The following is a 57671-nucleotide window of genomic DNA, read 5'->3' as shown; positions in this document are numbered from 1 at the left end:
AATCGAATATTTCCCCCGGCTTTAACACCATGCCGTCGATAGCCTTAGCGGCGGAGCTGACGTTGTATACCCTGCCGGAGGCGCTGGAGCCGAGGCCGGTGCTGGACTCGACGATTTTTCGTTCGATGCCTTCTTCCTTCAGGCTGTTCACCGTTACCTTCGGTTTCAGGTTATATAAAGGAAGCTTTATCTTCAGCGGCACGTCCGCGTCTTCGGGCTCGGGGAAGCTTTTGGGAATGAGCGCGGTCATCGTTCGGGTGAAGTTGTCCCAATCGATCCGGGACACCGATACTTCCGGGGTATAGACCACCTTGTCGTTTTTGGCGATGCGGCGCGAGGCGTTGACGGGGCTGCCGAATTGTTTTTCCTCCCATGCGGGCCCGAACCGCTCCTTGATCAGCGCCCGATTCCATCTCGGGGACAGCGTCCATTCCCGTTTGAACCGTTGGCGAGCTTTGAGCCGGTCCAGCCAGCTGCCTTCGTCGAGGGCGGCAACCGCTTTTTTGAATTCGGCCGCGTCGAACGTGACGCCCGCCGTTTTTAGCGTCATGTTGACTTCCTGGCCGTTGCTCGCGGCAAGCGTCACCGTCAGAGGCTTTTCCTCCAGCTGTTTCAGCCTGGCGTCCAGCTCCCGGAGGACCTCGTCCTTTTTCTTTCCGCCGACGTCCCAGCCGCCGACGGTAATGTAATCCGGAAGCGTGTTTTGGCCGATATAAAGATGTATGCCCCCGGCAGCGACGGAACCGATCAGCACCATGGCGGCGACGATGATCAACGTCAAATGAACTTTTTTCATGGCTCCCACCTTTTTTCGCTTCATATTAAACGCGGTTGATGCAGTCTTTCATATATATGTAAATAAATTGGAAAAATTTCGGGTACTCAAAAGGTAACAAATTTGTTACAATAAAAAACATCATGGTGATTCCGAAAGATTTTTAAAGGAATTAGCTGGAACATGTCGAAATTATAATGGCTAATTATGTAATGTAGGAAGTGATAATGAAGTGATCGAAATGCAGGATGTGTGGAAGACGTACCCGAACGGAACCCATGCGCTTCAAGGGGTGTCCGTCAAGATTGACCGCAATGAATTCGTATATGTCGTCGGCCCGTCCGGCGCAGGAAAATCGACCTTTATGAAACTTATATACCGCGAAGAGGTGCCTACGAAAGGGCAAATCTCCGTAAACGGGTTTAATATAGGGAAGCTGAAGCAGCGGAAAATTCCTTACGTCAGACGCAACATCGGCGTTATTTTTCAGGATTTCCGCCTTTTGCCGAAGCTTACTGCGTATGAAAACGTTGCGTTTGCCATGGAAGTCATCGAAACCCCGAAACGCCAGATGAAAAAACGGGTCATGGAAGTGCTGGATCTGGTCGGTCTGAAGGCCAAAGCGAACCGCCAGCCCGCCCAGCTTTCCGGCGGAGAGCAGCAGCGCATCGCCATCGCCCGCGCGATCGTCAACAATCCCTCGGTAATCATTGCGGACGAGCCTACCGGTAACCTCGACCCCGAAACGTCCTGGGGCATCATGCAGCTTCTGGACGAAATCAACTTCCGCGGAACGACCATCGTCATGGCCACCCACAACAAGGATATCGTGAACACGATGCGCAAGCGCGTCATCGCGATCGAACACGGAAACATCGTGCGCGACCAGCTGAGAGGAGAGTACGGATATGACTTTTAACACCTTCTTGCGGCATTTGCGGGAAGGGGCGAAAAACATATTCCGCAACGGCTGGATGTCCGTCGCATCGATTGTATCCATTATCGTATCTCTATTCATTTTGGGCGTATTTATTCTGCTTGTACTCAATGTAAACGCCATCGCGGACAAAGCGGACAAGCAGGTGCAGATTCGGGCATACCTGAATTTGAACGTGGACCAGAAGCTGCGCGAAACCGTGCAGAAGGAAATTGCCGCCATGCCGGAAGTCAGCAAAATCGACTTCATCTCCAAGGAGCAAGGGCTCGAGGATTTCCGCAAGAGCATGGGCGATGAAGGCAAGGATCTGCTCGAAGGGTTCGACAAGGACAACAATCCGCTTCCGGACGCGTTCAAGATCGAAGTATACGAACCGACGACCGTTCCTTTTGTTTCCAAAAAAATCGAAGCGTTAAACACGAGCCATGCCGACCAGCAGCCGATCATGAAGGTGAAATACGGCAAAGGCACGATTGAAACGCTGTTCAAAGTCACGCGCATGGTGCGCAACATCGGATTCATTTTCGTGGCCGGGCTTGCGGTGATGTCGATGTTCCTCATTTCCAACACGATCCGGGTCACGATTCTTGCGCGGCGCCGGGAAATCGGGATCATGAAGCTGGTGGGCGCGACGAACACGTTTATCCGCTGGCCGTTTTTCGTGGAAGGAACGCTGATCGGCCTGATCGGTTCGATCATCACGGTCGCGATCCTGTTTACCGGGTACAGCCGTTTGGCGGCAACCGTGGGCTCCGATTTCACGCTGCAAATGTCGCTGCTGCCCGTGAGCGATTTGTGGCAGTGGGGCGGCCTCCTGATCGTGCTCGGCGTCCTGATCGGCATGTGGGGAACGACCCTCTCTATTCGCAAATTTTTGAAGGTATAGGTTAATCGCGCGAGGAACGCGCCCGCAGCTAGGGCGACTCCATACGGAAGATTATTTGAAAAGGATGGGGAGCGCAAGTTGAAAAAGATAGCCTCTGTACTTGCCGTTGTCTTGCTGGCGGCGGCCGTTGTCCAGCCCTCCGAGGGCTACGCCAAAAAGAGAACCGTCGATCAAATCGAACATGAGATGAGAGTGCTGCAGCAGCAGGCGCAGGCGGCCAAAAAGCAAAAGGAAAAGGCCGAATCGCAGAAGCAGGAAGCGCAGCATTATAAAAATAAAACGACGCAAAATTTGCAGTACGTGTTGAACCAAATCGAGCAGGTCAGCAATAAGATGACCCAGATTTCGGTCCAGATCGACGAAACCCAGGACAAGCTCCGCGAGACGGCCACCGCGCTCGACGCGGCGGAGGACCGGATCGCGTCCCGGGAGAAAATGCTGGAATCCCGCGTCAGGCTGATGTACACGGACGGCAGCGTGTCTTACCTGGAAGTGCTCCTGTCTTCGACGAGCTTTTCCGATTTCCTGGAACGGGCGGACACGCTCAAAAACTTCGTGGACCAGGACAAGGACCTGCTCGAGCAGCATAAGAAGGATAAAGCGCTCGTGCTCGAAAAGAAAAAAGAGCTTGAAGGGCAGTATGCCAAGGCGAAGGATCTGTACGCCGAGATGGAAAACCAAAAAGCCATCCTGGACGAAAACGAAAGACAAAAGCAAATCCTCATCGCCAAATACGATCAGCAGATCGAGGATTCGGACGATCTCAGCGAAGAGCAAAACGCATTGCTCGTAACCCTGGTCAGCAAACGATCGGCGCTGCAGCAGGAGAAAAACAAGCTGAAAGCCGAAGAGGCCGCCAGACGCGCGGCTGCAGCGAAGGCCGCGGCAGCGAAAAGAGCCGCCGCGGCGGCCAAGAAAAAGGCCAGCTCGTCGGTCGCAAGCTCCGGAGGATTCTCCGGCAACGGCGGACCGTTGTACATGCCGGTCAGCGGCGCGCGCGTGTCTTCCGGGTATGGACGAAGAGTCCATCCGGTGACGGGGGAAGTCGGCAAAATGCATACGGGCGTCGATTTGGCCGTTCCGGAAGGAACGCCGATCCACGCGGCGGATGAAGGAACCGTCACGCTTGCCGAATGGTGGAGCGGATACGGCTACTGTGTTATTATCGATCATGGAGGCGGGATGTGGACGTTGTACGGCCACATCCGCAGCGGCGGAATCAAGGTGAGGGTTGGCGAGCACGTCAGCCGCGGCCAGGTGATTGCCGAATCCGGATCGACGGGACGGGTAACGGGCCCGCATTTGCATTTCGAGGTCCGCGAGAACGGCAACCCTGTGAATCCGATGCCTTATTTGTAAGATCATAAATATTCCGTACAAGCCGGACATATACTACCATGGTTAGAACTGGTCCCTACAAGGCTTGGCCGGAAAATAAAAGGCGGTGATCACACATGAAAAAACGTACGGTCGTATTTCTGGTCCTTCTGGCGATGCTTTGCGGAAGCGCGCTGACGCTTGCATTGACAGGTTCCAGCATAGCCAATCAATCGGCTCTGGGGAAAAGCGTGTTCGCTAGCGCAGCCGGCGGCTTGAAGCCGGATGAAGCGAAAAAATTGGGCACGGCCCTGGACCTCATCCAGTCGAATTATTATCAGGACGTGGACCGCACCAAACTGCTCGACGGCGCCATTAACGGGATGACCCAATCCCTTGACGACCCGTATTCCTCTTACATGGGCAAAAAGACGGCCGAGGAGTTCGAGGAGTCGATCGAAGGATCGTTCAGCGGCATCGGTGCCGAGGTTTCGTCCGAGAACGGGAACGTCGTCGTGGTGTCGCCGATTAAAGGTTCGCCTGCCGAGAAGGCGGGCATCCGTGCGAAAGACATCATTTTAAGCGTCAACGGCGAATCGCTTCATGGCCTGGAACTGAACGATGCCGTCGCCAAAATCCGCGGCCCGAAAGGCAGCGAGGCGAAATTGACGATCAAACGCAGCGGCTCGGCCGCGCCGATCGAATATACCATCATCCGCGACGACGTTGACGTCGAGACGGTCAAAGCCCATATGGAGCCCGGCAAAATCGGGGTCATCGAGATCACCCAATTCTCGCTGAATACCGGCGAACGTTTCAAACAGGAGCTTTCCACGCTGGAGAAGGAAGGCATGAAGGGGCTGGTCATCGATGTCCGCAACAATCCGGGCGGCGTTCTCTCCGTCGTCATCGACATTGCCGAGCAGTTCGTGCCGAAAGGCAAAGTCATCGTTCAAGTCGAAGACAAAAACAAGAAACGGGAGCAGAACCTTTCCAAGGGAAGCGGCAAGCCTTATCCGGTCACGCTGCTGATGAACAAAGGAAGCGCCAGCGCATCCGAAATTTTGGCAGGGGCGCTGCAGCAGTCGGCCGGAGCGAAACTGATGGGCGAAAACTCCTTCGGCAAAGGCACCGTGCAAACCAGCTTCAGCAAACAATTTGACGACGGCAGCCTGCTGAAAATCACGATTGCCAAATGGCTGACGCCGAACGGAAGCTGGATTCACCAAAAAGGCCTCAAGACTGACATCGCGGTCGCGCAGCCGGATTATTTCTCGGTGGCGCCGATCAACAAAGAAACCGCGCTGAAATCCAACATGAACAATGCCGACGTCAAAAGCGCGCAGGTCATGCTGGACGGACTCGGCTACAAGCCGGGCCGCAAGGACGGATTTTTCGACGAAAAAACCGCCTCCGCGGTCAAATCGTTCCAGAAAGCGCAGAAGCTGGGCGTAACCGGCGTCATTGACGCCAAAACGGCCGAAGCTCTGGAAAACGAGCTGATCAAACGCATTCGCGATCCGAAATTCGATCATCAGCTCAAAGCGGCGATTGCCGAGGTCCAGAAGGAAATCACGGCAACCGCGTCGAAACATTAAAGAAGGCTCTTGAGCCTTCTTTTTTTCTTGCTTGTAGCGTCCGCTGAAAATAAAGCGGATTCGAAAAACATCCAGAAAGGGGAGTGGCGTCGTTTGGAAGTCGCCTTGGAATTGCTGTGGAACTTTACGGATGCGATCGTACAGCTGCTGATGCAGCCGTTTTATTATATTTCGATCCTGTTTATCATGCTGATGTACCGCAGGCAGGTCCTGCTGGAGCGCAAGCTTTTTCATGTGAGGCTGCATAGCTGGGGTCTTCAGACGTGGCGTACTTTTATCGGCGGATTGCTGGCAGGCCTTTCCGTGTCCGTCGTTATTCTTTTTCTCGGGATCTCGCTGACGGCCGGGGCCGTCGTTTGCATTTGGATCGTCGCGATCATCCTGCTGCTTTTCCGCGTCAGATTTTTATGTTTTGCCTATTCGATCGGCGTGCTCGGCGTCATTCAGTTCGTGCTTGGCTTTTTCCCCGGGTTTCATCCCGCGGGGATGGCGGGAACGGCCGTCGATACCGTAAGGGAGCTGGACATCCCGGCGCTGCTCGCGCTCGTCGCCGTTTTGCACCTGGCCGAGGCCTTGCTCGTCAAGCTGCAGGGAGCAGGCTTCGCAAACCCGGTATTTATGGAAAGCAAACGCGGCAAGCTGGTCGGAGCGTATCAAATCCAGGCGTTTTGGCCGATCCCGCTGTTCCTCCTGATCCCGGCGCAGACGGGAGGGGAGCTGCTGCCGTGGACGCCGCTGCTTGGGGGAGACGGCTGGAGCGCAGGGTTCAGCATGGCGGCGCTGCCGGTCATCATCGGTTTCAGCGAAATGACCCAAAGCATGCTGCCGCAGGCCAAAGCGGACAAAACCTTTAGACGGCTGCTGGTCTACGGCATCGTGCTGCTGGGACTCAGCTTGCTGGCGGCGTGGTGGAAGCCGCTGATGATCGCCGCCGCCCTCGTCAGCTTCCTCGTTCATGAAGGGCTGCTGTGGTACAGCCGATTGGAAGAGCAGCAGAACAGTCCGATGTTCGTACACCCGCAGGAGGGATTGAAGGTGCTTGCCGTCATTCCGGGCAGCCCGGCCCAGGAGATTGGGATCAAGGCGGGGGAATCCATCGTCAAAATCAACGGGATCAGCATCCGAACCAAGGAACAAATGCATGCCGCCTTGCGGAAAAATCCGGCCTTCTGCAAGCTTGAGGTCCGGAATTTGCAGGGGGAAAGCAAGTTTTTGCAGCGCGCCATCTATGCCGGCGAACACCATCAGCTCGGCGTCATTTTGGCGCCGGATCCGGATGCGGGCGTCGTCCTCGTGATGAAGCCGGTCAGCATCTTTCAGTTGGTCGCCATGAAGGTGCAGGCCAAAACCAAAACAAACGAACTGCAGCTCGGCAAGCCAAGCGAAGGCGAATCAGCCCGGATGCAGTGAGGCGCGAAACAACGCAAAAGGCGGGGAACGATCGGTTCCCCGCCTTTCATGTTTCGGCTACTCTTTTAACTGTCGCAGCACGATGATTTCCACGCGCCGGTTTTTCTGCCGCCCCGCCTCGGTTCGGTTGTCCGCCGCCGGCCGGGTATCGCCGTAGCCCGCATATTGGAACTCCCGGGCATCCAGATGCTTTTCGTCCAGGAAATAACGCAGGACGGAGAGCGCCCGGGCACCGGAAAGCTCCCAGTTGTCTTTATATCTCGAAGCGTACACGATCGGCAGGTTATCCGTATGGCCTTCGATGCTGATGACGGTGTTCAGCTCCTTAAACAAGCTGGCCAGCTTGTCCATGACGGGCATCGCCCCCGGTTTGAGGTCGGCCTTGCCGACGTCGAACAACAACTTGTCGCTCAGCGTGATGGAGATTCCCTGCGGCTGGTCGGCGACGAAAATTTGGTCTTCGAGCTTGTTGTCCTTCACGTATTTGGAGATGACCTTCATCAGGTTTTGCAGCTCCTGCTCCTGTTTGCGGAAGGCTAGCTCGCGGTCCGAGAGCTGGTCCGCTCCTTTTTTTTGCTGATCGGATTTCGACGTAACGTCCGGATTTCTGTGCGTATACTTATCCGCGGTGCCCGTGATGCCCGAGCCTTGGCTCAGAAGCGAATCGCCGCTGCGGAACGTGTTCTGGAGCGATTGCGTGATTTCTTTATACTTTTCGGTATCCAGCCGGCTCATGGCAAACATCAGAACGAAAAAGATGAGCAGCAGCGTGATCAGGTCCGCATAAGTGATCAGCCACCGGTCCTGGCCGCTTTCCCCGCCTTTGTCGCGTTTGCGCCGGTTACTCCGCTGTCTCATGGAATCCCTCCTTCATCGCGGGCGCGGACGCTAAATGGCGTTCCTCCGGCGTGAAGGATAAAAGTTTTTTGCGCACGAGGTTCGGGTGTTCGCCGTTCTGGACGGCCAGAATGCCTTCGACCAGCAGCTCCATCGTTTGAATTTCATCGGCGCTGCGCGACTTAATCTTCGATGCAATGGGTAAAAAGATAATATTGGCGACGGCAACGCCGTATAACGTGGCCGTAAAGGCGACCGCGATGGAAGGGCCGAGTTCGGTCGGCTCCGTCAGGCTGCCGAGCACGTGGATGAGTCCCATGACGGTGCCGATGATCCCCATCGTCGGGGCGTACCCGCCGGCGGATTCGAACATTTTGGCATATCCTTCATGTTTGTGTTCGGCCGCATCGATCTCAAATTCCATGATTTGCCTCAGCAGCGTTTCTTCCGTTCCGTCCACGACCATCTGAATGCCTTCGCGCAAAAACGAGTTGGGATGATCCTGCACGAGCTGCTCGAGGGACAATACGCCGTTGCGCCGGGCCGACGCGGCCATGTTGACCAAATCGTCGATGAGCTGTTCGGGATTGTCCGTCTGCCGGGTAAAGGCGAAACGGAGCGCTTGGGGGATCGTTTTAAGCCGTGCGAGCGGGAAGCTGATGACGACGGCGGCGATGGTGCCTCCGAACACGATGAGCGCCGCCGCTCCCTGCATAAGTCCGTTTATTTGGCCCCCTTCCCATAAAAAGCCTCCCACCAGCGCGGCAAGGCCGGCCAGAATGCCGATGATCGTCGTAATTTCCATGTTGTCGTTACCACTCCTATCCTTGAGTTAGGGTTTGCATAGAGCAGGTGATCAGAGTATAATAGACGGGAACAAGCATTCCTATTTCAACAAAGATTTTCCTATTCATATTATCGGGAAATCTCGACATATAGTTTAGAATATCTATTTTAGATGATAAGGGTGATGTTGGGCAATGAGTGATATTGTCGTCAGTACCAAACCGTTCGAGCTGATCTCGGACTACAAGCCGCAGGGCGACCAGCCCAAGGCGATCGGGGAACTGGTGGAAGGACTTAAGCAAGGGAAAAAACACCAGACTTTGCTTGGGGCAACGGGAACGGGAAAGACGTTTACCATCGCGCAGACGATCGCCAAGGTCAATCGCCCGACGCTGGTGATCGCCCACAACAAGACGCTGGCGGCCCAACTGGCGAGCGAATTCAAGGAATTTTTTCCGAACAATTCGGTGGACTATTTTGTCAGCTACTATGATTACTACCAACCGGAAGCTTATATCCCATCATCCGATACCTATATCGAAAAAGATTCGAGCATCAACGAGGAAATCGACAAGCTGCGGCACTCCGCGACGAGCTCGCTGTTCGAGCGCCGGGACGTGATCATCGTGGCCAGCGTGTCGTGCATATACGGCCTCGGTTCGCCTTCCGAATATTCCAGCCTCCTGCTGTCGCTGCGCGTCGGCATGGAAAAGCCGCGCAACCAGATCTTGTCCCGCCTTGTCGACATCCAGTACCAACGCAATGACATCAACTTCGTTCGCGGCACGTTCCGCGTCCGCGGCGACGTCCTCGAAATTTTCCCGGCTTCGAACGGCGAGAGGGCCATCCGGGTCGAGTTCTTCGGGGACGAGATCGAACGGATCACGGAGATCGACGTCCTGACCGGAGAACTGGTCGGCGAACGCGAGCATGTGGCCATCTTCCCGGCCTCCCACTTCGTTACGAAGGAAGAGACGATGCGGGTCGCCTTACAAAACATCGAACGCGAGCTGGAGGAGCGGCTGGAATATTTCCGTTCTGAAGGCAAACTGCTGGAGGCTCAGCGGCTCGAGCAGCGTACGCGTTACGACATCGAGATGATGAAGGAGATCGGCTTCTGTTCCGGGATCGAGAATTACTCCGGTCCTTTGACCTTCCGCGAGCGCGGCGCAACGCCGTATACGCTGCTCGATTATTTTCCGGACGACTTTTTGATCGTGGTCGACGAATCCCATGTCACGCTGCCGCAAATCCGGGCGATGTACAACGGGGACCGGGCCCGGAAGACGGTGCTGGTGGATCATGGATTCCGCCTTCCTTCGGCCCTCGATAACCGTCCGTTGCAATTCGAGGAATTCGAGGAAAAGGTGAACCAGATCATTTACGTGTCGGCGACGCCGGGACCGTACGAGATGGAGCATTGCGATACGATGGTCGAGCAGATCATCCGTCCGACGGGACTGCTGGATCCGATCATCGAGGTTCGCCCGACCGAAGGGCAGATCGACGACCTGATCGGGGAGATCCGGGAACGGATCGATCGCGACGAACGCGTGCTGGTGACGACGCTTACGAAGAAGATGGCGGAGGATTTGACGGATTATTTGAAGGAGATCGGCATCAAGGTCCGGTACCTGCATTCCGATATCAAGACGCTGGAGCGGATGGCGATATTGCGGGATCTCCGGCTGGGCGTGTTCCATGTATTGATCGGCATCAACCTGCTGCGTGAAGGCTTGGACCTGCCGGAGGTATCGCTTGTCGCGATATTGGATGCGGACAAGGAAGGTTTCCTGCGTTCCGAACGCTCGCTGATCCAGACGATCGGCCGCGCGGCGCGGAACTCGGAAGGGTTCGTCATCATGTACGGCGATCAGATGACCGAGTCGATGGATAAGGCGATCAAGGAAACGGCCCGCCGCCGCGCAATGCAGATCGAATACAACGAGAAACACGGCATTACGCCGCAGACGATCCGCAAAAAGGTCCGCGACGTCATCGAAGCGACGAAGGTCGCCGAATCGAAGGCGGAATACTTGTCGGACGCTGCAGGCAAAATGTCGAAGAAGGAACGCCAATCGGTTATTCAGCGCCTGGAGGCAGAGATGAAGGAAGCGGCCAAAAACCTCCAGTTCGAACGCGCCGCCGAACTTCGCGATGCTTTGCTGGAGCTGAAGGCGGAATAACTGCAAGTTGAAACAAGAGAAGAGAACGGCCACGAATCGCAGGTCGTTCTCTTTGTGAATATTAGAAACGTCATTATGGCGTTATCATAAACAAACTGATGCCATAAAGCTCGCAAAGAACGCCGGCTTTATGATCCAAAGGAGATGAACGAGCATTGGCAAGCGAAAATATCGTCATCAAAGGCGCACGGGCTCATAATCTGAAAAACATCGATATTACCATTCCGCGGGACAAGTTTGTCGTACTGACGGGATTAAGCGGATCGGGTAAATCCTCCCTGGCCTTTGATACGATTTATGCCGAAGGCCAGCGCCGTTACGTGGAGTCTTTGTCCGCGTACGCGCGCCAATTTTTGGGCCAAATGGAGAAACCGGACGTGGATTCGATCGACGGCCTTTCCCCGGCCATTTCCATCGACCAAAAAACGACCAGCCGCAACCCCCGCTCAACCGTAGGGACGGTAACGGAAATCTACGACTATCTCCGCCTGCTGTTCGCGAGAATCGGGCATCCCCATTGCCCGGAGCACGGCATCGAGATTACCTCCCAAACCGTGGAACAGATGGTCGACCGGATCATGTCCTACCCGGAAAAAACGAGACTCCAGCTGATGGCTCCGCTCGTGTCCGGACGCAAGGGCGAGCATAAAAGTCTGTTCGCCGACGTGGCGAAACAAGGCTTCGTGCGGGTTCGCGTCGACGGGGAACTGCGGGATCTTTCCGAAAATATCGAACTTGAGAAAAACAAGAAACATACGATCGAAGTGGTCGTGGACCGGATCGTCATTAAGGAAGGCGTCGAAGCCCGGCTTGCGGATTCGATCGAGACGGCGCTCAAGCTTTCCGGCGGTCAAATTCTCGTGGATATCATCGGCCAGGAGGAACTGCGTTTCAGCTCCAACTTTGCCTGCCCGATTTGCGGCTTCAGCATGGAAGAGCTGTCTCCGCGCATGTTTTCGTTCAACAGCCCGTTCGGGGCTTGTACGGCTTGCGACGGTCTCGGCGTCAAAATGATCGTGGATCCGGAACTGCTCATCCCGGACATGGAAAAATCCATCGAAGAAGGGGCGTTCCTGGCTTGGACCGGTAGCACCTCCAATTATTATCCGCAGTTCCTCAGCTCCGTATGTGAGCATTACGGCATTCCGCAGGACGTTCCGGTCAGCCAGCTGAAAAAAGAGGACATGGACAAGCTGCTGTATGGAACCGGCAACGAAAAGGTCCGATTCCGTTACGAAAATGACTTTGGGCAGCGGAAGGAAGCGAACGTCGTGTTCGAGGGCATCATTCCGAACCTCGAGCGCCGTTACCGCGAAACCGCTTCGGACGGCATCCGCGAGTTCATCGAAAACTTCATGAGCGCCAAACCATGCGAAGTCTGCAAAGGGCATCGTTTGAAAAAGGAAGTGCTCGCGGTAACGGTATGCGGACATAATATCGCCGACGTGACCAGCTTGTCGATCGGCGACGCGATGCAGCTGTTCGATTCGCTGGAGCTGAGCGAAAAGGAACGCTCCATCGCCCATTTGATTCTGAAGGAAATCAACAGCCGGCTGGGATTCCTTGTCAACGTCGGTTTGCAGTACCTCACGCTCAGCCGCGCGGCGGGAACCTTGTCCGGCGGAGAAGCCCAGCGGATCCGGCTCGCGACCCAAATCGGTTCCAGCTTGATGGGGGTTCTGTACATTTTGGACGAGCCGAGCATCGGCTTGCACCAGCGCGACAACGACCGGCTGATCGCGACGCTGGAGCATATGCGGGATCTTGGCAACACGCTGATCGTCGTCGAGCATGACGAGGATACGATGCTCGCCGCCGATTATATCATTGACATTGGTCCGGGGGCGGGCATTCATGGCGGACGCGTCATCGCAAAAGGGACGCCGAAGCAAATCATGGAAGATCCGAACTCCTTGACCGGACAATATTTAAGCGGCCGGAAGTTCATTCCCGTCAACCCGAACCGGAGAAAACCGGACGGCCGTTGGCTGGAAATCCGCGGCGCGCGCGAGAATAACCTGAAAAACCTGAACGTCAAAATACCGGTCGGCGTATTCACGGCCGTAACGGGCGTGTCCGGCTCCGGGAAATCGACGCTGGTCAACGAGATTTTGTATAAAACGCTTGCGAAAGAGCTGAACAAAGCCGTGAAAGTGCGTCCGGGGGCGCATAAGGAAATCCGGGGCCTCGAGCATTTGGAAAAGGTCATCGATATCGATCAGTCTCCGATCGGGCGTACGCCGCGTTCGAACCCTGCGACATATACCGGCGTGTTCGACGATATCCGCGACATTTACGCGCAAACGAACGAAGCGAAAATCCGCGGGTACAAAAAGGGACGCTTCAGCTTCAATGTCAAGGGCGGGCGCTGCGAAGCCTGCCGCGGGGACGGAATCATCAAAATCGAAATGCACTTCCTGCCGGACGTGTACGTGCCTTGCGAAGTGTGCAAAGGCAAACGCTACAATCGCGAAACGCTGGAGGTCAAATACAAAGGCAAAAGCATCGCCGATGTGTTGGAAATGACGGTGGAGGACGCAACGGAGTTTTTCAAAAACATCCCGAAAATCCACCGGAAGCTGCAAACGCTGCTTGACGTGGGCCTCGGTTACATTACGTTGGGGCAGCCGGCCACGACGTTGTCCGGGGGCGAAGCGCAGCGCGTGAAGCTGGCCTCCGAGCTGTACCGCCGCAGTACCGGCAAAACGATGTACATTCTTGACGAACCGACGACGGGGCTTCACGTGGACGATATCGACCGCTTGCTGACCGTGCTGCACCGTTTGGTCGATTCGGGCGAATCGGTGCTTGTCATCGAGCATAATCTGGACGTCATTAAAACGGCCGACTATTTGATCGATCTCGGGCCGGAAGGCGGCAGCGGCGGCGGAACGATCATCGCGACCGGCACGCCGGAGCAGATCGTCCAGGTTGAGGCTTCCTATACCGGGAAATATCTTAAGCCTATTTTGGAACGGGATACGGCGCGCACCGAAGCGATGAAGGTAAGCAGCTGATTCTCGTTTCCAGGCAGCGGAGACATGGCCGCCGGAGGGAAACTCCGGCGGTTTCTTTTTCTACAACATATGGATAAATTCCGGGGTCCCTGCAAAGTCCTTGATTCGGATTCGAAGCCATCAACCCCGTTTTGTGGGAGTGTTTTGGTTGTTCCGAACATATTTTGGGACGAATAAACCCATACTATGACAAAGCAGGTTCAGGTCTTTTTAAGTATCCTTCTCACGGCATCGTTATCCAAAAATAGGCAAATTCATGACAATTTCAACTTTTTGCAGGCTTTTTGAAGGGAAAGTCTTGCATCTGCCCCGGCAGAAGGATAACATGTAAGGAGATATGTAAAAACGAGCGAACGTTCATAGAGGAGGTCCAATCATGTTGCTTGCAGAAGCTGCTGCATCAGCCGCATCCAAATTCAACACCTTTGATATTTTTATGATACTGTTTACGCTGCTTATTTTGATCGGAACCATTCGTTTGATCAGACAGCCGGTCAAGAACAAGTTTGCAATCGGATTCAGCATCATTTGCTTGCTGGTTTTCCTTGCTTCCGATTATGCCATGGTTCAAAACTGGTTAAGCTAGGCCGATATTTACGCAAAGCATGACGAAGACACCTTGCGCCCTGGGGCGTAGAAGGGGTCTTTTTTTATACGCTGATACATAGGAAGGCCCGGCGCTTCGCCCGACCCGCAGAGCATTCGTCCGCGACGTTCAGGGGTCGGAATCACTGTCGGTATATGTTCCTTTTTCGCCTTTAAAAGATAGGGCTACGGATGAATTGTACACTTTTATATTCTGTGTTACATTTGGCATTAAGGTTCAGGGGAGAAGCACCAATAATGTGTAAAATTAGAAAAATGAGGCTAGGTGAGGACGATGAAGCCTATGGGGAAAAAGAGGGTCATGATACTGTTCTGCACCCTGCTGCTGCTTAGCGGTGCCGCTCAAGCCGGCGCGCAAACCGCAGCGAAGCAAGGGACTGCAAAAGCCAAAACGGCGACGGCGGCCGCGGCTGCCAAAAATCAAAAAACTGCGGTGCCGAATCCGCTGAAAGTTGCTGCCGATCCGGTTCCGCAAATCGTGAAAGACATTTCGCCGTCCGTCGTCGGCATTATCGGCCGGGCTCCGGCAGGACAAACCACGGCAGACCGCAACAACTTGATGCATGGCACGGGGGTTATCATTCGGCCGAACGGCTGGATCGTGACCAACGCCCATGTCGTGAACGGACTGCAAAGCACCGTCGTTGTCACTGCGGACGGCAAAACGTATAAAATTACGGATACATATGTCGATGAAATCAGCGATTTGGCCTTGATCAAAATCAATGCCTCCAATCTGAAACCGGCCGTGTTCGCCAAGTCGGCACAAAACGCCCAGGTCGGGGAAAAGGTCGTGGCGATTGGCACGCCGATTTCGTTCTCTTTTCGCAATTCTGCAACCGTGGGCGTGGTCAGCGGCCTGAACAGGGCCATTAACGCCTCGTACCGGTTGATTCAAAGCGATACGGCGATCAATCCAGGCAACAGCGGCGGACCGCTCGTCAACATGAAAGGCGAAGTGCTGGGCATCAACAGCATGAAGTTTTCGGCGGTCGGCGTGGAAAATATGGGATTTTCGATTCCGTCGGAAACGGTGCAGTACGTGATCAACCAGCTGTTTAAATACGGCGAGGTCAAGCGGCCAAGCCTTGGATTCAGTATGGAGGAGAGCTGGTCCGCGATCGTGGGGCTGCCGACGCAGGATCCTTTGACCATCACGAAGGTCGTCTCCGAGGAAGCGAAGAAGGCCGGCATCCGCGAAAATGACGTCCTGTACAGCATTGACGGCAAACGCGTCACATCGATCGTGGACATCAACGAATTGTTCAAAGCCTATATGCCTGGACAAACGGTCAAGTTGCTGATGCAGAGCGACGGCGATATCGTGGTCCGCAAGCTCGTGCTGACGGCGGAGCTCGGGGAGGACGCCATCGGGGAAGCGGCAGCGGGCGATGCCGGAGATGAATTTTAATGGGGAAGGGACATGCACGGATGAAGAGAAACGGGGTTTTGAAATGGGGTTCCGCGTTATTGGCGGGAAGCATCGTATTTTCGGCGGCGATGCCGGCGTGGGCCGACAATGCGGCGGAGAAACTATCGTTTAGAGTAAAGGCCGGAAGCACCTCGGCTTTGCTGAACGGAAAAGACGAAAAGATCGCAAAACCGTATTTGGACCACGGAACGCTGATGGTTCCGCTGGGGTTGTTCAAACGCGCATTTGGCAGCCAGATACGGCTTGAAGGCGAAAACGTCGTGAAAGTGATGTATGGGCCGCATACGGTCTCCATGACGATCGGGAGCCATACCGCTTGGGTCGACGGGCGTAAAATAAAGCTGGATGCCGCGCCGGCGATGGTATCGGGAACGTTGATGGCCCCGCTCAGATTGGTTGCCGAAGGCATCGGGGCGGAATTGGCGCCGGGAAGCACGGGAACGCTTGTCGTCAGCCTCGCGCCGTCGGATACCGGTGATCCGGAAGATCCGGGCATTGACACCGATCAGGGCAAGACGAAAATCGGCAACAGCTACTATCAATGGTCGATGAACTACCCGAGCGGCCTGCTTCTGGGCGATTCGGAGCAGGATGAGAGCATCGTGTCGTTCGGGGATGCGGAGAATACCTATTACGTCGAGGTTCACACAAATGATCAGGACGTCAAGCTCGGAGCGGACGAGCTGCTTGAGATGCTGGTAAGCGACGCGAAGGATGCCGGCGAATTGGTGGTGGACCGGGAAAGCTTCCCGCAGGCCAAAGTGCCGTATGCCCGGATCATCAGCAAAGACGGGGACGGGACATTCTGGGAAAACCGCAGCTATTACGCGAACGGCCGGGTATACGAGGTGTATTTTGCCGACCTGAAGGCAACGAACTACAAAGATTTGAAACGGTATGCCGGATTCCTGGATTCGTTCAGCATCGGCTACAACGGTTATGATAAAACGGTAAAAGACCTTTCCACCGTCCAAAACGGCATGCGCCGCGAAGGGAACGACGATTACGGCGTTTCTCTGGACGTGCCTGCAGGCTGGAGCGTCGACAATGCCAATATGTATTACGAAAGCAAAAAGGGAAGTTATCTGAAGCTGGACGTCTCCTCCTCGCCGAAAGGCGAAAGCCTGGAGCAGTGGAGCGAGGATTTGAAAACGTGGGTCAAAGAGGCTTTTGTGCAGGATGCTTATCAATTCGTAGGCACGACTCCGATCGAAATTTCCGGCGAGAAGGGGCTCGTCAACGAGGTCCGGTACAACTACGGCGACGGCTGGATGACGGAATACGAAGTGATGGTGCTTCATAACGGCTACCGCTATTATGCCGAATACGCCGTGCCGGAGGCCAACAAAGAGGACTTGAACAAATTCAAGGATTTGATGAAGTCCATTGAGATCGATTTTGACGTCGTCTCCGACACGTTTGGCAAAATGGAGGAAGACGCCTTCCTGATCAGTAAAACGAAAGCGACGACGAAGCAGTCCAAGGCGTTCGGATACAAAATCAACATTCCGCAGTACTGGACCGCGGTCCAGGATAAATTCGAAAGATCTCCCGTCGAATATCAGTTTGTCGGAGGGAGATTCCGGATTACAGCCGAGAAGTCGGGTTCCTTGGATGCGACGGCGAGCCAGCTCAAAGCGTATTACGTGGAGGCCGCGAAATACCAGAAGGACCTGAAGGTCGAAAAGACCGAAAACATCACCTTTGCCGGCGTTCCGGCCGTTTCAATCACGGTGCACCAGGTGAAGGACGGCATCCCATACAGCGCGCGCCAGATTTTGCTGCAAAAGGACGACGTCGTCTACACGATCAGCGCGTCCCTTAATGACGCCAATGCGACCGAGCTGCAAAAAGCGGCGTTGGAGCAGACGCTGAATTCGTTTGCGTTGACGGAAAAAGCGAAATAAGGAACGAGCATAGACACTCATAAAATCCATCATCGACTGACCGCAAGCGGCTCCTCAAAGGGGCTGCTTGCGTTTTTTTGAAAAGAAGGAAGAGCTGTATAGTCCGAGATCCATATGAGATGCCTTCATGGCCCGAATGGCCGGCCTCTATTTTGACCAAAATGATAGCGTGCATGTTTGCAAAATCCACCACCCGTGGATCGCTCGGTCGTAGTAGATGGATTGCGGGATGTCTGGTAAACTAGATAAGTTGAAGAGGTTATAAGAGTTTGAAGAAAATAACTTGGATTAATAGAAACAAAAAACTACAGCAACCGGCAAAAGCCGGTTTGGGAGGATATACATGAGCACAAAAGCATTGCGCAGGGAAGATGTGGAGCTGCTTGCGCCGGCCGGCGATTGGGATTGCATGCGGGCAGCGGTGGCGAACGGGGCGGACGCGATCTTTTTTGGCGTCGAGAAGTTTAACGCCCGGGCGCGCGCCAACAACTTTTTGATGGCCGAGCTTCCGGAAATCATGTCGTTTTTGCATAGCTACGGCGTAAAAGGGTTTTTGACGTTTAATATTTTGGTGTTCGAAAACGAGCTGGAGGACGCCAAAGAGCTGATCGATGCGTGCATCGACGCAGGCGTTGACGCCGTCATCGTCCAAGACCTGGGGCTCGTCAAAATGATCCGTGAAATTTCTCCGGACTTTCCGATTCACGGATCCACGCAGATGACGATCACGTCCCCGGAGGCCGTCGAATTTACGAAACCTTGGGGCATGGAACGCGTGGTTTTGGGCCGCGAAAACAATTTGAAGCAGATTCAGAAAATCGGGGAGCAGGCGAAGCTGCCGATGGAGGTTTTCGTGCACGGCGCGCTTTGCGTTTCCTATTCCGGTCAGTGCCTGACCTCGGAAATGTGGGGCGGCCGCTCGGCGAACCGCGGCGAATGCGCGCAGGCATGCCGCCTGCCGTACGACCTGATGGTCGACGGCGAGCAAAAGCCGATGGGCGACGTTGCGTATTTGCTTTCGCCTAAGGATTTGGCGGCGATCGATTTGATGCCGGAGCTGATCGAAGCAGGGGTCACTTCGTTCAAAATCGAAGGGCGCCTGAAAAGCCCGGAATACGTCGCAAACGTGGTCAGCAAATACCGCAAGGCGATCGACCGCTACTTCGAAGGAGACGACACGAAGCCGAGCAAGGAGGAGATGCGCGAGCTGCAGCAGAGCTTTTCGCGCGGGTTTACGCATGGCTTCCTGGAAGGCACGAACAATAAAAAGCTGGTAGACGGCACGTTCCCGAAAAGCCGCGGCGTCTATGTCGGACGCGTGGAGAAAATTTTGCGCGACGGCGTCGTGTGCAAAATCGAAGCGCCGCTGAAGCGCGGGGACGGCATCGTGTTTGACGCCGGGGATCCGACCAAGCCGGAAGAAGGCGGACGTATCTATGATCTGCGCCGCAAAGGCGTCAAGATCGAAGGCGAAGCGGGCGAGGGCTGGATCGTCGATATCGTACCAGGCCGCAGCGACGTGGACCTGCATAAGGTGCATGTCGGCGACCGCATCTGGAAAACGAACGACCCGGCGCTGGACAAGCGCCTGCGCCAAACGTTCGAGACGGATAAGCCGTACCGGGTCTTTCCGGTGCATGTGAGAGCATTCGGCCATGCCGGCGGCCTGCTGACGACGATCTGGACCGATGTGCAGAAAGGCACAACGGTCCAGGTGGATTCGGAGCTGGAACTGGAAGTCGCCAAGAAACGGCCGATGGATTACGCGCTGCTCGAAGAGCAGTTCGGCCGTTTGGGCGGCACCGTGTTCCAGCTGGAGAAGCTGGACGTCGACCTGCAAGGCGACGTCATCTTGCCCATGCGCGAGCTGAACAGTATCCGCCGCCGTGCGGTGGAGCTGCTCGCTGGCGAGCGCCCGAAGCCGCCCGTATACGTGAAACGGGCGGTGGACGTGTTCGGCGATGCGGCGCGCAGCGCATCGCCGGTGGCCCGCGGTGAGGCGGAGCTCACCGCGCTGTGCCGCAGCCTCCCGCAGGTGGAGGCTGCGCTGGAAGCCGGCGTCGAATCCATCTACGCCGATTTCGAATTCATCAAGCAATTCAAGGAAGCGGTAGAGCTCGTTCATGCGGCCGGCAAGCGGATTGCGCTGGTGACGCCGCGCATCCATATGCCGATCGAGAACGGCATCCACAAAAACATCCTGCGCCTCCAGCCGGACGCCGTGCTGGTGCGCAACACCGGCGCGCTGTATTTCTATCTGCGCGAACGGATGCAGAACCCGGATGCCAAACATCCGCAGCTGATCGGCGATTTCTCGCTGAACATCGCCAACCATAAAGCGGTGAACCTGTTCCTGGAAGCCGGCTGCGACATCGTTACGCCGTCGTACGACCTGAACATCCAGCAGATGGTCGATCTGCTCGAACGTTCGAACACGTCGCGGATGGAAATCGTCATCCATCAGCATTTGCCGATGTTCCATACCGAGCACTGTGTATACTGTACCTTCCTGAGCGAAGGCACCGACTACACCAACTGCGGCCGCCCGTGCGAAGCGCACCGGGTATCGCTGCAGGACCGCATCGGCATGTCCCACCCGGTCCGGGTGGACGAAGGCTGCCGCAATACGGTCTACAACGCCATCGAGCAATCCGGCGCCGAGTACCTGACGAACTTCATGGACCTGGGCGTAGCGCGCTACCGCGTCGAGTTCCTCGAGGAAACGAAAGAGCAGGTGCATGAGGTCATCGACCTCTACAACCGCGCCCTGTGCGGCGAAATCAGCGGCACTCAGGTATGGAAAACGCTGAAAGCCACCAACCAGCTCGGGGTAACCCGGGGGCAGTTGGTGAAGTAAGGATCTAAACGATATCGCCCCCTGCATTGATCATTTCTCCTCTGATCAAGTGGGGGCTTTTTTTACATTCAAGCGAATTCGGGTAAAGTCCGATATAATAGGGTAATAGTTAATGTATAAATCGTGTATTAACCATGTATTACATAGAATTTCCGGATAAGGAGCATATAGATGAGAATTCGTAAGGCCATCATTCCGGCGGCGGGGCTGGGGACCCGTTTTCTACCGGCCACCAAAGCGATGCCCAAAGAAATGCTGCCGATCGTCGATAAACCCACCATCCAATACATCATAGAAGAAGCCGTTGCCTCCGGCATTGAGGATATCATCATTGTTACCGGTAAAGGCAAGCGGGCCATCGAGGATCATTTCGACTATTCGTTCGAGCTCGAACATAATTTGACGGCGAAAAGGAAATGGGATCTGCTGAATGAAGTCCGAAAGTCCTCCGAAATGGCAGACATCCACTACATTCGGCAAAAGGAGCCCAAGGGCCTGGGCCACGCGATCTGGTGCGCACGCAAATTCATTGGCGATGAGCCTTTTGCCGTTCTGCTCGGGGACGATATCGTAGAATCCGAGATTCCTTGCTTAAAACAAATGATGGACATATATAATGAACATCAATCCTCCATCGTGGGCGTGCAGCCTGTGGAATGGTCCGAGGTTTCCCGCTACGGCGTTGTGGATGCAACGAGGGTAAATGATCGGGTATACCGGGCAAACGCCCTGGTAGAGAAGCCACAGCCTTCAGAGGCGCCCTCCAATTTGGCCATCATGGGGAGGTATATTTTGACGCCCCAAATTTTTACGATCCTCGAAGAGCAGCCCGTTGGTGTTAATGGCGAAATCCAATTAACGGACGCGCTCTCCGAGCTGAGCGAAACCGAATCGATTTTTGCCTATCATTTTGATGGCTTGCGGCACGACGTTGGCGAGAAGTTTGGATTCATCAAAACGACGATTCACTATGCGCTGCAGCATGAGGAGCTGAAAAAGGATTTGCTGGAGTTTATGAGGGAGGTAATGGAGAGGGAGCGGAAGTATTCGGTTTAGTTAAATAAGCAAACGTAGGTAATCTATGTTGTCCAATATGCCCTTCAACCTGCTAGTATGGCGCCTGAACTGTGTTGCGTTATATACGTCCGCTTGGATTGGATTATGCTAGTAAAAAGAGCAGCTCACTATTGAAGTGAACTGCTCTTTTTTTGATCTAAATTAAAAATTGATTTGCACTAATTTTTCAATCGACTCTTTTTCTGACGGATCGGCTTTAACGAATTGGTCATAAACAGCCTGATCATTAGAGCCCTGCTTCATCAATGCTGCTAAATACCAACGAGTAGTTTCGCGGTTCGTCACATCGCTAAAGTCCTGGGTAACGCCCATCTTCAGCGTTTCAGCGGCTTTATCCAGCTGATTCATCATGTAGTACATCTTTCCGGTATCAAGGATCATAACCGGAGAGTTGGAGAACGGACGTCCAGCCATTTGCCCTTGGGGCAGCGTAGCCAGATGCTTGAGACCGGCTTGAACCTTTTCAAAGGCAGCAATTCCTGCTTTAAAGTACTTCTCTTTCGCCGCAGTATCGCCTTGGCCAAGCGCTGTATAACCCAGCTCATAACCTTGCGTAATCATTTTTTCATACCATTCGATATCCCAATTGAATTTCGGGGCATTCGCAACCAGCGTTTCAAAGGCTTTATCATTTTCATTTTTCAGCTGATAGTTGGTAATAAGGCGGTTGATCATGCTTTTGTTATAAGGTTCTTTCTTGAGCGCATCCGTCAGGAGAGAATTCGCCGCATTATAAAAATCGTCGTTTTGGGTCTGTTTATACACCGATTGATACAGCGAAGACATCAGCAGTACGGAATCCGGATGAGTGTGGCGAATCTTCAAATCTTTATCTAGCGCCGCTTTGATTTCCTCATAAGAAGTGCTCGTTTGTGCTATTTTTCGGGCTTCCAGACCGGCATTGCTTGCCTGCACAAAGCGAACCGAAGTAATTAGCACGACGACTCCGCAGATGCCGACCACCAAACTATAAATCCATCCTGCGCCCTCTGTTTTCCAGGCAATCTTCTTCAGCGGCTTGCTGTCCATGGCGGCGGCCATGCCCCCGAGACCAATGAACACCAGCATCCCGATAAATACGTAACTCATGTTAAAGTCTAGAATACTGTGAATAAGAATAGACAGGGTCAGAATGAGGTACAAGAAATATGAATCTTTTCTTTCCCCATCCGATTGGATATACCCGCGAATATATTTATAGAAAATAAACAGGACAAATGCCATGAAAATAACAAATCCGACAATGCCTACTTCCAACAAGTACTGAACAAAGAAGTTGTGCGCCTGACGGCTTGTGTAAGGGTTGTTCTGATACTTCTCGTACAATGCAGCCCAAGCGCCGCCGCCGGCTCCGAGAACCGGGTAATCTTTGACGACCTTCATGCCGTCTTTATAGAAAGTAATCCGCTCCAGCACGCTGTGCTGATTGAAGTTAATGTTCTCAAGTCGCGTGCTGACGTTTTCCGGCAAAATATTGCGTACGCTCGTTCCGATAAGCAAAAAGGCTACAACGCCAACCACGATCACCGATCCGACCGGAATCCACAGACTGGCAAGCTTTTTGGCTGAGGCCTTAGCCAAGCCCTGTTCCATCTTAGGAGCAAGAAATGCTTGAATGACCCAGCCGATCACTGCCACCACAACGGATGTTATTAAGAGGAATGCCCATGCTTTGGCTGCTCCACCTGCCTCGAATTTTTGGTTCAGTTGAAGTCCCAGATCGGTAACCTCTTTGGAGATGGCGAGGGAAGCAATGCCTGCGACTGCACAATATACGACCCAAAGAATTTGTTTCGCCGGCTTCAGGAATAGCAGTAAAAGAACGAATACAACAGGCAGCATAACCAGACCGCCGCGGGAAAGCGTGAGCAATATCGACACGATAATCGGTACCAGCATAAATGCGTGAATGGCTTGCCCATACCATTTTTTCGAGCGAATCAGACAGAATACGGCAGCAAACAGGAAAGCCATGAGGAATGCCGCATATGTATTGGCATACTGGAAGACGGAGGTCAAACGCAGTCCGTTGGAATCCGTCATCACCGCATCCGTGTATTTCCCGTTCAGTACACCATTTGAAAACCAGACAACAAGTGTTCCTGCAAATTTTCCATGACCGAACCAGTTCAGGAAACCGAACCATACAATAATATACGCGACCGTCATGATCGTCGTCTGAATGATTTTATTGGCTCTCTGATCCTGGAGCAGATAGATGCTAATAATGAACATGATGGCATACAGGCATTCGACAAGCACCATATTCATCGCCAAATAATGCGAGGCGGCCCCAAAATACGACAATAGATATGTAATAGGCAGCAACAGTACCGCTAAGGGGAGCCAGTCTCGCTGCTCATTAAGTTTAAAGCTCTTGTAATAGTTGGCGATCCATAGGAACAGCAATACTGAACCGAAGGCAATCGCCCAAAACAAAGGCTTTTCGAACTCTAACATCTGACCATTAAAAAGTGCTACCTGAAAGGGAGTCCAAACTAAAAACGCTATGATGGCAACAATTAACACCCAAAGAAGCGCAGGCTTTTTCTCGACGTTACTCGACCTTTTCGCCTGTTTACCGTATACTGGATTAGACAAAGTTTCCATTCTCCTTTTTGTGAGATTCGACAATATTTTAGCATAACTTAGTCGAGAGTATCTAGCAACAACTGGTTACCATTTCTAAATGGTTAAAAGCTAATAAATTCTCTGAGCATTCCACTGTTGTAAATATAGAGCATTCTCGACTGAATCTCGACGTACAAATACTTTTACCGTATACTGGATGCATTATTCTCTTTCCCTGTTGTCAGGGGTTAATCAAGATTATCATTAAATAAGAATGAGAGGGATTAAAATTGGCAATTCAATTATTCACACCGACATTTCGCGTAGACGAGTGCTTAGAAGAGATTAGAGAATGTTTGGAAAAAGGGTGGACTGGTCTCGGTTTTAAAACGGTAGAATTTGAGAATAAGTGGAAAGAATATACTGGACTTCCCAATGCACACTTTTTAAATTCAGCTACGGTTGGTCTAAGTTTGGCACTGAAAATTTTAAAAATGGAATACAAATGGGATGATGGAGATGAAGTAATAACTACACCTTTAACGTTTGTATCTACAAACCATGCAATTATGTACGAAAATCTTCAGCCGGTTTTTGCTGATGTCGATGAATATCTGTGTCTAGACCCAAGAGATGTTGAGAAAAAGATAACATCTAAAACTAGAGCAATAATGTTTGTAGGGCTAGGGGGCAATACAGGTCGTTATATGGAAATTGTCGAGCTGTGTGAGAAATATAATTTAAAATTGATTTTAGACGCAGCTCACATGGCAGGGACAAGATTGAACGGTAAGATACCAGGTAAAGAAGCAGATGTTGTTGTTTATTCTTTCCAAGCCGTAAAAAACCTTCCTACTGCTGACTCTGGAATGATTTGTTTCAAGGAGTCTGAACTTGATGAATTATGCAGAAAATTGACTTGGTTAGGTATTAATAAGGATACTTATGCGAGAGCAAATGATAAGGGAGCGTATAAATGGAAGTATGATGTCGAATATGTAGGTTATAAATATCACGGCAATTCAATTATGGCTGCCATTGGGCTGGTTCAATTAAAATATCTAGACCAGGATAATGCATACCGAAGACAATTGGCGGAATGGTATAACCAAAATTTCAAAGAATATCATTCGAAAATTAAACCTGTATTTGTTGCCGAGAATTGCGAATCATCTAGACACCTATATGTAATAGCTGTTGATAATAGGGATGAGTTATTGCTAGCACTAAATGAAAGCGGAATTTACCCTGGTGTGCATTACAGAGATAACACAGACTACTCAATGTATAATTATGCACATGGAACGTGCCCAAATAGCCACAACATTTCTGAGAAAATAATTTCGTTACCGATGCACCTTCAATTAACAAAACAAGACATCGACTTTATAAGTGAGACTGTTATTAAATATACCTATTAATTTTCAAGTTTTAATCAAATAAGTCTGTTGTTTATATCGGGCGACGAGCAATCTAAGTGTTTATGGGGCTGTTTAACAGTCATGCTCGTCGCTCCAATTCTTTCAGTTGCTTATTGACTATTATATTGAACTAATGGAGGTAATTTAATGAAGGGCATAATTTTAGCTGGAGGATCTGGAACTAGATTGTATCCTATTACCAAAGCAATGTCTAAGCAAATGGTACCAGTATATGACAAACCTATGATCTATTACCCTCTTTCTACCTTGATGCTTGCTGGAATAAGAGAAGTTTTAATTATTTCGACAGAGAGGGATATTTCTGGCTTTATGGAACTGTTTGGGGATGGAGGAGATCTGGGGATGAATTTCCAGTATGCTATTCAACCATCTCCGAATGGTTTGGCAGAAGCTTTCATTATAGGAGAAAAGTTTATTAATAATGAAAATGTTGCAATGGTATTAGGAGATAATATTTTCTGGGGGCACGGATTAACGAACAGCCTTAAACTTGCATCTTCTTTAGATGTAGGGGCAACAATATTTGGATATTATGTTCAAAACCCTGAACATTATGGTGTTGTAGAATTTGACCGTTCTGGAAGAGTGTTGTCAATAGAAGAAAAACCAGAGCGACCGAAATCAAATTATGTTGTACCTGGATTATATTTTTATGATAACTCAGTCACTGATAAAGCAAAATCATTGAAACCATCACGACGTGGTGAACTTGAAATTACAGATTTGAACCTCCTTTACTTAGAGGCTGGCCAATTGAATGTAAATCTGTTGGGTAGAGGAATGGCTTGGCTAGATACAGGCACTCATGATTCAATGTTAGATGCATCTAATTTTGTTGCAGCTGTACAGAAACGGCAAGGGAATTATGTTGCTTGTATTGAAGAGATTGCCTACAGAAATGGATGGATTGATTCGCACCAATTGTTAAAGTTAGCACAACCATTGTTGAAAACGAACTATGGACTATATTTAAAGAACTTAATTAGTGAAGTTTTTGTAGGGTCCTAAGATGAAAATTTTAGTAGCCGGTTCAGAAGGACAGTTAGGACGGCTGGTTGTTGAAGAACTAATGAGCGAAAATGAAGTGGTTGGGCTAAACTCAAGGCAACTAGACATAACTAATAGAGATCTTATTCTGAAAGTAGTTCACGAATTAAGACCAGAGATTATTATTAATTGCGCAGCTTATAATGATGTTGATAATGCAGAAAAGTACCCTGACCTTGCAATGATGGTCAATGAAATTGGGCCTAGGAATATTGCTGAAATTTCTAATGAATATGGAATTACGATGGTGCATATATCTACAGACTTTGTATTTGATGGTAATACACGAGTGCCATACCATGAAACTAGTCCCACTAATCCAATTAATGTTTATGGTCGAACAAAATTAAATGGTGAACGATTTGTCCAGTTGATTTGTGAACGATATATTATTCTCAGGACCTCTTGGCTGTACGGAAGTTCAAAAAAAAATTTTTTTAATTCCATAGTAAATCTTGCTAGAACACATAAACAGATTAATGTTGTCAATGATCAAGTTGGGAATCCTACTTATTTACCTGATTTAGTAAGTCATATAAGAATCTTGTTAAAAAAACAATTGTTTGGTCTGTTTCATTGTAGCGGAAACGGATATTGCTCAAAATATGATTTTGCTAAAAGCATATTAAAACAATTGGGAATTCAAACTAAGGTAAACTCAATTTCATCACAGGAGTTCAATAGTTTGGCTAAAAGGCCGGGCTTTTCGGCTTTGAGTAATCATCTTTTGGAATCTATTTTAGAAGCTAGAATGCCCAATTGGGAAGAATCATTAGAGAAATACGTTAAAAGAATTAAGGGCTAACTACGATAAGGAGATTTATTATGAAGAAAAAAATCCGAATAACATCTAACGAAATTACTCTTCGACCAGTCTTATCGAGTGATCTTATGAAAATGAGATCATGGAGAAACTCTGACTGGGCGAGGTCTTTTTTTTTAAACAGTGAAATAATTAGCCCGGAGCAGCAAGAAAAATGGTACCAATCGTACATCAATAAAACCGATGATTATATGTTCATAATAGAATTAGACAATATTGATGTTGGTACAGTAGCACTTTACCATATCAATCATGATGAAGGAAGTGCTGAATTTGGAAGATTGCTGATTGCAGAAAAAGAGGCAAGGGGTAGAAGTATAGGAGAGAAAGTACTTCGAATTTTGAGCGAATTTGCTTTTAATGATCTTAATTTATCAAAAATAACTCTCGAAGTGTTTTCTGATAACGATAAGGCTGTCTATATTTATCAAAAAGTTGGTTTTACTGTATACGATAAGTACTTCAGTGAAAATAGAGAGGTTTTAAAAATGGTGTTATTCGGTGGGCGAGATGGAGAAAACTAAAGTGCTTGCTTTTTGCTTAAAAGAGATTCCATCTGCTACTGTAGGTGTTGTATCTGCGCTTAATATATTGGAGAAAAAAGGGTACATCGATTTTTGCTTCAAGGAAACATTGGCGGTCACTGAACAAGAAGTGGGTTGGGCCGACATCATAGTATGTATCCGAGGCTGTGAGAATATTGAACGTGAGATAATGAAGGAGGGGCAGCGACTAGGGAAATTTCTTATATATTTTATGGATGATGATTTATTGAATATTCCTAAAAATTCAGCTTCTGCATTATACTTTGATCTGCCGCATATAAGAGATAATATTTTAGGAATAATAAAACTTTCAAATTGTTTATGGACAACAAATATTAACATTTTAAAAAAATATGAATCATATGTAGAATCAGCAGCTACTATAAACGCCCCATCTTTATTATTGGAGAACAAGGTATCTTTTCCTACTAAAGAGAATGACGATAAAATCACTATCGGGTTCGCTGGTAGTATCGACCACGGATCATACCTAAATGATTTTCTTAAGCAGATTGTATTCGATGTATTAGAGTTATTTCCGAACAATGTTTATTTTGAATTTTTTGGAGCTAGGCCTGATTTTATTGGATTAAGCGATCGTATCCTTCATATTCCTTATGCCAATAATTATGATGATTATAAAAAGATAATGAAATCAAGAAATTGGGATATTGGTTTAGCTCCACTTCCGTCTACAGAATTTCATTCATGTAAATATTTCAATAAGTATCTAGAGTACGGGGCAATTGGAACTCCTGGCATTTACTCTAAGGTTGAACCTTATGTTTTTGTAGTGGAAGAAGGAGAAACGGGGCTACTAGTAGATAATAACTATGACGATTGGTTAAAGGCTATTGAAACCCTAATAAATAATAAAGAATTAAGTGAAAAAATAAAAGAGCAAAGTTATAAACAGTTGCAAGAAGCTTTTACTTCAGAAAAGATAGCAGAAGAAGTTCTATCTGAAATTCCTGAGATCTGCTCTTACAAAGCTCCTTACTGTTCATCAAAAGAAGTTAAATTGACAAGAGAAACTAACAATATGTATTTGTTTAAAATAAAACGCATTTTTCAGAATCATGGTTTAAGTGCCTTTTATATCATAATCAAAAAAATTATTATGAAGTTAAAATAAATAGATGGTAGAGAGGTAGTTGCTTGTGGATTATTTTAAAAATCTAATCTCTGCAAGGCATATTCTAGTGAGTCTTACTAGACAAGATTTAAAAAATAGGTATAGAAATTCAATATTAGGTGTAGCATGGAATTTCTTGTCACCACTAGGGATTGTCCTAATTATAGGAATAGTTTACTCAGTAGTTTTCAAGACATCCATGGAAGAACTTATTCCCTATTTGTTTTCCGGGTTATTACCATGGCTATTTTTTACCGCAAGCGCTGAAGGAGGATCTTTATCATTTCTTAGTTCTCAGGGTTATATAAAACAAACTCAGGTGCCGATAGAAATATTTCCCCTCAGAGCTAGTTTGGTAAATTTTGTTAACCTGTTGATTTCAATTATTGCCTTTTTCTTAATCTATATATTTATTAATCCCAATAATTTTGGTCTTAATATGCTGCTGGTAATTCCTGCGTTAATAATTTGGTTGTTATTTTGCTCGGCCTGGGCTACTATTTCCGCGATTGTTAATCTGTATATCCGGGACTTCCAACCTCTTCAATCTTTGATTATCCAAGGATTATTTTATTTAAGTCCTATTATCTATAAACCTGAAATGTTGGATTCTGAAAACTTCCAATGGTTATATCTTTTAAATCCTTTTTACTATATGTTGGAGATTATTAGAAGGCCGTTGTTGGGAAAAGAACTGCCTAGTCTTCAAAGTTGGGGAATCAGTGTTATCTTAACGCTTATACTTTGTCAGATTGCAATATTACTAATTAATAAAATTGGTAGAAAGATCACATTTAGATTGTGATGTGGTGATTATATGAGTTATATCGAGATGGAAAACATTAACCTGGAATATCAAATATTAAAAGATAATAGCCTTAAAGATTTATTATTACCTAGAAAAAAGAGACTATCTGTAGTTACCGGTGCAAAATCAATCCATGCATTACAAAATATTAATCTTTCTTTATATGATGGGGATAGACTAGCGATCATTGGACATAATGGGGCCGGGAAAAGTTCATTTTTAAAAGTAGTTGCTGGTATCTATCCACCTACTAGTGGAGCACTAAAAGTCGAGGGTAGAATCGCAAGCTTATTCGAACTTGCAACTGGCTTTGAGATGGAAGCTACAGGGTGGGAAAATATTAAATTAAGAGGATTAATGTTAGGCGAAAGCCCAAAAGAAATTTCACGAAAAATGAAAGAAATTGCCGAGTTTAGTGAGTTGGGGGAACATTTAAATATTCCGGTAAAGTACTATTCTTCTGGAATGTTCATTAGGTTAGCATTTTCAATTTCAACAGCTATTGAACCGGATATTCTCCTTTTAGACGAAGTTGTTGCTGCAGGTGATGCAAGGTTTCTAAAAAAAGCCCAAAATAGGTTAAATGAATTAGTAGATAGGGTGAAAATATTAGTTTATGTTACACACAGTATGGCATCTGCTTTTGAATTTTGCAATAAATGCATATGGCTGGAAAATGGTGGGATTAAAATGACGGGCACTCCTCAAGAAGTTGCAGATGCATATATTTCCAATTCAAATAGCTTATTAAATAAGGAGACTCATCAATGATTGAAGCAAGCTATTTTTTAAAGGATACAGAAATTTATCAATCCGAAAATTTAATTAATAATCCTAAAATTAGTGTAGTCTTACCTACTTATTGTCGGGGAGACAATGGGCTTTTAAGTAGATCTATCGAGTCTGTTTTAAACCAATCTTTTAGAGAGTTAGAACTGATCATTGTAGATGATGGATCTATAGATAAAACTAGGTCTGTTGTGATGGAATATTTGAGTATGGATAACAGAATTGTGTATATCCGCAATAATGTGAACTCTGGTTTGCCTGCTTTAAGGGTTAATCAAGGCATTTTGCATTCAAGGGGAAAATATATAGCTTATCAATTTGATGATGACCAGTGGTACAGTGATGCTATGCAAGTTCTTTTCAATAGTATTAGCAAATTCGATGAACCTTGTCTAGTGTATGGCAAGTGTAAGTTTGTGGATCTTCTTTCAAAGCACGAAATAATTTTTGGCGAAAAATTTAATTTCAATATGTTAAGACTCACGAATACTATAGCTAATAACACAGTCCTTCACCACAGACAAATAGCGTTTGACTATGGCGGCTATGAGATGCATGTATCAATGAAAAGGCTTTGTGACTGGGATTTATGGCTTCGTTGGTCTGAAAAAATATCAATTCATCATGTCGATCATATTGTAAGTTTGGTAGAAGGAAACCAGATTGATTCCTTGGGAAGAACCGCCGTTCTAGATCAATCAATTCTTAAATATCTACAGACCAAAAATGATGAGCGAAATTATCAATTAAGAGTCGATAATACCGAATATTGTATCGTGGATAGTATAGAAATAGTTGATAAACCTTCTCTAAAAGAGTTGTTGTACGTAGAACATTTATTACCTTGGTATCGGAATAAGTTGGAAATATCAGATCAATTTGAACCTATATCTGTTAGAAAAGAAACAATAGTAGTAGTAATACAGGACTACAATGGGACAACTAATATAATGATTACAAATTTTGTTAAATTCCTCAAAAATAAGTTCAATATAATGTTTGTTTCGATAAATCATTTAGATCATAGATTAATTGATTATGCTGATGTAGTTATTTTGCAACGATTGACTATTATAACACCTGAATTGAAAAGACTAATTAATAAAAAGCCAACAATATACCTTATGGATGATAACTTATTGGAATTATACACACTACCAAGGGAAGAGTTTAAAATATTTGAGCCAAATACAGAGAACTATAAAGTAATTGTTAATTATCTCAAGTCAAGTGATTTGATACTAACCCCCAATAAAAATTTGACACATAAAATTAAAAATTATAACGAAAACATTTTTCAAATCCCTACTAATATTTTGGGAGAAAAATTAAACGATTTTTCTCCACGCAATGGGAAATTAAAAGTGGCTTGGATCGGTTACGAGTCAAGGGAAGAAGAGTTAGTAATTTTTTCGGAAGATATTGATGAAATAGCTAAGTCGCTTTCAGATGAGGTGGAATTCTATTTTATTGGGAGTATCCCACTAAAGAATGTAGATCAATCAAAATATAAATTCATTAATAGAATAGATGATTATGAAGAGTATTTATTGGCATTGAAGGATCATTCATTCGATATAATTGTATCTGTAATTGAGAATTCAAGTTTTAAAAATAGCAAGAGCCCAATAAAATTTTTAGAAACAACAGCCTCGGGAGCATTGGGGATATATTCTAACGAAATTGTTTATGAGATGATTTCAGATACAGTAACTGGTTTTATGATTTCAAATAAACCGGGCGAATTAATTAAAAAAGTTCGAGAAATACTTCAATTAGACAATGAAAAACTTTTAGAAATTCATAAAAACGCCTTAGATATTGTTAAGAATGAATACACAACTGAATCCAATCTTTACAAATTCATACAAATGATTGAACTTGTGAAGTTTAACTATTCTACAAGTAATCGAAAAGTAGCATACGTTGTTGGTGAGAATTTTAACCCTGAACAATTAAAGGAAATTACAAGACTTGGTATTGAACCGATTTTAATGCTTGGAAAAAAACTTTCCCAGGATATTGTTAAATTGGCTGTTGATAACAAATGGGATTATTACAGCTGCAATATAGAAGAAATAGTGCAAATTGCAAGCAACAATAGAGTTGGATTAATACATGACTTCACCAATAATGACTTGATTCAATGGTACTGTTATCGTGAAAGTCTACCTTATTTACAAAACAATTCATTTGAAACATTGTGTTCGATCGAAGGAGTTAGAGGCAAAGAAATTTACTCTCTATTGTTAAAGTTATACACTCAACATATCAATAGATTTAATAATAAATTCGAAGATGAATACACTACAAGAACTTACAGTAGCAAAGAAGCTGTTAATAAACTAATATCTATTCCTTTAAATGAAAATAAGATACAAATCTACTCGAAAGATTTAACATTAACCTTTACTTGTCTGGGAGATACTCTGGCAGGGATTCGTGTCAATAATTTGGACATATTACATGGGTTGGAAATGTCTTTTGAATTAAGAACGCCAAATAGAGGTTCAATGGTATTAAGAACATTTAATCATTATTTTGATCAGAATAATGGTAATTCTTATCAAGAGATATTGTTTGATAAACCCATTTATCAAGCTAAAAATATTGACTTTCTCGTCAGTATAAAAACAAATAAAACATCTCGAATCACAAAAGATCATGTGAAACTAATGGGGATGGAAGCAATTTATCAATTTTGAGGTTGGAGGAATTACATGAAAATCGATATTGGATGTGGGTATAACAAGCAACCTGGATACATTGGAATAGATCGATTTGAGACGCCAGACACCAAAATAGTATGTGATATTGATAGAGGAATACCTCTTGAAGATAATTCCGTTGAGTATGTTATGGCATCCCATTTTTTGGAGCATTGCGAAGATTTAATGGCTACAATGGAGGAGATTTATCGTATATGTAAACATAAAGCAATTATATGCATTGCTGCTCCTTATTATAATACAAGCCTAAATGTAGCAAATCCATATCATAAGCAAGTTTTTAATGAGCATACCGCAAGATTTTTTACAACTGATTCTTTTTCAGTTATACCGGAGGAGGATTATTATTTTCCTCACGCTCCAGTGTGGGGGTTAGGGGCAAGCGATAATAGTAATTTGAAAATAGATTTTCGTTGTTTGAAAATAGAGTATTTTTACTTCCCCGAATATAGAAGACTTGATAAAAACGAAAAAGCTAAATTACGTCAGAATTCGATGAATATTGTTGACCAAATTCTCATTCATTTAGTTGTTGTAAAAGATCAAATATCACAAGAGGAATTGATAGGCTTATCTAGAGCGCCATTAGAAGAACCAAATCATGTAACTATTCGAAGATTAAAGGAAAGTTATGAGGATGCTGTTGCCGATATAGAAGTCTTAAATGGTAAATTAATAGATTTATATAAAGAGAGAGAAGAGTCCAACTCCCAAATTCATAAACTATCCCAGCAACTATCAAATGTACAGAATTCTATAAAAAAGGAAGAAATATTACTCGCAAAAATAAATAAATTAACTGAAGAAGTAAAAGATCTAAAAGACATCTCTTCTCATAATATTGCGTTACAGTCCTTATTAGAAAAAAACATTGAGATAATTCAAGGTACTGAAACAGCTGCAACTCCTGAAGAAAATGAATTATTACTACCGGATAGTAATACTGAACTGAAGCTCAGTGAATTGTGGGTTCAGAATGAATTATTAATGGGCAGTAAATGGAGAAGGTTAACTGAACGATTAAGGCGAATGAGAAGTAACCGTTCTGGAGATTTAAGTAACCAAATCAATGAATTATGTAAGGAAACTATTGATTACAGTATTATACATTCGAAATCTAATTTAGACGATCACGTTTTGACCCTAGGAGAATCAATATCACATGAAAAAATAGTTTATTATACTGTAACTCCAAATCATAATAATTGGAATGGTATAGAGTCTATATTTGTTAATTACCAAACGAATAATGTGGGTCAATATCTGGCGTTTGAAGTTTTAAGTGAGAGCCAACAAATATTAAGAACTGTTATTTTAGATAGTCAACAAATCAAACATAACGAGCCTACAGCTATTGTGTTTGAAGATATTGAAAATTCAGCTAATAAAAATTTTATTATTAGATTTATAGGAATGTCTCCTCAAACTTGGGGTTTAAAACTTTATGAATGGGTCCTTTTTGACAAACTAGGTAGGAAGAAAAGTTCTGTTTTTGCGGGAAGACTAATTTGATATTATAAATGAGGAAAATCAATGAAAACCAAAATTAAGATACTCTTATTTCTTTTTAATGCAGTATTAGTCTATTTATTAATTATTCTTGTAAATTCAGAATTTCAAAATCATCACAAAACTAATCCTGAAACATTAAGTGTTTCAAGTACATCAAGTGAAAATAAAAGTATACTATCAATTTTAAAAGACGAATATGAAGATCTTTATACTAGAAGTAGTTTGAATTCAAGCTATAAGGAAGATCAGATTATTGACTCATCAAAAATAGAAAAAGATCCTGGGGTACTGGGCAATTTTGATACTATTTCAAATGTAAAGAGCGATTTATTTGTAGCTTCAGGATGGTTACTTACACAAAAGGAAAAACCTGATTACATTGTTTTTGTAAATGAAAAGAACATGGTTATTGGAGCAGGGGTCCATGGTATTAATCGGAAGGGTTTATCCGAAGCATTAGGAAAGAAGGATGTGGATGATAATGGATGGATTGGTTATATAAAAATTTCCGATAAAAATATGAATATTAGAGCATTAAGTAAAATTAGAGGTGAAGATGAATATATTGATTTAGGAGTATTTAACAAATAAGGAAGAGGGGATTTGTTTTGAAAATAACACCTATGGAAATTGAAGGAGTATATTTAATCGAACCAATTGTTCACCAGGATTCCAGAGGTTTTTTTATGGAAAGCTATAATGAACAGATATTTATAGAAAAAGGGCTGCATTATAAATTTATACAAGATAATCACGCGCTTTCTCGAGAGGCAGGGGTAATTAGAGGGTTACATTACCAGTTAGCTCCAAAAGCGCAAACTAAATTAATTAGAGCAACTGCTGGTGCGATTTATGACGTTGTTGTTGATATAAGAGAGGGATCTGACACTTTTGGAAAGTGGATCGGAGTTATTTTGAGTGAAGAAAATAAACGTCAACTCTTAATACCTAAGGGATTTGCCCACGGTTACTGCACGTTAACAACTAACACTCAAGTAATATATAAGGTTGATGAATTTTACTCACCGGAACATGATAGAGGAATTGCTTGGAATGATATAAATCTTAGCATTGATTGGCCTGTATCTAATCCAATTTTGTCGGACAAAGATAAGAATCATCCTGAATTAGTTAATGCTGAAATTAATTTTAAAATATAATTGGAGAAAGGATTGTTTTATTTGAGAATTTTAGTCACTGGTGGAGCTGGATTTATAGGAAGTAATTTTATCTTATATATGTTGAATAAATATCCTAATTATGAAGTTGTAAATATGGATTCATTAACATATGCCGGAAATATTCAAAATTTGGCTAGTGTTGAAAACAATCCGAAATACTCCTTTATTCAAGCAGATATAACCGATAGACAGATTGTTGAACAGATTATGTCCAATGGAATAGACAAGGTGGTAAACTTCGCGGCTGAATCGCACGTAGATCGAAGTATACAAAATCCGGACGTTTTTTTGAAAACAAATGTTTTAGGTACTCATGTATTACTTGAGTCAGCAAAAAAATTTGGTGTAAGTAAATTTGTACAGATTTCAACGGATGAGGTCTATGGTACCTTGGGGGCAGAAGGTCTATTTACAGAGGACACACCGCTTGCACCTAATAGTCCTTATTCTGCGAGTAAAGCCGGGGGAGATTTGATAGCTAGGGCCTATTACGAGACATATCATTTTCCAGTAAGTATAACACGTTGTTCCAATAATTATGGTCCATATCAGTTTCCCGAAAAGTTAATACCAATGGTTTTAACCAAGGCACTGAGAAATGAAAAAATACCTGTATATGGTGATGGTTTAAATGTTCGTGACTGGTTATATGTTGAAGATCATTGCAGTGCTATAGACTTAGTTCTTCATAAAGGGAAGGACGGAGAGGTTTATAATATTGGCGGGAACAATGAAAGAACCAATTTACAAATTGTAAATACAATCCTAAATGAAATCAATAAAAATCACAACGAGTTAATATCCTTTGTTACTGATCGGCTTGGTCACGATAGACGTTATGCAATTGATGCATCAAAGATAAGAACTGAACTTGGGTGGGAACCAAAGTATAATTTTGAAGTTGGTATAAAAAAGACAGTTGATTGGTATATAAAGAATCAGGAATGGTTAGAAGCTCTAGTAAAAAAGTCTAGCAGCTAATTATTATGACAATAAGAGATATTTATATAATTTAGATTTAGAAAATATTCAAAAAAACACCTAGCTGAGAGCTGGGTCGGTTTCCTGATATTATCCCCTTTAGGTAGACAGATAAGAGACTGACTCTTATTGTTAACTTGGAGGGGATTTTTACATGGCCAGAGTCCAACACACACATTCAACTGAATCGAAATATAAAGCTGTTCAGATGTACCTCGAACATGGCTTCGGATATAAGCGAGTCGCGAAAGAGTTGGGTATTCCAGAAGCCTCTATAAGGCGCTGGGTCAAATTTTATGAGAATGAAGGCATGTCGGGGCTTGAAGAGAAACGCGGGAAATCAAAGGGCATTAACAAAGGTAGGCCAAGAAAGAACCCGTTAAGCCCTGAAGAGGAATTAATTAGATTACGTGCGGAGAATGAATACTTAAAAAAGCTCGGGTCACTACAAAGGGGGCAAAGCAAACTGTAAGTAGAATCGCTGAGTATGTCGTCATAGAGCAGTTGGCAATTGCGGGATACAGGATCTATGCTTTGTAGAATCGCTCAAGTTTCTAGGAGTGGATATTACAAATGGCGACAAAGACGTCATACGTTCTTACCTAAACAACTAGAGGATCAAACTCTAAAGGAGAAGATTTTAGAGGGCCATCAGCGCCTTAGAGGCATACTAGGCTACCCAAGGATGCAAATATGGCTAAATAAAACGTACGGATTACTAAACCATTAAAGGGTTTATCGCTTAATGAAACAGATGGGCATACAAGCACAAATCCGAAAGAAGAAAAGGTTTTATGGTGAAAAGGAGGCTTACGTAGTATTCGATAATTTGTTGAACAGAGGGTTCCATGCGGACCGTCCGAATCAGAAGTGGATCACCGACATTACTTATATTCCGTACAACCAGAAAAACCTCTATCTCTCTACCATTTACGATCTTTATAACAACGAAATCATTGCGTTCCACATAAGCACCAAAAATGACTTAGCACTTGTGACTGATACATTGGAAAAGGCTCGAGGTGTCCGTAAAACAAAAGGAGTTCTCCTCCATAGTGACCAAGGATATCAATACACTTCCAGACGCTTCAGCAAACTTATAAAGCAATACAAAATGAAATCCAGTATGTCTAGAAAGGGTAAATGTTTGGATAATGCCTGCATGGAGAGTTTCTTTGGACATTTCAAATCAGAATGTTTATATCTTCAATCATTTGAGTCGGAAGAAGCGCTCATCACCGGTATTCATGAATACATACAGTTTTATAATTACGACAGGTTCCAAGCAAAACTAAACAACCTTAGTCCTGTGGAGTATCGAACTAAGGCTGCTTAATGACTTCAGTTTTAATACTGTCTACTTGACGGGGGTAAGATCATCCTACTGGCGTCAGCTTCTTTAATTAAGGTTCGACTAACTGTCCAAACTCACTTCGGAATATTTAAGAGCGGAGCCTTTTCTTTTGAGACGCGAAAAGAGAACCCTTATCAAGGCTCTATAGAACTGATTCCCTCCTCGAGGTGCTGATTTTGTCGCTAGCATGTAGCTTTTCTTGATAGTCGTAGGACATGTTCGAAATCTGCCATTCTTAATCCAGGTATTCCTTTCTCATTTTTCTTGATCAATCAGGAAAAATTAAACTCCTATAACATTACTTTATATCCCCTATTTGACTCGATCCTTATCCTGTATTCTACAATGCTTAATGGTTGGTCGATATCTCCACTTTTCAAATACACCTGCATTCGAATAGCTTCAATTCGTAATTCTTCCCAATAATACTCATGGTCCTTAGTTTCCCCTTAAATGAACCTCTTTGAATTCATCGAATAACATTCTATGGGGTGTGTTCATATACATAAGGGTGGTTATTTTCCAAACGGGGCAAAGCTTCATTAGGAGGGGTTACATGAAACTTCTCGTTACCGGCGGAGCCGGATTTATTGGCAGTAACTTCGTTTTATATATGCTTCAGCAGCATCCGGATTACAAGATCATTAATGTGGACTCGCTAACGTATGCGGGCAATCTGGAAAACCTGAAATCGATTGAAAATCATCCGAACTACACGTTCTCTAGAACCGATATTACCGACGCCAAGGCAATTGACGCCTTGTTCCAACAAGGCATTGACGTTGTGGTCAACTTTGCTGCCGAATCGCATGTGGACCGCAGCATTTTGGATCCGGAAGTATTCGTAAAGACAAATGTTTTAGGGACGCAGGTCCTTCTGGACGCAGCCAAAAAATACGGTGTGACCAAGTTCGTTCAAGTATCTACGGACGAGGTGTATGGTACTTTAGGGGAAACCGGCCTATTTACGGAGGAAACGCCTCTAACGCCAAACAGTCCTTATTCTGCGAGCAAAGCGGGCGGAGATCTTCTTGTACGTGCCTATCACGAGACTTTTGGTCTGCCGGTGAACATCACCCGCTGTTCTAATAACTATGGACCGTATCAATTTCCGGAAAAACTGATTCCGCTGATGATTTCCCGTGCTTTGAACGACCAGGCGCTTCCGATTTACGGAGACGGGCTTAACATTCGCGATTGGCTGTATGTGGAAGACCACTGCAGCGCCATTGACCTGGTTATTCATAACGGCCGTGTCGGGGAGGTATACAACATTGGAGGGAACAACGAACGGACGAACCTCCACATCGTAAAAACCATTTTGGCGGAGCTGAATAAACCGGAGTCGCTGATTACCTATGTACAGGATCGTCCCGGGCATGACCGCCGTTACGGCATCGATCCGGCGAAGATTACGCAGGAACTTGGATGGAAACCGAAGCATAACTTCGAAACGGGCATTAAGGAAACGATTCAATGGTACCTGAACAACAAAGAATGGTGGACCCGCATTCAGTCTGGTGAGTACCAAGACTATTACGCTAAGCAATACGGGGAACGATTGGGCGATTCCGTATGAGAGTCTTAGTTACCGGAGCCTCAGGGCAATTAGGCAAGGATGTAGTCGCTCTTTTTCAACAAAAAGGGCACGAAGTCATGGGATGCAGCCGCTCCGAATTGGACATTACGAGTTTGGAGCAGTGTCAGCAAGTAATAGGCGGATTCCAGCCCGATTCTATTATCCATTGTGCCGCTTATACTGCGGTGGATGCCGCCGAGACGGATGTTGACGGAGCCTACAAAGTAAACGCGGTTGGCACAAGAAACGTAGCTGTTGCGGCTGAAAAGGTTGGCGCTAAGCTGGTCTACATCAGTACGGATTACGTGTTTAACGGGCGTTCCGCAGCCCCTTACCAGGAGTATGACAATACGGATCCGCAAAGTGTGTATGGCAAATCGAAAAGAGCCGGTGAGGTTCTTACGCAAAGCCTGTCTTCACGATATTTCATTGTCCGCACATCCTGGGTTTACGGGCTGCACGGGAACAATTTTGTGAAAACGATGCTTCGCCTGGGTCAGGAGAAACCCCAGCTGCAAGTTGTTCATGACCAAAAAGGTTCTCCTACCTACACGGTTGATCTGGCCCGTTTTCTTGAGGAATTGGTTCACACCGAAAAATACGGTATATACCATGCTTCGAACAGCGGAGACTGTACATGGTTTGAATTCACCCAAGCAATTTTTGAGGAAGCTCAGAAGATTGGCTTTAAAATTACGGCTCAGGTTGAGCCATGTACCACAGAACAATTTCCGCGTCCGGCTCCAAGGCCGGCCAATTCCGTCATGGATCACTTGTCGATTCGTACGAATGGCTTAATGGATCTTAGACCATGGCGGGAAGGCCTGAAGGATTTTTTGAGTCAGTTGAAAGAAGCGAATGACCAGCAATAAATTTAAGTTCAAAATAATCTCTCGCCAATACTCATTTGGTTGAGAGATTATTTGCTATAATAGAACCAAAATAAAGATTGGAACTCAAGTGATGATCAAAAAAGTCAGCGTACATATTGTTACCTTTAATAGCGAGGAAGACATTCAGGAGTGCCTGAATGCTGTTGTAGCCCAAACATATCCGGTCCAGCAAATCGTTGTTGTCGATAATCATTCCTCGGATCGGACGTTAGAGAAGGTCTTTTCAATGGAGGCAGCTTTACAGGACAAACTGTTAGTTATTCCCAATGGGGAAAACACCGGCTTTGCTCCAGGCCATAACCAGGCAATCGCCGCAACGGATAGCGAATACGTGCTTGTGTTAAACCCGGACGTAACACTAGATCCACGGTACATAGAAATTCTTGTCGGGTATCTCGAAGCGAATCCCGAGGTCGGCAGCGCCACCGGAAAACTTTTGCTTAAATCCAATCCGGAGGTTGTTGATAGTACCGGTCTGGTTATGAATAAAGCTTGCAGAGCTTTTGACCGCGGGGCAGGGGAATCAGCTTCCTTATGGAGCGAATCCGGCTTGGTTTTTGGGGTTTCGGGGGCAGCGGCGTTTTATTCCAGGAAAATGATCGAAGATATCAGCATCGACGGCGAATTTTTCGACAGCGACTTTTTTGCCTACAAGGAAGATGTCGACGTGGCTTGGAGGGCGCAGATTTTAGGATGGAAATCATACTACCATTCGCAAGCGATCGGCTATCATGCAAGAGGCTGGAAAAAAGGAAGCCGCCATCGGCAGCCTCTCTTTATTCGGAGGGCTTCATATATTAACCGCTATAAAATGATGTACAAAAACGGGAATCGGCGCCGCTGGATTCAGCGCTTGTTTCATTTGATTCCTTACGAGGTGGCTAGTAACGCATATTTTATATTGAGAGAGCCCAAGGTTTTGGGAGCATGGAAGTCTTTTGGAAAGGAATTTAAACGTTTAAAAAGTAAGCGGAAAGCGATTATAGCCAAAATAGATTCCCGGTAAACCTTTAAACCTAGTTTCCTCTCTCATTTCTTCCATATTCCCCCTGCCAACGCTGCCGCGATATGCTATAATGATGTCGATAGATAGAACGAACGATAACGTATTTTGTCATATAGTCAATCTTACCCGATAAAAATTTGTCAGGATGTGCTTCAATTGGATTTAAGCATTCTCATCGTGAATTACAATACATGTCAGCTTACCACGGACTGTCTTCGTTCGGTGTTTGCCTCGGAGACGGTGTACGAATATGAAGTCATCGTGATTGACAACCATTCCTCGGACGGTTCGGTCGAGTCGATTCGTGAGGAATTCCCGCACGTAACGCTTATCGCGAACACGGAGAATACCGGATTTGCCAAAGCCAACAACCAAGGAATGGCGGCGGCGAAGGGCCGGTATGTTTTGCTGCTTAACTCGGATACGGTCGTGCAGAAGGATACGCTGCAGACGATGATCGCTTTTATGGATGAGCATCCGAAGGTGGGGGCATCGGGGTGCAAGGTCATTTTGCCTGACGGCTCGCTCGACAAAGCTTGCAAGCGCGGTTTCCCGACGCCGTCTGCTTCGTTTTATTACGCCTTCGGGTTTTCGAAGCTCTTTCCGGACAAACCGAAGTTCAACCAGTACCAGCTGGGCCATCTTGATCCGGATCAGGAGTACCCCGTGGACTGTTTGGTCGGGGCTTTTATGCTGGTGCGGCGGGAGACGATCGAGCAGATTGGCGGGTTGGACGAGACATTTTTCATGTACGGCGAGGACATCGACTGGTGTTACCGGATCAAGCAGGCGGGCTGGGACATTCATTATTATCCAAAAACGAGGATTGTCCACTACAAAGGCGGGAGCGCCCGCAGACGCCCGGTTCGCATCATCTATGAATTCCACCGGGCAATGATCGTGTTTCATCGCAAGCATTATCGGAAGCGGTACAATATTCTGACGAATGCGCTCATATACCTGGGGGTAGGGCTTAAATTTGCCATGGCTCTATTGAAAAGCAGACTGGCCCCGGCAGGGCCGGCACCCAAAACCAAAGAAACAAATATGGAGGTGGGCATGTGATCCGCAAAAATCAGGAGTTTTTGACGCAAATGTATGTTTTGACGGATTTTGTGTTCATCCAGTTTTCTTTTCTGTTAGCCTGGTGGCTGAGATTTAAAAGCGGCTGGATACCATACGAAGCTCCCTTGCCGATCGAGACGTATGCCATGTGGAGCTTTATTTACGGGGCGATTGCCGTTTTGACCGGCATGTTGATCGCCTTGTATTCCCCGAAGCGAAAAAAGCGCTTTGCGGATGAATTCATCAAAATCGTGCAAGTGCATGCCATCAGCATCTTCGTTTTGCTCAGCTTGATGTTTTTCGTGAAGGAAATCAACATTTCCCGGTCGTATTTGGCCATTTACATGGTTTCCCTCGTCATGTTTATCCTGTTTTACCGGTACATACTGAAAGTATCCCTCAAGGTCCTCCGGGAAAAGGGCTATAACCGCCAGTTCGTGCTGATCGTCGGCGCAGGTTCGCTCGGCAAAAGATTTTACCAGAATCTGAAGCAATACCCGGAGATGGGGTATGAGGTGGTCGGTTTCCTTGACGATTTTCAGCAGTGGGATTCGCTTGAAGAGAAGCGGTATAAACCTATATTAGGAACGGTAGACGATCTGGAAAAGGTGCTTGAGGAAGTACTGATCGACGAAGTCATTATGGCGCTTCCGCTGGATGCGCACTCGAAGTATCCGAAGATCATCAACCTGTGCGAAAAAGCGGGCGTACGTACGCTCATCATTCCCGACTTTTTCGATTATCTTCCTGCCCGGCCGTATTTCGACAATTTCGCCGGGATGCCGATGATCAACGTCCGCGACATTCCGCTCGATTTGGCAGGCAACCGGATGTTTAAACGGCTGTTCGACATCGCGTTTTCCTTGTTTGCCATCCTGCTGACGTCGCCCATTATGCTTGCGATCGCCATCGGCGTGAAATTGACGTCGCCCGGGCCGATTATTTTTAAGCAGGAGCGGGTCGGGCTGAACAGGCGCAACTTCATGATGTACAAATTCCGCTCGATGAAGCAGCTGCCGCCGGGCACCGAAGACACGGGCTGGACGGTCGAAAACGACCCTCGTCGGACGAAGTTCGGTTCCTTCCTGCGCAAAACGAGCTTGGATGAGCTGCCGCAATTTTTTAACGTGTTGTTCGGGCATATGAGCGTGGTCGGCCCGCGGCCGGAGCGTCCTTATTTCGTGGATCAGTTCCGGGAAGAAATCCCGAAATACATGGTAAAACACCATGTCCGTCCGGGCATTACCGGCTGGGCGCAAAGCAACGGCTTGCGCGGGGACACTTCCATCGAAGAGCGCATCAACCATGACATTTTTTACATTGAAAACTGGTCTCTTTTATTCGATATTAAAATCATCTTCAAAACGATCCGCAACGGATTCGTGAACAAAAACGCATATTAAGTATTTTCAGATGCGAAGAGCGGCGTGGTCGACACGTCGCTTTTTTATGTTTGCCGTTCGTTTCTCCCCATCCTTTTCCGGGTAATTTCCCACATGACAGTGCATCGTTCATAAATACATAACCCGACGCCAAAGGATGTGAACCGCTATGCGAAAATGGATCGCCCTGCTGCTGCTGGCCGGGACTGCCGCGATCCTGTTCTGGACGCCCCGGGGCAATTCGCAGGAAACGACCGGAGGTTTTACGGATTATAAGGTGATTTCCCACGCGATGGGAGGCATCCGCGATCATGCGTATACGAATTCTTATGAAGCTTTTATCGCCAATTATGAAAAAGGGAATCGGGTATTCGAAGTGGATTTGCTGCTGACCGAAGACGGCAATCTGGTGGCAAGGCATGAATGGACGCAGGCGATGACCGAGCTGCTGCAGCAGGAAGGCCAGCTCCCCGAGGAGCGCCAGGCGGCACGTTTAACATACAAAGAGTTCAAAAACAGCAAAATTCTTGGCGCTTACGCTCCGCTCGATTGGCAGGACATCATGGACCTGATGGAGCGTTATCCGGACATTTATATCGTGACGGACATGAAGGAGCAGGATTCGGAAAATAGGAAGCGTCAGCTTGCGTTGCTGGTCAGGTCGGCCCAAGCGCGCGATCCGCAGCTGCTGGAGCGGGTGGTGCCGCAAATTTATAACCGGCCGATGCTGAAAACGGTCAAGGCCATTTACGACTTTCCATCGATCATTTATACGTTGTATGCAACTCAAGATACGGACGACGAGGTCGTTGACTTCGTAGCGGAAAATGCCATCGATGCGGTGACGATTCCGGAACAACGCGTGACCCGTTCCTTTTTGTCGAAGCTGAAAAAAGCCGGGGCGGCCGCTTACGTCAACACGATCAACGAACCCGCTGATGCGAATAGGTTTAAGCGAATGGGAGCGAACGGCGTATACTCGGACTTTTTGACGGAAAAAGAGGTGGAATCCGCAGGATGGCTGTATGCGCTGGGAAAATAGAACAAAATGAGTCGCAAGCCGCTGACAAACATATCGTCGGTGGCTTTTTTTAGCTTGGAATATCTGAATTTCCCTGAGCCCCTCGAAGAGCCTGAAACGGACCTTAAGCCGCGGCTGATTCACCTTTTGCCGTCTTATTTAACGCTTGCTGGAAATTCCATAAAATTGTTCGCATCGAATGCGAACAAGAAATTGACACTACTCCCGTGCTGACATAGACTAGATTTAAGAGAAAAAGTCGTGGAGGAATGACGTTTGAAGCAGATGATCAAACCATGGAGACATGTTTTTAAGCTGGACCCGGACCGGGAGATCGACGACGCGTCGCTTGAAGCGGTATGTATGTCCGGAACGGATGCCGTCATGATTGGCGGCTCGAGCGGCGTAACGTTCGATAATACGGTCGATTTGCTGTCGCGGGTGCGCCGATTTGAGCTTCCGTGCGTGCTTGAGGTTTCCAATCTGGAGATGATTGTGCCGGGTTTTGATTTGTACATGATTCCGATGGTGATGAATACCGCGGATTCGGCGTGGATTACCGGCCAGCACAAGCGGGCCATTGAGGAGTACGGCTATATGATTCCATGGGATCTGCTCGTTCCCGAAGGCTACATTATATTGAATCCGGATTCGACCGTAGCCCGGCTGACCGGCGCCCAAACCGATTTGGACGCGGACGCAGCGGCTGCGTATGCGCAGGTGGCGGACAAGCTGATGTCCCTGCCGGTCGTTTACGTCGAATACAGCGGCCGCTTCGGCGACCTGGACATGGTCCGAAAAATCCACCGGTCGGTCCATGGCGCCAAGGTGTTTTACGGGGGAGGCATTCACGATCCGGAAACCGCGGCGGCCGCGGCGGCAGTTTGCGATACGATCGTCGTCGGCAATGCGGTCTATGACGATTTGAAACAGGCGCTGCTTACCGTCAAGGCCGTGAAGTAGCTTTTGCCGGATTACAACGACATGAAGGAAGGAGCATGCCTGCATGCAACCGATAGATATACATCAAGCGATTCAAAAGTTAAACCCGCAGCAGCGGCAGGCCGTCGAAGCGACGGAAGGACCGCTGCTCATTTTGGCCGGGGCGGGAAGCGGCAAGACCCGGGTGCTGACGCACCGGATTGCTTACCTGATCGCCACCCGCAAAGCGCCGCCTTGGAGCATTTTGGCGATTACGTTTACAAACAAGGCGGCACGCGAGATGCAGGAACGCGTCACCAGGCTTGTCGGCCATGAAGGCCGCGACATTTGGGTATCGACGTTCCACTCGATGTGCGTGCGCATTCTCCGCAAGGATATCGAACGGATCGGCTTTAATTCCAATTTTACGATTTTGGATTCGACGGACCAGTTATCCTTGGTGCGGAACTGCATGAAGGACCTGAACCTGGACACGAAAAAATTCGAGCCGAAAGCCGTGCTTTCCCTGATCAGCGCCGCCAAAAACGAACTGATCACGCCCGCTCAATACGAGCAGAAGGCCGGAGACTTCATGGAAAGCATCGCCGCCAAGGTATATACCATGTACCAGCGCCGCCTGAAGAGCAACAACTCGCTGGATTTCGACGACCTGATCATGGCGACGATCCAGTTGTTTAAAGAAGTGCCTGAGGTGCTGGATTTTTATCAAAAAAAGTTCCAATACATCCACGTCGACGAATACCAGGATACGAACCGGGCGCAGTACATGCTGTGCCGGATGCTGGCCGACGGCCATCACCGCATTTGCGTCGTAGGCGACAGCGACCAGTCGATCTACCGCTGGCGCGGGGCGGACATCAGCAACATCCTCAATTTCGAGGAGGATTATCCGGAAGCCCGCACCATCCTGCTCGAGCAGAATTACCGGTCGACGGCCACCATTTTGAACGCGGCCAACGCAGTCATCAAGCAAAACAGCGGACGTAAGTCGAAAAATCTGTGGACCGATAAAGGCGAAGGCGCAAAGATCAAAATCTACAGAGCCGATTCGGAACATGATGAAGGGTATTTCGTGACCTCTGAGATCAGCAATAACGTGAAGCAGGGCAAGTCGTACCAGGATCATGCCATTTTGTACCGCACCAACGCCCAATCCCGGGTGATCGAGGAAATTTTGATCAAATCGGATATTCCGTACCAAATCGTGGGCGGCATCAAGTTCTATGACCGCAAAGAGATTAAGGATATCCTCGCTTATTTGCGGCTCATCTCCAATCCTAATGACGACCTCAGCTTGGCGCGTGTCATCAACGTGCCGAAAAGAGGCATCGGCGACACGTCGGTGGCCAAACTGACGGCAGCCGCGGCCGAACGCGGCGTGTCGATTTTCCAAGTGCTTGCGGTCGTGGACGATCTCGGATTTGCCGGCAAAACGCGCAACGCGCTGGTGGAATTTTACGATATGATCGCCGCGCTGAATCAAATGGTAGAATATTTATCCGTCACGGAGCTCACCGAAAAAATGCTGGAGATGAGCGAATACCGCGTCGAAATGCAGCGCGAAAATACGATCGAATCGCGGTCGCGCCTCGAGAACATCGACGAGTTCCTGTCCGTTACGATGGAATTCGAAAAAAACAACGAAGACAAGTCGCTGGTTTCCTTCCTCACGGACTTGGCGCTCATTGCCGACATCGATTCGATGAACGACGAAGACGAGGATCAATCCGATGCCGTCATTCTTATGACGATGCACAGCGCAAAAGGATTGGAGTTCCCGATCGTGTTTATCGTCGGAATGGAGGAAGGCGTGTTCCCGCACAGCCGGGCGTTTTTGGACAACGAAGAATTGGAGGAGGAGCGCCGGTTGGCGTATGTCGGCATTACCCGGGCAGAGCAGCAGCTGTACCTGTCCTGCGCGCAGATGCGGACGCTTTTCGGGCGGACGACGGCGAACCAGCCATCGCGTTTCCTGGATGAAATTCCGGAAGAGCTGAAAGAGGAGACCGGCGTCGCCCGCGACCGGTACCGCCGCGGCGGCAACATCGGCGGCTCGTACGGCGGACGGGGCTTCGGCAGCGGCGGAAGCAATTTCGGACGCAGCAACCAGACCTCATCGCTCAGCGGTTCAACAGCGCGGGCCACTGGATCGTCCAGCAAAGTGACGGTCACGACTTCCGCGCCGCAGCCGGCGGCATCGGGAGACAAATCCGACCTGACGACCTTGAAGGCCGGCGATAAGGTCGCCCACGGCAAATGGGGCACGGGTACGGTCGTCTCGGTCAAAGGGACCGGGAACGATACCGAGCTGCAAATCGCGTTTCCGGCGCCTGTCGGCGTAAAACGGCTTCTGGCCGGGTTTGCGCCGATTACGAGAGTGGAAGGCTAAACGTAAATTCAACTTCATTTGTTCTGGGCTGGATGCTGGATTAGCGGAGGGACGGAATCGATTCTTTCGAAGCTAAAAGCTTTTTGAAAAAAATAATTATATATGACGGAGGGATGGTCCGCGCATGGATCCGATGTCTACGATGGAGCAGCTCGTCGCCGAGCTGAACAAATTGAATTATCATTATTACACGCTCGACAAGCCGCTGATCAGCGATAAAGAGTATGATGCCTTATACGATCGGCTGGTCGCTTTGGAGAAGGAGAGCGGCGTCGTTTTGCCGGATTCCCCGACCCAACGCGTCGGCGGCGAGCTGCTGAAAGGATTCGTTCAGCATCGTCATCTGGCGCCGCTTTGGAGCCTGGACAAGGCGCAAAACGCGGACCAGCTGCAAAGCTGGAACGCGCGCGTCGCCAAGCTTGTGGCGGACTATAACAGTAAAAATCCGGACAATCCGTTGCCGCAGCCAAGCTACGCGATCGAACTGAAATTCGACGGCCTGACGCTCAATCTGACGTACAAGGACGGCAGGCTGGTGCAGGCGGCGACCCGCGGCAACGGCGTCGTTGGCGAAGGCATTTTGGCCCAAGTCAAAACGATCAAATCCGTCCCGCTCACCATCCCTTACAAAGAAGGCACGATCGAAGTACAAGGCGAAGGCATCATGAACCTGTCGGTGCTGGAGAAATATAACCAGACGGCGGCCGAACCGCTCAAAAACGCACGCAATGCGGCAGCCGGCGCCCTCCGCAACCTGAATCCGAAGGTCACCGCCGAGCGCAAGCTCAGCGCATTCTTTTACAACGTCGGGTACTCCGACAATATCCGTTTCGAATCCCACAAGGAAATGATGGACTTTTTGCGCGACAATCATTTTAAGGTGAACCCGTATATTTTCTATTTCGAAAATTTCGACGATGTGACGAAGCAGCTGGAGGACATCCAGGAGCGCCGTGCGGGACTCGATTACCTGATCGACGGCGCCGTCGTGAAAATCGTCGATATGCGTACGCGGGAGGCGCTGGGATACACGGATAAGTTCCCGCGTTGGGCCGTCGCCTACAAGTTCGAGGCAGAAGAAACGACGACCGTTCTCGAGTCCGTCTCCTGGGAAGTGGGACGCACGGGCAAAATCACGCCGGTGGCGCGCGTCGAACCTGTCGAACTGGCGGGCGTGACGGTGCAGAACTGCACGCTCAACAACATCGGCGACATCGAACGGAAAAACCTGAAGCATGCGCTGGGCACCCGCGTCTTTATCCGCCGCTCGAACGACGTCATCCCGGAAATTTTGGGGAAAGTGACCGAAGAGAGCGACGGCGAAGAGATCGTGTACCCGGAGCATTGCCCTGCCTGCGGATTCCCGCTGGAGCAGCGCGGAGCGCATCTGTTCTGCAACAACCGTTTGGACTGCAAGCCGCAAATCATTGGCCGGATCACCCATTTTGCTTCGCGGGATGCGATGGACATCGAGACGTTCAGCGTCATGACCGCCGAGCAGCTGTACAATGAGCTGAATGTGCGCGAGCCTGCCGATTTGTACACGCTGACGTTCGAAGACCTGATCAAGCTGGACCGTTTTGGCGAGAAAAAGGCGAACAACCTGCTTGCCGCGCTGGAAAAAAGCAAAGACCGGGATCTTGCTTCGTTCCTGTTTGCCTTGGGCATCCCGAATACCGGCAAATCGACGACCAAAATGCTGGCCGACCATTTCCGCGACCTGCATGCGATCATGAACGCAACCGTGGAAGAATTGATTGCCCTCCCGGACGTGGGCGGCATCGTCGCCGAAAGCATCGTAAGCTTTTTCGCGGATCCGTTCATGAAATCGGGCATCGAAAGAATGCTGGCCTTGGGCGTCAAAGCGAAAGCGCCGGAAGCGCCGCAGGTGGTGAGCACCGATTCCTTCTTCAGCGGCAAAACGGTCGTCCTGACCGGAACGCTGCACCAGCTGACCCGCGACGAAGCGGCCAAAAGACTGGAGGCGTTGGGAGCTAAAGTCACCGGCAGCGTATCCTCGAAGACGGATCTGGTCATCGCGGGCGAAAAAGCCGGCAGCAAATTGACCAAAGCCCAGCAGCTTGGCATCCAGGTCATCGAAGACGAAGACGAGTTTATCCGTTTATTGAATATGGAAGGTTAATTGAATATACCCGCATAGGAAAAGTCCTGATTCAGCTTATGAATCGGGACTTTTTGCATGAAAAGGAAATATAAGCATGAAATCTTTGTTAAGATGAAATGAGAAAAATCACATGGATAGAGAGGACGCTTGTTAGTGAAAAAGGAAACCATATTGCTCGTAGACGACGAACAGGAAATCGTGAAGCTGCTCGATATTTATTTTACGAACGAAGGATACCGGCTCCTTAAAGCCTATAACGGGGCAGAAGCGCTGAAGTGGCTGCAGAAGGAGGACGTGGACCTGATCATTTTGGACGTGATGATGCCGCAAATGGACGGGATCGCCGCCTGCATGAAAATTCGCGAGGAGCGCCGCATGCCGATCATCATGTTGTCCGCCAAAAACACCGACATGGACAAAATATACGGCCTCAGCATCGGCGCCGATGATTATGTCGGCAAACCGTTTAATCCGCTTGAACTGATTGCAAGAGTCAAATCCCAGCTGAGGCGTTATCACCGTTTTAATAAAGATGTGCCGCCCCAGGCCGACGAAGGCGTGCTTGCGTTCGAGGATTTGGTGGTGGATACGGTAAAACATGAAGTGCGCGTCGATGGCCGACTGGTTAAGCTGACTCCCCGGGAATTCGCGATTCTCGAGCTGCTGACGCGGCATCAAGGAAAAGTGCTCAGCATGGAACAAATTTATAACAGCGTGTGGAACGAGCCTTTTCTCGATGGGGGCAACACCGTCATGGTGCATGTGCGGAAAATCCGCGAAAAAATCGAGATCGATCCGAAACGCCCGCGTTACGTGCAAACGGTTTGGGGCGTAGGTTATAAACTGGATACGCCGACGTCCTGATGGGGAGGGAGACCAATTCATGAATGCAAAATACATAAGCACGATCCGTTGGAAGTTTATTTGGGCTTTTTTGTTAAGCATGGTATCGGGCGCGGCCGTGTTGATGGCAGGATATCAGCTCGTCAACTTCATGGTGTACTCGAATTCGGCCCCGCCTTCGGCTCCGTATACGCGCATCCTGAGATGGATCATTAACCATATCGGCTCGGGGCCTTTGATGGCCGTTGCCGGCATTGTCAGCTTTTTGATTTTCTTTTTTATTTTTACCCGGAAAGTCATTTCTTATCTCGAGGAAATTACCGCAGGCATTCAGCAGATCACCAAACTGGGCGAATCCCACCGGATCGAAGTCCGAACGACGGACGAGCTGGGAGTGCTGGCGGAAAACATCAACGTGATGTCCGAGCGGCTGCAGCATTCCTTGATGGAGGAAAGGGCCGCCGTTCAGGCGAAAAACGATCTGATCACGGGCGTATCCCATGATTTGCGGACCCCTTTGACGTCGATTCTTGGTTTTTTGGAAGTGATCGAGCAGGACCGCTGCCGCGACGAACTGGAGATGCGCTATTACGTCGATATTGCGTACCAGAAAACGCTCGTGCTGCGTAAGCTGATCGACGATTTGTTCGAATATACGCGCGTGAGCGGCGGCGGGCCTCCGCTGGTGTTGGAACGGCTGGATCTGAAGGCTTTTGTCCGGCAATTGGCCGAGGAGGCGGTTCCGGAGCTGAGCCTGGCCGGAATGACGTACACGGTCCATGACCAGACGAACGAAACGCTTTGGATTGAGGCTGCGCCATACGAGCTGGTAAGGGCTTATGAAAATTTGATCACCAACGCGATCCGGTACGGCAAATCGGGAAAAAAGCTGGAGATCTCTTTTGCCCGCGAAAAGGACGAGGCGGTGGTGCGGATCAGCAACTTCGGGGACATGATTGCGGAAAAAGACCTTCCGCATATTTTTGAGCGGTTTTACCGGGCGGAACGTTCGCGGTCGCAGCATACCGGGGGATCGGGTTTGGGGCTGGCGATTGCAAAAGGAATCGTCGACCGGCATCATGGGAGCATTTCGGCGCAGAGCGATACTTACCGGACGGATTTTATCACGCGGTTTCCGCTGTGCAGGGAGCAAAAGGCATCGGCTTAAACGAACGCTTTCGGACTAGGCGCACGACCATCTCCCGCCAAAGTACGACGTGTTGGCCGCAATGATCTGCCCTGTAGGTTGTTTTTAAGAGAATGTTAAGAATTTATGGGCTGTTTTTTAAGAATTGGCCGTTATCCTTTATTTGCGAAAGGCATCATTTGCCTGCGGTTGCAAGGAGGAATGGAAATGGCAAACAAGCTTTTGACGGTACGCGCCGCGTACCTGTACATTTTTATGGGAAGCATGCTTCTCAGCGGCCTTTTTCTTTTTATTACATATAAAATGTTTGGACTGCTGTATTCCCATTATGCGTCGCATCCTGAAGCATTGGTGGTGCGGGCCGCCCACTGGCTCATCAATCATATCGGTAAAACGCCGATTGCTGTCCTGCTCTTTTTGGCGGTGTTTGTTTTGTTTTTTATGCTGCGGTCGCAGAAGACGGCCGATGATGTCAAGGCGCTGTTAGCGGCGGCTGAAGAGCTGGCCCGACAAGGATCGTTCAAAAAGCTCGAAGTCGCTTCGGCTGGCGAACTGCGGGAGTTGGCTGGATATTTGCGGCGCTTGAACGAACAGGCCGGTTCCAGGCCTAAGCGGGATGCTGCTGAGGATCGCAACATACAGGAAAAACAGGATCGCCGGCTGGAGAATGAAGAGCTCATGGCGCTTGTCTTGAGAATCAAATCTTTGCGGCGGATCATCGAAAAGGCCGATCAGGCCCATAGCGGGCAGGAACGGGACGAACGTTTGGACGTGGATGCCTTAAGGCGGGAAGCGCTCGGAATGGAAAGGCTTTTGGAAAGCCTGATCGCCGCGCCATGATCGGAATTCATGTGAAAGCAAGAAGGAAGCTGCTAAAAGGGGCTTATATCGCGTTTGATGTGGCCGTTATTGTCTCGGTCATGCTGCTTGCCGGTCTGTTTTACGTCCATGTTTATGGTCAAAATACCGTATCCCGCCACCCGGAAAAACTGGTGCTGCAGGAATCGAGCGTCGTAACGGCATCGGACGGAACCGTTTTGCGGAAAATTCCGCTGCCCGGGTCGGGTTACCGGAAAGTGGCCGCGCTCGAGGAAATGCCCAAACTGCTGGTCGATACCTTTTTGGCGGTCGAGGACCGGCGGTTTTATCGCCATCAGGGCCTGGATTATCAGGGAATCGCCCGCGCTTTGTTGAATAATACGCTCCATATGCGCGTCTCGGAAGGCGGGAGCAGCATCACGCAGCAGCTGGCCCGCAATTTGTATTTGAACCGGAAGCAGACCCTGCTGCGCAAGCTGAACGAGGCCTCCATCGCGCTTGCGTTGGAAAAGCGGTTGTCCAAACATGACATTCTGGAGATGTATCTGAATCAGATTTATATGGGGGAAGGGCAATACGGGGTGAAGGCGGCGGCGGAGCACTATTTTGGCATCACGAATTTGAAAGAGCTTGATGTCGCGCAGATCGCTTCCCTGGCCGCCATTCCGAAGGGGCCGTCCATATATCATCCGGGCGATGACGCCGGGCTTTCCGTGCAGCGGCGGAATCTGGTACTCGGAATCATGCGGGAGCAGGGGCTGATTACGCAGGAAGAAATGGCGGCCGCCCAGCAGAAGGAATACCGCCCTCCGGAGCGGGCAATGGAAAGGCGAATCGGCGCTTCGTACATCGATGCGGCTGTGGAGGAAGCCTCAAGGCTGACGGGCAAGTCGCAAACGGAGCTGCTGACGGGCGGATACACGATCGTGACCAGCATGAATGCTTCGGTGCAGCAAGCGTTGGAGGAGACGTTTTCGAATCCCGGCCTGTTTCCGCCGGACGGCAAGGATCAGCAGGTTGAGGCCGCGATGGCCATGATCGATCACCGCACCGGCGAAATTGCGGCATTGACCGGGGGAAGAAATCCGGTTCGCGGCGGCTTGAACAGGGCGACCGTCGACGCACGGCAGCCGGGGTCGGCCTTTAAGCCGATCATTGATTACGGGCCTGCCCTCGAAAGCGGGAGGTTTACGCCGGAGAGCCTGCTTCCAGACCGGAAAGCTTCTTATGGAAGTTATGCGCCGGAAAATTTGAACGGAGTTTATCGCGGGCAAGTGACGATGAGGACGGCTCTGCAGCAATCGATGAATGCCCCTGCCGTGTGGCTGCTTTCGGAGGTAGGCATTTCGCAAGCGACGGCGTTTGCCGCGAAACTGGGGATCGACCTGCCGAAGGAGGACCGCAACCTGTCCATAGCGCTTGGGGGACTCCATGCCGGAATCTCTCCATTAAAAATGGCGCAGGCGTACAGCGTGTTTGCAAGCGGCGGCGTGTTTCGCGAAGCTCACATGGTGCGCCGGATCCAAGACCCCAAAGGGAACGTGGTGTACGAATATGTTCCCCGGGAGCGGCAAGTGATTTCGCCGCAGACGGCTGAACGAATGACAGGGATGCTGCGAAACGTTGTGACGGAAGGGACGGGGAAAAAGGCCCGGATCGGCCGGCCCGTCGCAGGCAAAACGGGAACCACCCAGCTCGATCTCCCGGGCGTCAGCCGAAAAGCGAACCGCGACCTCTGGTTTGTCGGTTATACTTCCGAATGGACGGCGGCGGTATGGATGGGTTTTGACCGGACGGACCACAATAATTACATGACCGAAGGAAGCGGGAAAGCGGCAGCTCTATTTGCCGCAGTCATGAGAAAAGCGTATAAGGAATAGCAATGGGGCGGTCCGCAGCAATAACGGAACACGCCCCTGCTTCTGCAGCTGCACATGGATAAGAACCGGTTCATGTTCTTTTTGCCCCCGGCAGCCAGGCGTCCTTATCGTATCCCCGCGCTTCCCAGTACCCGATATGATCTGCGGCGATCAGCTCGATCCGGTTCAGCCATTTGACGGACTTATAGGTGTACATTTGGGGAACGACCAGACGGACGGGGCCGCCAAGCTCGCTCGGAATCGGTTTGCCGTCAAGCAGAACGGCGACCATGATGTCTTTCATTTGAGCCTGTTCCAAGGTTAAAGCATCGGTGTAAACCCCGTCTCCCGAATAAAATTTGACGGTTGTGGCCGAAGGCTGGACGCGGGCTTTTTCAAGAAGCCGGTATAGCGGGATGCCCTCCCAAGTGTTGTCGTATACGGACCAGCCGGTCACGCAGTGAAAGTCGCTGACTTGGACCGTCCGAGGCAGTTTGACGAACTCTTCCCAATTCCATTTCAACGCATGGTCCACGAGGCCATCAACCGCAAAGGACCAGTTGCTGTTGTCGAAGGTCGGAATGGGCGTAACGGTATAGATCCGAAAGCTGCCTTTGGAGCCGCCGCCGACCGGGGGAAGCGAATCCGCCGCAGGCTGAGGGGCGGGGACAAGGTCGTTTTGGTCCTTTTGAACAAGCTCTTCGACATTGGCCTCGGAGTTGAGGCTGGAAGACAGCCATTTTACGAAAGAAGGTCCAAGAGCGACCGTCAGGCCCAGGCCGATCGCTGAACGTAAAAAAGCTCTGCGCGTATACAGCGGTTCTATTCCCGAACGTGGGGAGTCAACGTTGGCCTGCGGGGAATGCATACGGACGGTTCGGCGATGGGGTTCTTTCAACCAGTGGGTGCGGGCAAGGGAATGGTAGATGATATAGGGCAGGCCGATCCAGGTAAATACATCGTGAACCGTCAGCGCGACATTGGTCCAGGCCGGGCCGAAAAAACGAAGCTGCCAGAGCACCACGCCGGAAAGGAACCAGCCAGCCAGGATGCCTAGAACGAGCACGACGTTCCATTTTTGTGCGGGTCGACCCTTGAGCAGGCTCCAATGTTTGCCGGCAAGCAGCAGGTAATAGAGCACGGGGACCAGCAGAGCCAGACCTACGCCGGTGTGAAGCCATTTTAGCCATACCCTGCCTGCCCCGAGCCATTCCCTCCACACGCCCAAGGGCAAAATCAATCCGCTAAAGGCCAGAAAAGCAATCATCCATGCATTCCAGCGGTGGACGGCGGCCAGCTTTTTGCCGATGCCTTTTCGTATGCGGTTCAGCCAATCGTTCATATTCATCCCCCTAACACCGGATTGGAACTCAGATTCACCGAAAGGCAGAGTTTTGAGTATTTGATGTTCTTATGTTCTTAGGAAATTCGCGATCGTCAGTCCAGTTTCCTTTTTAAAGAGGTAGAGTGGCTGCTGATGTTTGAAGGGGACGTTTATTCATCCTGTTGTGGAGTGTTCAGTATCATGTCTTCTAGGCAAACGAGGTCAATGAATTAGGAAGAATTCTATAATAAATAAGCTATTGAACGGACAGGAGAATATTAACATATTTAATCTTTAAAAAAACAGTTGCATTATACATGTTATCCGTGGTATATTATTTCTTGCCGCTGATGCGGCGGGCTTTCAAAACAATAAACACTTTCGAAACTCTCGAAAAAAAGTGTTGACTCGATTGAAAGAAAATGATATAATAAAATCCTGTTGCGACAATGAAAATTGTCGAAACAGACCGAAACAAGTTCCTTGAAAACTGAACAAATAGATGATGTTTAAACGAAGATGAATTAATGTGGTTTCCGATTTGGCTTTAGTCAATCGAAAATTCATTATATCTCGTCAGATTCAAAATGAGTCACAAACTTTCATGGAGAGTTTGATCCTGGCTCAGGACGAACGCTGGCGGCGTGCCTAATACATGCAAGTCGAGCGGAGTTGATGGAGAGCTTGCTCTCCTGAGACTTAGCGGCGGACGGGTGAGTAACACGTAGGCAA

General features: G+C 48.3%; 43 protein-coding genes, 1 rRNA gene and 1 pseudogene (1 of these 45 running past the window's edge). 40 read left to right on the top strand and 5 right to left on the bottom strand.

Annotated features, from left to right (window positions below):
- Positions 1–796, bottom strand: the 5' portion of a protein-coding gene (locus AC27KL_RS21485; RefSeq protein ID WP_487171007.1) for a VanW family protein. It extends 641 nt beyond the left edge of the window; the window shows 796 of its 1437 coding nt (coding positions 1–796); it begins with the start codon at positions 794–796; the stop codon falls past the left edge of the window.
- A 211-nt stretch (positions 797–1007) separates the two neighbouring features.
- Here AC27KL_RS21485 and ftsE point away from each other — a divergent pair, with 211 nt between their 5' ends.
- The 5 genes from ftsE (at position 1008) to AC27KL_RS21460 (ending at position 6923) form a co-directional block, all read left to right on the top strand.
- A complete protein-coding gene (gene ftsE / locus AC27KL_RS21480) occupies positions 1008–1694 on the top strand; it encodes a cell division ATP-binding protein FtsE (RefSeq protein ID WP_036710501.1) in 687 nt (228 codons plus the stop codon).
- Positions 1684–2598, top strand: coding sequence for a permease-like cell division protein FtsX (gene ftsX / locus AC27KL_RS21475; protein WP_036710504.1), 915 nt, complete (start codon positions 1684–1686; stop codon positions 2596–2598). Before ftsE ends, ftsX begins: the two co-directional genes overlap by 11 nt.
- A 78-nt stretch (positions 2599–2676) precedes the next feature.
- Positions 2677–3957: a murein hydrolase activator EnvC family protein gene (locus AC27KL_RS21470; protein WP_036710507.1), complete on the top strand. Its 1281-nt coding sequence runs from the start codon at positions 2677–2679 to the stop codon at positions 3955–3957.
- Positions 3958–4052: 95 nt separating this feature from the next.
- On the top strand, positions 4053–5513 hold the full coding sequence (locus AC27KL_RS21465) for a S41 family peptidase (protein ID WP_487171006.1): 1461 nt from the start codon (positions 4053–4055) through the stop codon (positions 5511–5513).
- Positions 5514–5606: 93 nt separating this feature from the next.
- On the top strand, positions 5607–6923 hold the full coding sequence (locus tag AC27KL_RS21460) for a PDZ domain-containing protein (RefSeq protein WP_036710512.1): 1317 nt from the start codon (positions 5607–5609) through the stop codon (positions 6921–6923).
- Positions 6924–6980: 57 nt separating this feature from the next.
- On the opposite strand, the gene AC27KL_RS21455 is transcribed toward AC27KL_RS21460, so the two are convergent.
- The gene (locus AC27KL_RS21455; protein ID WP_036710514.1) at positions 6981–7781 is read right to left on the bottom strand and encodes a flagellar motor protein MotB; all 801 of its coding nucleotides are present in this window, start codon (positions 7779–7781) and stop codon (positions 6981–6983) included.
- Positions 7765–8565 carry a flagellar motor protein gene (locus AC27KL_RS21450; protein ID WP_339322520.1) on the bottom strand — a complete coding sequence of 267 codons (801 nt, stop codon included), beginning with the start codon at positions 8563–8565 and terminating at the stop codon, positions 7765–7767. Before AC27KL_RS21450 ends, AC27KL_RS21455 begins: the two co-directional genes overlap by 17 nt.
- 175 nt (positions 8566–8740) lie before the next feature.
- Here AC27KL_RS21450 and uvrB point away from each other — a divergent pair, with 175 nt between their 5' ends.
- The 7 genes from uvrB (at position 8741) to galU (ending at position 21607) form a co-directional block, all read left to right on the top strand.
- Positions 8741–10732, top strand: a complete 1992-nt coding sequence (gene uvrB / locus AC27KL_RS21445; protein ID WP_339322519.1) for an excinuclease ABC subunit UvrB — start codon at positions 8741–8743, stop codon at positions 10730–10732.
- 155 nt (positions 10733–10887) lie between these two features.
- Entirely contained in the window at positions 10888–13749 is a 2862-nt protein-coding gene (uvrA, locus tag AC27KL_RS21440; protein ID WP_487171005.1) for an excinuclease ABC subunit UvrA, read from the top strand.
- Positions 13750–14125: 376 nt separating this feature from the next.
- On the top strand, positions 14126–14335 hold the full coding sequence (locus tag AC27KL_RS21435) for a hypothetical protein (RefSeq protein WP_036710521.1): 210 nt from the start codon (positions 14126–14128) through the stop codon (positions 14333–14335).
- 294 nt (positions 14336–14629) lie between these two features.
- On the top strand, positions 14630–15766 hold the full coding sequence (locus AC27KL_RS21430; protein ID WP_487171004.1) for a S1C family serine protease: 1137 nt from the start codon (positions 14630–14632) through the stop codon (positions 15764–15766).
- On the top strand, positions 15766–17694 hold the full coding sequence (locus AC27KL_RS21425) for a stalk domain-containing protein (RefSeq protein ID WP_487171003.1): 1929 nt from the start codon (positions 15766–15768) through the stop codon (positions 17692–17694). Before AC27KL_RS21430 ends, AC27KL_RS21425 begins: the two co-directional genes overlap by 1 nt.
- A 343-nt stretch (positions 17695–18037) precedes the next feature.
- Positions 18038–20551, top strand: a complete 2514-nt coding sequence (locus AC27KL_RS21420) for a U32 family peptidase (RefSeq protein ID WP_487171002.1) — start codon at positions 18038–18040, stop codon at positions 20549–20551.
- Positions 20552–20722: 171 nt separating this feature from the next.
- Entirely contained in the window at positions 20723–21607 is an 885-nt protein-coding gene (gene galU / locus AC27KL_RS21415) for a UTP--glucose-1-phosphate uridylyltransferase GalU (RefSeq protein ID WP_487171001.1), read from the top strand.
- Between the two features lie 162 nt (positions 21608–21769).
- On the opposite strand, the gene AC27KL_RS21410 is transcribed toward galU, so the two are convergent.
- Positions 21770–24229 carry an O-antigen ligase family protein gene (locus tag AC27KL_RS21410; protein WP_487171000.1) on the bottom strand — a complete coding sequence of 820 codons (2460 nt, stop codon included), beginning with the start codon at positions 24227–24229 and terminating at the stop codon, positions 21770–21772.
- A 260-nt stretch (positions 24230–24489) separates the two neighbouring features.
- Between AC27KL_RS21410 and AC27KL_RS21405 the strand changes: the two genes are divergently transcribed.
- From AC27KL_RS21405 to AC27KL_RS21275, 27 genes and pseudogenes are all read left to right on the top strand, one after another.
- Positions 24490–25620, top strand: a complete 1131-nt coding sequence (locus AC27KL_RS21405; RefSeq protein ID WP_487170999.1) for a DegT/DnrJ/EryC1/StrS family aminotransferase — start codon at positions 24490–24492, stop codon at positions 25618–25620.
- Positions 25621–25767: 147 nt separating this feature from the next.
- The gene (rfbA, locus tag AC27KL_RS21400; protein ID WP_487170998.1) at positions 25768–26649 is read left to right on the top strand and encodes a glucose-1-phosphate thymidylyltransferase RfbA; all 882 of its coding nucleotides are present in this window, start codon (positions 25768–25770) and stop codon (positions 26647–26649) included.
- A gap of 1 nt (position 26650) precedes the next feature.
- The gene (gene rfbD / locus AC27KL_RS21395; RefSeq protein ID WP_487170997.1) at positions 26651–27493 is read left to right on the top strand and encodes a dTDP-4-dehydrorhamnose reductase; all 843 of its coding nucleotides are present in this window, start codon (positions 26651–26653) and stop codon (positions 27491–27493) included.
- Between the two features lie 20 nt (positions 27494–27513).
- Positions 27514–28035: a GNAT family N-acetyltransferase gene (locus AC27KL_RS21390; protein ID WP_487170996.1), complete on the top strand. Its 522-nt coding sequence runs from the start codon at positions 27514–27516 to the stop codon at positions 28033–28035.
- Positions 28022–29191 (top strand): glycosyltransferase, encoded by a 1170-nt coding sequence (locus tag AC27KL_RS21385; protein ID WP_487170995.1) that lies wholly within the window; start codon positions 28022–28024, stop codon positions 29189–29191. The genes AC27KL_RS21390 and AC27KL_RS21385 overlap by 14 nt, the downstream gene beginning before the upstream one ends.
- A gap of 25 nt (positions 29192–29216) precedes the next feature.
- Positions 29217–29996 (top strand): ABC transporter permease, encoded by a 780-nt coding sequence (locus tag AC27KL_RS21380; RefSeq protein WP_310858634.1) that lies wholly within the window; start codon positions 29217–29219, stop codon positions 29994–29996.
- Positions 29997–30023: 27 nt separating this feature from the next.
- On the top strand, positions 30024–30770 hold the full coding sequence (locus AC27KL_RS21375) for an ABC transporter ATP-binding protein (protein ID WP_487170994.1): 747 nt from the start codon (positions 30024–30026) through the stop codon (positions 30768–30770).
- Positions 30767–33493 carry a glycosyltransferase gene (locus AC27KL_RS21370; RefSeq protein ID WP_487170993.1) on the top strand — a complete coding sequence of 909 codons (2727 nt, stop codon included), beginning with the start codon at positions 30767–30769 and terminating at the stop codon, positions 33491–33493. The genes AC27KL_RS21375 and AC27KL_RS21370 overlap by 4 nt, the downstream gene beginning before the upstream one ends.
- Before the next feature lie 15 nt (positions 33494–33508).
- Positions 33509–35029: a methyltransferase domain-containing protein gene (locus tag AC27KL_RS21365; RefSeq protein ID WP_487170992.1), complete on the top strand. Its 1521-nt coding sequence runs from the start codon at positions 33509–33511 to the stop codon at positions 35027–35029.
- 21 nt (positions 35030–35050) lie between these two features.
- On the top strand, positions 35051–35620 hold the full coding sequence (locus AC27KL_RS21360) for a hypothetical protein (protein WP_310858630.1): 570 nt from the start codon (positions 35051–35053) through the stop codon (positions 35618–35620).
- Between the two features lie 17 nt (positions 35621–35637).
- Positions 35638–36189 carry a dTDP-4-dehydrorhamnose 3,5-epimerase gene (gene rfbC, locus AC27KL_RS21355; RefSeq protein ID WP_310858629.1) on the top strand — a complete coding sequence of 184 codons (552 nt, stop codon included), beginning with the start codon at positions 35638–35640 and terminating at the stop codon, positions 36187–36189.
- Positions 36190–36210: 21 nt separating this feature from the next.
- A complete protein-coding gene (rfbB, locus tag AC27KL_RS21350) occupies positions 36211–37191 on the top strand; it encodes a dTDP-glucose 4,6-dehydratase (RefSeq protein ID WP_487170991.1) in 981 nt (326 codons plus the stop codon).
- Positions 37192–37345: 154 nt separating this feature from the next.
- Positions 37346–37663 (top strand): transposase, encoded by a 318-nt coding sequence (locus AC27KL_RS21345; RefSeq protein WP_487170990.1) that lies wholly within the window; start codon positions 37346–37348, stop codon positions 37661–37663.
- Positions 37664–37933: 270 nt separating this feature from the next.
- Positions 37934–38527: pseudogene (locus AC27KL_RS21340) on the top strand (IS3 family transposase); the annotation flags it as partial.
- A 574-nt stretch (positions 38528–39101) separates the two neighbouring features.
- Positions 39102–40124: a dTDP-glucose 4,6-dehydratase gene (gene rfbB / locus AC27KL_RS21335; protein WP_487170989.1), complete on the top strand. Its 1023-nt coding sequence runs from the start codon at positions 39102–39104 to the stop codon at positions 40122–40124.
- Positions 40121–40996, top strand: coding sequence for a dTDP-4-dehydrorhamnose reductase (gene rfbD, locus AC27KL_RS21330; RefSeq protein WP_487170988.1), 876 nt, complete (start codon positions 40121–40123; stop codon positions 40994–40996). Before rfbB (AC27KL_RS21335) ends, rfbD (AC27KL_RS21330) begins: the two co-directional genes overlap by 4 nt.
- A 91-nt stretch (positions 40997–41087) precedes the next feature.
- On the top strand, positions 41088–42023 hold the full coding sequence (locus AC27KL_RS21325) for a glycosyltransferase family 2 protein (protein ID WP_487170987.1): 936 nt from the start codon (positions 41088–41090) through the stop codon (positions 42021–42023).
- 156 nt (positions 42024–42179) lie between these two features.
- Positions 42180–43088, top strand: coding sequence for a glycosyltransferase family 2 protein (locus AC27KL_RS21320; RefSeq protein ID WP_487170986.1), 909 nt, complete (start codon positions 42180–42182; stop codon positions 43086–43088).
- Positions 43085–44491, top strand: coding sequence for an undecaprenyl-phosphate glucose phosphotransferase (locus tag AC27KL_RS21315; RefSeq protein ID WP_487170985.1), 1407 nt, complete (start codon positions 43085–43087; stop codon positions 44489–44491). The genes AC27KL_RS21320 and AC27KL_RS21315 overlap by 4 nt, the downstream gene beginning before the upstream one ends.
- A gap of 148 nt (positions 44492–44639) precedes the next feature.
- Positions 44640–45512: a phosphatidylinositol-specific phospholipase C/glycerophosphodiester phosphodiesterase family protein gene (locus tag AC27KL_RS21310; RefSeq protein WP_487170984.1), complete on the top strand. Its 873-nt coding sequence runs from the start codon at positions 44640–44642 to the stop codon at positions 45510–45512.
- Between the two features lie 264 nt (positions 45513–45776).
- Positions 45777–46454 (top strand): heptaprenylglyceryl phosphate synthase, encoded by a 678-nt coding sequence (pcrB, locus tag AC27KL_RS21305; protein WP_487171079.1) that lies wholly within the window; start codon positions 45777–45779, stop codon positions 46452–46454.
- 43 nt (positions 46455–46497) lie between these two features.
- Positions 46498–48822 carry a DNA helicase PcrA gene (gene pcrA, locus AC27KL_RS21300; protein ID WP_487170983.1) on the top strand — a complete coding sequence of 775 codons (2325 nt, stop codon included), beginning with the start codon at positions 46498–46500 and terminating at the stop codon, positions 48820–48822.
- 124 nt (positions 48823–48946) lie between these two features.
- Positions 48947–50965: an NAD-dependent DNA ligase LigA gene (gene ligA, locus AC27KL_RS21295; protein WP_339322500.1), complete on the top strand. Its 2019-nt coding sequence runs from the start codon at positions 48947–48949 to the stop codon at positions 50963–50965.
- 135 nt (positions 50966–51100) lie between these two features.
- A complete protein-coding gene (locus tag AC27KL_RS21290) occupies positions 51101–51811 on the top strand; it encodes a response regulator transcription factor (protein ID WP_339322499.1) in 711 nt (236 codons plus the stop codon).
- A 19-nt stretch (positions 51812–51830) separates the two neighbouring features.
- Entirely contained in the window at positions 51831–52958 is a 1128-nt protein-coding gene (locus AC27KL_RS21285; protein ID WP_339322498.1) for a sensor histidine kinase, read from the top strand.
- 186 nt (positions 52959–53144) lie between these two features.
- Positions 53145–53777 (top strand): hypothetical protein, encoded by a 633-nt coding sequence (locus AC27KL_RS21280; protein ID WP_487170982.1) that lies wholly within the window; start codon positions 53145–53147, stop codon positions 53775–53777.
- Positions 53778–53788: 11 nt separating this feature from the next.
- Complete coding sequence (locus AC27KL_RS21275; RefSeq protein WP_487170981.1) at positions 53789–55636, top strand: transglycosylase domain-containing protein; 1848 nt, start codon at positions 53789–53791, stop codon at positions 55634–55636.
- A 70-nt stretch (positions 55637–55706) separates the two neighbouring features.
- On the opposite strand, the gene AC27KL_RS21270 is transcribed toward AC27KL_RS21275, so the two are convergent.
- Entirely contained in the window at positions 55707–56957 is a 1251-nt protein-coding gene (locus AC27KL_RS21270) for a molybdopterin-dependent oxidoreductase (RefSeq protein ID WP_487170980.1), read from the bottom strand.
- A gap of 583 nt (positions 56958–57540) precedes the next feature.
- On the opposite strand from AC27KL_RS21270, the gene AC27KL_RS21265 reads away from it, so the two are divergent.
- Positions 57541–57671, top strand: a 16S ribosomal RNA gene (locus AC27KL_RS21265); the annotation flags it as partial.

This window comes from Paenibacillus sp. YAE3 (genome assembly GCF_057546105.1).
This window is presented reverse-complemented; position numbering and strand designations above follow the sequence as displayed.

Excerpts from the sequence above, each read along its gene's own strand:
- AC27KL_RS21285 (WP_339322498.1), top strand. The coding sequence starts at position 51,831 with ATGAATGCAAAATACATAAGCACGATCCGTTGGAAGTTTATTTGGGCT.
- ligA (WP_339322500.1), top strand. The coding sequence starts at position 48,947 with ATGGATCCGATGTCTACGATGGAGCAGCTCGTCGCCGAGCTGAACAAA.
- AC27KL_RS21450 (WP_339322520.1), bottom strand. The coding sequence starts at position 8,565 with ATGGAAATTACGACGATCATCGGCATTCTGGCCGGCCTTGCCGCGCTG.
- AC27KL_RS21455 (WP_036710514.1), bottom strand. The coding sequence starts at position 7,781 with ATGAGACAGCGGAGTAACCGGCGCAAACGCGACAAAGGCGGGGAAAGC.
- rfbB (WP_487170989.1), top strand. The coding sequence starts at position 39,102 with ATGAAACTTCTCGTTACCGGCGGAGCCGGATTTATTGGCAGTAACTTC.
- pcrB (WP_487171079.1), top strand. The coding sequence starts at position 45,777 with ATGATCAAACCATGGAGACATGTTTTTAAGCTGGACCCGGACCGGGAG.
- AC27KL_RS21365 (WP_487170992.1), top strand. The coding sequence starts at position 33,509 with ATGAAAATCGATATTGGATGTGGGTATAACAAGCAACCTGGATACATT.
- AC27KL_RS21345 (WP_487170990.1), top strand. The coding sequence starts at position 37,346 with ATGGCCAGAGTCCAACACACACATTCAACTGAATCGAAATATAAAGCT.
- AC27KL_RS21385 (WP_487170995.1), top strand. The coding sequence starts at position 28,022 with ATGGAGAAAACTAAAGTGCTTGCTTTTTGCTTAAAAGAGATTCCATCT.
- galU (WP_487171001.1), top strand. The coding sequence starts at position 20,723 with ATGAGAATTCGTAAGGCCATCATTCCGGCGGCGGGGCTGGGGACCCGT.
- AC27KL_RS21375 (WP_487170994.1), top strand. The coding sequence starts at position 30,024 with ATGGAAAACATTAACCTGGAATATCAAATATTAAAAGATAATAGCCTT.
- AC27KL_RS21390 (WP_487170996.1), top strand. The coding sequence starts at position 27,514 with ATGAAGAAAAAAATCCGAATAACATCTAACGAAATTACTCTTCGACCA.
- AC27KL_RS21465 (WP_487171006.1), top strand. The coding sequence starts at position 4,053 with ATGAAAAAACGTACGGTCGTATTTCTGGTCCTTCTGGCGATGCTTTGC.
- AC27KL_RS21420 (WP_487171002.1), top strand. The coding sequence starts at position 18,038 with ATGAGCACAAAAGCATTGCGCAGGGAAGATGTGGAGCTGCTTGCGCCG.
- AC27KL_RS21280 (WP_487170982.1), top strand. The coding sequence starts at position 53,145 with ATGGCAAACAAGCTTTTGACGGTACGCGCCGCGTACCTGTACATTTTT.
- rfbD (WP_487170988.1), top strand. The coding sequence starts at position 40,121 with ATGAGAGTCTTAGTTACCGGAGCCTCAGGGCAATTAGGCAAGGATGTA.
- AC27KL_RS21370 (WP_487170993.1), top strand. The coding sequence starts at position 30,767 with ATGATTGAAGCAAGCTATTTTTTAAAGGATACAGAAATTTATCAATCC.
- pcrA (WP_487170983.1), top strand. The coding sequence starts at position 46,498 with ATGCAACCGATAGATATACATCAAGCGATTCAAAAGTTAAACCCGCAG.
- AC27KL_RS21430 (WP_487171004.1), top strand. The coding sequence starts at position 14,630 with ATGAAGCCTATGGGGAAAAAGAGGGTCATGATACTGTTCTGCACCCTG.
- AC27KL_RS21435 (WP_036710521.1), top strand. The coding sequence starts at position 14,126 with ATGTTGCTTGCAGAAGCTGCTGCATCAGCCGCATCCAAATTCAACACC.
- rfbA (WP_487170998.1), top strand. The coding sequence starts at position 25,768 with ATGAAGGGCATAATTTTAGCTGGAGGATCTGGAACTAGATTGTATCCT.
- AC27KL_RS21270 (WP_487170980.1), bottom strand. The coding sequence starts at position 56,957 with ATGAACGATTGGCTGAACCGCATACGAAAAGGCATCGGCAAAAAGCTG.
- ftsX (WP_036710504.1), top strand. The coding sequence starts at position 1,684 with ATGACTTTTAACACCTTCTTGCGGCATTTGCGGGAAGGGGCGAAAAAC.
- AC27KL_RS21425 (WP_487171003.1), top strand. The coding sequence starts at position 15,766 with ATGGGGAAGGGACATGCACGGATGAAGAGAAACGGGGTTTTGAAATGG.
- rfbD (WP_487170997.1), top strand. The coding sequence starts at position 26,651 with ATGAAAATTTTAGTAGCCGGTTCAGAAGGACAGTTAGGACGGCTGGTT.
- uvrB (WP_339322519.1), top strand. The coding sequence starts at position 8,741 with ATGAGTGATATTGTCGTCAGTACCAAACCGTTCGAGCTGATCTCGGAC.
- AC27KL_RS21325 (WP_487170987.1), top strand. The coding sequence starts at position 41,088 with ATGATCAAAAAAGTCAGCGTACATATTGTTACCTTTAATAGCGAGGAA.
- AC27KL_RS21360 (WP_310858630.1), top strand. The coding sequence starts at position 35,051 with ATGAAAACCAAAATTAAGATACTCTTATTTCTTTTTAATGCAGTATTA.
- AC27KL_RS21310 (WP_487170984.1), top strand. The coding sequence starts at position 44,640 with ATGCGAAAATGGATCGCCCTGCTGCTGCTGGCCGGGACTGCCGCGATC.